This is a genomic window from Haladaptatus sp. HS23, assembly GCF_056892285.1.
The window spans coordinates 161,554-214,868 of sequence record NZ_JBXGLH010000004.1 but is presented as its reverse complement, the minus strand read 5'-3'; the positions used below and the strand labels follow the sequence as shown (position 1 = coordinate 214,868).

Below are 53,315 nucleotides of genomic sequence, written 5' to 3'. Positions count from 1 at the left end.
AGGCCGTCGCAGTTGACCAGTTCGGTGAAGATGTCGAGGTCGTCGTAGTCGTCGGCGTTGTTTTCGAGCTTGTCGAGCAGAAATCGCGTCGCGGCGGTTTTCCCAACACCGGCTTTTCCGTAGAGAAAGATGTTGTCCGGCTGTTCGCCGTAGATCGCGGGTTGAAGCGCCCCGTGGTACTCCTCCAACTCGGAATCACGGCCCACCAACGTATCGGGCGTATAATCGTCCAGCAGTGCCTCGCGATTTTTGTACGGAGAATGTTCGCGAACGAACTCGAATGAACCCATTGTTTTTTGGCAAACGGAGGAGTACCATAACGCTTCCGAACCACCCGTTCCTGTGATTCCTGAGTTTCATCTGTATCGGACCTATCCCACGAAGAGTGTCCAAGACCGCCGGTTTCACACCGTAGCAACGAATTTGAACCGACCAGAAGTCACGATATGGGCGGCGATACCGGACGTTCCTATGATTCCGTTGTTTCTTCTGTCTCGGTTGCTTAAATACCACCCCCACCCCTCGATTCCGCTGAGTTGGTGAGAAATGGGTGGGTGGGGGTTGGAAGTCGTCTCTAGAATAGAAACGTTCAAGGGGTAACTATCATAACAATATCCGTAAACTAGGTAAAAGAGACTATTTCGACGAAATAGTCGCCGTATTATTCTCCTCCGTTCGACTTCCCAACTGGTCGTCTTCCCCCCACCTCCCTTCGGGCCCGAATACAGCGGAACCGAGGGGTGGGGGTTATTATAAATCAAAACAGACAACGGAAACAGCGGAAATCACTGTGCGCCGACCGGCTCTACACGACTATAGAGAACAGGGGAACGGTAGGGTGAGGAAGAACCACTCTTCGAGTCGGTAACGCGCGGAACGAGCCAGCGGTTTCGAACAAAAGACAGCGGAACGACGGTGTATGGTTCATGCCAATCATTGACGTGCGACAAACACCGTGACCGTCCCGTGACCCATGTGGAGAATTTAGGTAACGATTCCTGAGCGTACTGACCGTCCTACCATACTGGCCATCCCACCACACTTCCTCCACCACACTGCCTCTTCACATACTGGACTCCTACCATACTGACTACCTTACCGTACTGACCACCCTGCCGTACTGACCCGCATGCTACATCCATCCACGAGCCCTCCCGGAGAACTATAATGGTCGACAACTAACATAATAACAGAGGAACGACGGGGTGGTGAAACAAACTTGCCACGGGTGAAAAGTTTCCATCCTACTCGATTACCGGCGGGAATACCAAAAACAGCGGAACGAGGGGGTTCCGTGAGTATGGTTTCATGCGAGGTGGTACGCGGGAGTGGTGTTTCACAACCGGAACGTTTCACGGCTAATGGGACTCTCCAACTCGATAGTACCCGCGAGTGTCCGCTCAACGGGCGCGTATTCGGCGAGTCACCGATCTGTCGCTCATTGAAATCGACATCTCGTTCCTCAAAAGCGAACGCTTCGCTATAAAAACGAACCATTTCACAAAGAACGCAATAAACAGAGGAACGACGGTGGTGGGTCAACCCCGCGAATTCGGCGTGTCAAAATACAGCGGAACGACGGGGTCCGAACGAAGAACGAGACCCCCATTCCGAAATCCCAAATCCGTAAAAAACCGGAACTATGGCGTAAAAAAGGCGTTCTTACTAACCCCAGTTTGGCGGAACCGCGAGACGCTTTTCGACCGCTCGGTCCGTCAGACACAGCGGAACGACGGGGTTCGTCGGTATGGGGCATGTGACAGGAACGCACGACGGAACGAGAAAAACCGACCTGAACGGACCTACTACGGATAGATTGTTCGTCCGGACTTACCGGTGACGAATCATCCGGACTTACCGGTGACGAATCGTCCGGACCTATCGGTGACGGATAGTTCGAATGAAGTCATCGATGACGAAACGGACAACGAAATTGGGAGAATCGTTCGCCCTACAGGATGATGCTCTTCTGCCGAACCATCTCCTCGATGGTCAGATGGAGGCCCTGGCGACCGATTCCCGAGCCTTTGTTACCGCCGAACGGGATGTCTCCGAGTCCGTGGCTTGGCGCGCCGTTGATGCGCACCGCACCGGCGTCGAGTTTATCGGCCATCCGGCGCGCACGGTCGTAGTCGTCCGTGAACACGGCGGCGTCGAGGGCGAGGTCCCCGCCGTTCGAGATTTCGAGGGCTTCCTCCTCGGTTTCGAAGGTCGTCACTGCCGCGACGGGACCGAACTGTTCCTCGTGGATGATTCGGGCGTCGTGCGGGACGTTCGCCAACAGCGTCGGTTCGAAGAACTGCCCATCGCGGTCGCCGCCGCGAACCAAGTCGGCACCCTTCTCCACCGCGTCTTCGACGAGTTCCTCGACCCATTCGGCTTGGTCCTCGCTGATGAGGGGACCCATCTGCGTGTCCTCGTCGAAGAGGTCGCCGACGGTCCAGTCGTCCATTGCGGCGTCGATTCGGTCGACGACTTCGTCGTGAACGCTCTCGTGGGCCAGTACCCTGCTGACGGCAGAACACCGCTGTCCAGCGTATTTGAACGAGCCTTTCGTGCAGGCACCGGCGACCTCCGAGAGGTCCGCGTCCGGGAAGATGACGGCGGGTGCGTTGCCGCCGAGTTCCATGTGTAGATTGACCATACCGCTCTTGTGCGCGACGTGTTTCCCGGCCGCGCTGCTGCCGGTCATGGTTATCATATTGATGCGGTCGTCGCCGACGAGCAGGTCCCCGATTTCGCTGCCGCGACCCGGCGTGAAGTTGAACGCCCCTTTCGGGAGTCCGACTTCGGCGATTACCTCGGCGAGGATCGCCGCGCTCACCGGCGTCTTGCTGGCCGGTTTGAGGATGACGCAGTTACCCGCCGCGAGCGCCGGTGCAACCTCCAGCGCGGTCGTCGCGAGGGGGTAGTTGTACGGCGTAATCGCCAGAATCGTTCCCACGGGTTCGGGCTTGAGGATGGCCTCCCATCCCTCGTGGCCGCTCGTGGTCCCCTGGCGGAACTCACCTTGCAGTTCGTGGGCCTCTTCGGCCGCGCGACGGAACCGCTCGGACGCGCTTTCGACTTCGCCGCGCGCGCTCGAAATCGGCTTTCCGGCCTCCCGAACGATGACCTCGGCCAGTTCCTCTTTGCGTTCGAGGAGTCCATCCGCGATGTCCTCCATCCATTGGGCGCGCTGAGGGATGGTCGTCTCGCGCATTGCTGCCTCCGCCCGCTCCGCAGCAGCAAGTGCGTTGTCTGCCTGTTCGGCGTCGGCGGCGGCGACTTCGGCGAAGACGTCACCGTCAGCGAGGTCGGTCACGTCGAGCGTGCCGTCGGCGTCTAGCCACTCGCCATCGATGTAGAGTTGTTCCCGTCGATGGATCGGTTTCTGTGACATGGTTCTACCTTGGTACTCAGTAGGTAAATTATTTACTCACAATCGGATTAATGACACATGTTGGCTTTAACCACGATACGGGTCGAACAGTACCGGTAATGTCTGCCAGTACGGCGGGAAATGTAACCTAATCGAGTCGATACCGTCCGTCCGAAAGAATCGGCAAATCCGGCGGCGTTTGTAGCTGTTTTGGGCGTCGAATCCCAACGAAGGGACGATGACCGACGATCTGTTCAGTAGTATCTCGTTTCGGGAGTCGACGGCACGGAACCGCGTGATGGTCTCGCCGATGTGCCAGTACTCCTGTGACGGCGACGGACTAGCAACCGAGTGGCATCGGGTTCACCTCGGAAGCCGTGCCACCGGTGGCGCTGGCATCGTGATGACCGAGGCGACAGCCGTCGAGCCGCGCGGTCGAATCTCACCGGACGACCTCGGCATCTGGAGCGACGAACACGGGGACGCGCTCGCACCCATCACCGAGTTCATTCGGAACCGCGGTGCGCTCCCCGCGATTCAACTCGCCCACGCGGGCCGGAAGGCCAGCAAGACCAGCCCGTGGGACGGCAACCGACCACTCCAACCTGACGAACGCGGATGGGAGGTCATTGCCCCGAGCGCGGAACCGTGGCCCTACGACGAAACGCCGCCGGAACTCCGCAAGATGACCAAAGACGACATCGCCGCGTTAGTGGACGACTTCGCGGCGGTGGCCGAGCGCTCGCTCGACGCCGGGTTCGAAATCGCCGAAGTCCACGCGGCACACGGCTATCTCCTCCACGAATTCCTCTCCCCCGTAACGAACGACCGCGAGGACGAGTACGGCGGCAGTCCGGAGGACCGAACCCGAATCGTCCGGGAAGTAACCGAGGCGGTCCGCGAGGTGTGGCCCGACGACAAACCGGTCTTCGTCCGCATCTCGGCCACTGACTGGCTTCCCGACCGCGAGTCGTGGACCGTCGACGATTCGGTCCACCTCGCGGACCAACTCGCCGACGCGGGTGCCGACCTCATCGACGTGAGCGCCGGTGGACTTCACCCCGACCAGCGGATTCCGAACCCGGGACCGAACTACCAAGTCCCGTTCGCGGAGCGAATCCGCGAGGAGACCGACGCGCTCGTCGGCGCGGTCGGTGGCATCACGGAACCCGCACAGGCGGATGCGCTCATCCGCAACGGACGTGCCGACCTCGCGATCATCGGACGCGAACACCTCCGTGACCCGTACTTCACGCTCCACGCCGCCGCGGAACTCGACGCGGAAGAAGACGTCGAGTGGCCGATACAGTATCGCCGCGCAGTCCAGTAACACGAGACTTCGGCCGAGAACGAACGGACCAATCACTGACAACGTCGAACCGAAACACAGCACTTCGACACCTCCGTTTGACTGTCCATCAACACCTCCGTTTGACTGCTAATCGACACCTCCGTCTGACGGTTCATTTATGCCGTTTCTTGCCCATCTATCAGTATGGCACTCAGTCGCACGCACGGCGTCCGAGGAGGGCGGGGGAACGACCATGCCGACTGACGATGCGACCGACCAAGACGGGTGCGGGCCGTCGGTCGAAATCAGAACCATGCCAGCGCCGTTCTTCATCGCCGAGAAGTACGTGGCCAACCCCCTCCTCCGACGGCTCCTGCGCTCGAAGTTCCACTGGCTCGTGAGCAACCGACTCATGCTCCTGTCCTACGTCGGGCGACGGTCGGGGACGCGGTACGCGACACCCGTCGCCTACGACCGGCGCGAGGACGTCCTCGTCGCCACTACGCTCCGCCAACACAGCAACTGGTGGAAGAACTTCCGCGAGGAGCATCCGGCGACCGTCTGGCTGCGGGGCGTCCGTAGAAAAACGACGGGGCTCGCCACGACGAATGCGCGCGAAATCGCGGAGTTCGTGCGAAGTTCCCTCGTCCGCTACGGCGTCGAACGGGCGCGATGGCTCGGCCTGAAAGTCGAGGGAGAGGACCCGCCGTCCGTCGAGAAACTCGAAACGATCGCGGACGAACTCGTCGTCGTTCGGTTCTCGGTCGAGGACCTCGAACCGGTCTTCCAGACGCTCCACATCAGGGAAGAGGAGTTCTCGAACCGCTTCGGGACTGAGGTCCCGTCGTAGTTCTTCCGACTCCCCCGTTTCTCGGTTCTTCCGCCCTACCCGCCTCTCTCGTAGCGACTATCCTCCCGGACGTTCTCGGGCATCTCGTCGTCCCGGCCGTTGTACTGGTCGCCGAACGTCTCCACGACGTCGCGTTCGGTCCCCCATTCGACGTAGTAGTCGTCGAGGATGCCCGCCACCGTCTCTCCGAGGTCGTCCATCTCCTCGTTGATGGCCGAGACGGTGGACCACGAATCGAGGTCGGCGTACCGGCCACGCTCTTCCCAGTCGTCGGGAATCTCCGGCGCTTCGTATTCGACTTCCTCCATCTCCGGATTCCAATAGAAATCGAACTCCTCGATGAGCCCGAGGTCGAGGACGGCGCGATACGCGTCGTCCGAGAGCGCGGTTTCGTCCGCCCACGTCTCGAACCCCTCCTCCCACGCGTTCTCCACGCCGTTCAAATAGGCCTGTAAGTCGGCCCGCTTGTCGACATCGGATTCGTACTGGTCGTCCCGCGTCTCCTCGTAGATGGTCGGCGCGGCGGGAACGTCTACATCGAGGCTCATACCGTTAGAGACGCGTTGCACGTGAATAAGCTCTGTAGCTACTTCGGGGCCGTCTCACTCGCGGTCGAACCGAATCGGGAGCGAATCGACGCCGTAGATGAACGAACTCCGCGTCGGTTCGAGCGTCGTCTCGGGAATCGTGACGTTCGACACGCGCGCGAGGAGTTCCGAGAGCGCGACTTTGGCTTCGAGGCGGGCCAGCGGCGCGCCCAAACAGTAGTGGGTTCCGTAGCCGAAGCCGAAATGCTGGTTCGGGGTGCGGTCGGCGTGGAACTCGTCCGCGTCGTCGAACTGCCGTTCGTCGCGGTTTCCGGAACCGAGCCAGACGACGATTCGGTCGCCTTCCTCGATGGTTTCGCCGTGCATCGTCACGTCCTCCATCGCGACCCGGGTCATCGCCTGCACGGGCGAGCGGTAGCGAAGCACCTCCTCGATTGCGGTGGTGAGCGCCCTGTCGTCGCCCGCTAACTCCTCGAATGCGTCGTCCTCGTCGAAACACCGCATCGCGTTCGTGATGAGGTTCGTCGTCGTGATGTTCCCGGCGACGAGCAGGAGGATACACGTTCCGAGGATTTCGCGATGGTCGAGCGGTTCGCCGTCGATTTCGGCGGTGACGAGCGTCGAAATCAGGTCGTCCCGCGGGTTCTCGCGCCGGTCTTCCATGAGTTGCACGAAGTAGAACGCCATCTCTTGGCGCATCTCGTCCTGCCGCTCGTAGAACTCCTCGGTGTTCTCGTCCTCGCTCGCGGCGGAGACGATGGCGTCCGACCACTGCTTGAACTGCTCGCGGTCCTCCGGCGGAACGCCCAACAGTTCGGCGATGACGATGACGGGAAGGGGGTACGCGAACTCCTCCACGAGGTCGATTTCGTCCCCGTTGTCGAGGATGTCGTCCAACAACTCCGTCGTCAACTCGCGGATACGTGGCTCCAATTCCCGAATCGTGCGGGGACTGAACTCCTCGTCTACCACGCCTCGGAGTTCGTCGTGTCGCGGCGGGTCCTGCATGAGCATCGTATCGAGCATGACACCTGCCTCCTCGCCCTCGGGTTCCTGAAAGCCGTCAGCGTTCCGCGGGCTTACCGAAAAGCGCTCGTCGTCGTCCAACATCACCTTTACGTCGTCGTATCGGAACACGTCCCACACCCCCCGCGTCGGGTCGTACCGAACCGGTGCCTGCTCGCGCATCTCCCGGTACCAGTCGAACGGTTCGAGCCACGCTTCTCGTTCGGACAGTTCGTCGGGAAACGCCTGCAATCCCTGTGGGTTGGAGGAACTCATCCCTAGATAATTGGTAGGCGCGCACGCATCAGCGTTTTCCCCCTCGTATCGAAAACCGATCCAAAACGACGCATAAATCGGTGTAAAACCGAGACGCTGACGAACATGTTCGGCAGGCCGATGTCTATTCTTCGGCCCGCGTCGTCGGAGCGCCTCCTATTTCGTCTCTATCTCCGACTATTTTGATGACAATCATATTGTGATATCGGATACTTTGTGGACAATAATATACCACTGCGACCGGTGTTGGCCAGTATTCACGGTTGTACGACGTTACTTTGCCCGAGTTCCAATCCGCATGGAACCGAGACGGAAAGCTAATATAATTGTGGTAAATGCTTTCATAGCATGGATAGACGTAACTACCTCAAAGCGAGTTCCGGCGCCTTCGCTGCGCTGGCGCTTGCAGGTTGTCTCGGTGATTCTAGTGGCAGTGGCAGCGACGACGAAACGTCCGAAAGCAGCGACGGCGAGACGACCACTTCGAAGGGTACGGAGAAACCGGACACCGGCAAGATCATTGTCGGTTCCGACATCCCGTACAAACCGTTCGAGTACCGCGAGGCCGATGGGTCCCTCAAAGGGTTCGATCCCGCCATCGCGGAAGCCATCTTCAAGGGACAACTCAACCGGGAGTACGAGTTCAAGAAGGCCGGCTTTGACACCATCATCGACAGTCTGAAGAACAAGAACTTCCGCCTCATCATGAGCGCGATGACCATCACCGAAGACCGTGCCGAGAAGGTCGATTTCTCCGATCCGTACTTCACGGCGTACCAAACCGTCGCGATTCGAGAGGGGAGCGGCATCGAGAAGCTCGACGACTTGAAAGGCAAGACCATCGCCGTTCAGAAGGGAACGACCGGCGAGAGTGCGGCGGAGAAGGTGAAGGAAGATTTCGGTGGCAGCCTCACGATTCACAGCTACGACCAGATTACGGGCGCGTTCAACGCATTGCGGAACCAACAGGCAGTCGCGGTCATCAACGACAACACCGTCAACGCGGAGTTCGTGAACAAAATGGACGGTGTCGTCTTCCTCGAGGGCGAAGGAGAAGCCGCGAAGCAAGGGAAGAACGCACCCGACTATCTCACGCTGACCGTCGAGGAGTACGGCATCGCGTTCCGAAAGGATGACGATGACTTCCGGAAGAAGGTGAACGAGGCCATCAAGACCATCAAGGACGACGGCACGTACGACGAGATTTACGGCGAGTATTTCGAGGGGTAATTCCACCGTCGGATTCAACAAACAATAAAATTTGATACATTATGGCAGGGACATACCACGAAGACGCTGCCGCCGAACACCGCGCAGGCGACGGTCTACTGACTGACACCCGGCTCAAATGGTTTGGCATCGCCGTCGCTGGAGGATTCACGCTTCTCATCTCGTACGTCATCTTCCGTATCCTCACGGATTTCGTCGATTACGAACTGTTGGGGACCATCTTTCCACGATTCATCAGCACGTATATCGACGTTCTCGTAATCGTCGTCGTTTCGAGTGTCCTCTCACTCATCGGCGGCGTCTTCATCGGCTTGGGTCGCGTATCGAAGACGAAGTTCACTCGCGCGGTCGCAACGTGCTACGTCGAGTTCTTCCGCGGAACGCCGCTCCTCTTCCAGTTGTTCGTCCTGTACATAGGACTCCCGAGGTTCGGCATCGGTAATTTCTCCCAGTGGGGTTGGTACGCCGGTATCATCGGGCTCTCGCTGAATCACGCGGCGTACTCCGGCGAAGCCATCAAGGGCGGTATCAACTCCATTCCGGACGGCCAGATGGAGGCCGCGCGGTCGCTCGGCATGTCCTACATCAGTGCGATGCGGAAAGTCGTTCTCCCGCAGGCGTTCCGTAACTCCCTCGCCGCTGTCGGGAACGACCAGATCATCCTTGTCAAGGACACCTCGTTGCTGTCGGTTATCGCCGTCAGCGAACTCATCAGCCTCTTCCGGAACGTCAACAGCAACCAGTTCGACGCGTGGACGCCGCTCGTCCTCGTCGCGATAGCGTATCTCGCCATCACGCTTCCATTAGGCAAACTCGTGCGTATGCTGGAAGAGCGCGCCGCGTGGGGTGAACAGCGATGAGTTCCCCGAAAATCGAGTTCGAGGGCGTTGACAAGTACTTCGGCGAGGCACACGTCCTGAAGGACGTCGACCTCGAAATCGAGGACGGCGAAGTGGTCGTCGTCATCGGTCCGAGCGGGAGCGGCAAATCGACCCTCTTACGATGTACGAACCGCTTGGAGGAAATACAGGACGGCGAAATACGTATCGAGGGCCAGTCCATCACCAACCCGACGGTGGACATCAACTTCCTCCGCCAGCGCATCGGGATGGTGTTCCAGAGCTTCAACCTCTTCCCGCACAAGACAGCACTGGAGAACGTCTCGATTGCACCGATGGACGTGAAAGGACTCTCGCGTGCCGCGGCCGACGAACGGAGTCAGGAACTCCTCGCCGACGTCGGGTTGGCGGACCAAGCCGACTCCTATCCGAACCAGCTTTCGGGCGGGCAACAACAGCGCGTCGCCATCGCCCGCGCGCTGGCGATGGACCCGCACGTCATGCTGTTCGACGAGGTGACGAGCGCGCTCGACCCCGAACTGGTCGGCGAAGTGTTGGGCGTCATGCGCGAACTCGCGGAGGGCGGCATGACGATGATGGTCGTCACTCACGAGATGGGCTTCGCCCGCGAAGTCGGCGACCGAATCGTCCTCATGGCCGACGGGCGCGTCATCGAAACCGCACCGCCCGAGGAGTTCTTCGAGAACCCGAGCACCGACCGGGCGAAGCAGTTCCTCTCGATGGTGCTGTAATCGGCCGACTTTTCTATTCGTCCGTACCGGGAAGCGGCCGAAGCACGCCGTACCGGAGTCGATAGACGACCATTCCGAGTGTTTGACCGACGCCGAAGTTGTTCATGAACGCTCCCGTTTGCGGCAGGAATCGTCGTCGGGCAGCGCCCGTGCACAGGCTGAACAGCAGACGGCGACGGCGGTTCGTTCGCACACCGCCGACGTCACGGTCGCGTACCCGGAGGTCGAGGCTCCGATACAGGGCCCCTAGCCCGAGACCACCCGGAGAGATTCGGGTTCGTTCGTCCCGGACCGCCGTTCCCGGTTGGTCGTCGTTCTGCAGTGCCCGCCAAAGGCGTATCTGGACGACCAACGTTACCGCGGCGACCCCGAATTCGAACAGGGCGCGCGTTCGTCGCTTGACCATGATTCTATCCCGCCATCCGACACGATATGGTTACTGCCCACCGTTTCCGTGGGGGTCAGATGGCTTCTCCACTGCTGAGCGATGGCTTCGAAAAAGCGGGGAATTTCGGGAAATCGGACTACGCTAACGGGAAGACCGTCGAAATAACGAGTACCGTCACGAGGCCCGTGATGGAGATAATCGTCGTCAATACGGTCCACGTCTTCAGCGTCTCCGTCTGCGTAAGCCCGCCTATCTCCTTGACGAGCCAGAACCCGGAGTCGTTGTACCACGAGCAGATGTTTCCGCCCGCTCCGATGGCCATCACCATGTACACCGGGCTGACCGATAGCTGTGCGGTCAGCGGTGCCATGATTCCCGCGGCGGTGAGCATGGCGGCCGTCGCCGACCCCTGCGCGACGCGGACGATTGCGGCGATGAGCCACGCGGTCACGAGCAAGCCGATACCGAGGCCCTTGAGGTGGCCTGCGATGTACGACCCGATTCCGGACGCGGCCAAGAGCGCACCGAACGCGCCACCCATCGCGGTGATGGCGGCGATGTTCCCACCGCTCTTCAGCGCCTCCGTGAGTTCCTCCTCCCAGAGCGACCGCGAGAGGTCGGACCAGCGGAGGTAGGTGTACGCCGCCGCGATGGCGGCAATCGTCAGCGCGACGTTCTTGTCCCCGATGAACGCGACTACCGGTTGCAGGTTCGCGAGCACCGGATATGGGTCCTTGAACGTATCGACGATGGTGTACGAGGCGACCAGCCCGATGGCGAGGATGATGGGGATGGCCGATTCGAGTACACCGGGGAGGTTCTTGTTGTCCCGGTTTGCACGCTCTTCGAGTTCTTCCGTCGTCGTCCCCATCGCGTCCCGAAGCGGGATGTTCATTCGCTTGTTTATCCAGCGGCCGTAAACGAGGCCGCCCATGATTGCCGACGGAATGGCGACGATGATACCGACCAGAATGGTCAGCCCGAGGTTAGCGATGCCGAGCTGATCCGAGACTGCTAACGGTCCCGGCGTCGGCGGGATGAACACGTGAGCCACCGAGGCACCCGCCCCGACGGCTATCAGATACAGCGCGTAATTCTTCCCCACGCGTGCACGCATCGAACGTGCGAGCGGCGCGAGGAGGTAGAACACGCTGTCGAAGAACACCGGAATCGCGAGTACGGTACTGCTGCCCCACAGCGCGATGTCCGAATTTTCCTTCCCGACGACCGATTGGAACGCCCGAACGATACGTTGGGCGGAACCACTCTCGAGCATCGACTTTCCGATAACCGATGCCATCAGAATTGGAATACCGATACCGGCCATCCCGTTCCCGAACTCCGTCGCCGTCCGTGCTGCCGCGTCGCCGAACGTGAAGTCGGCGACGAACACCGCGTTGAGTAATCCGACACCAAATGCGGAGATAGCTAGCCCGACGAACGCCGGGAGGTCCCAGACGACCAGGAGGAGGATGACTAAAATCAGCCCGGCTGCGAACGTCAGCAGTGGGCTCTGTGCGAATTCGATTGCCATGGATTGCGACTCCATGTCATTGATGTTCATTGAAAACATTTTCCTTTAATAGCGGTAATTTAATGAGGATGGTTAATAAACAAACAGCATATTTGGGATAGATTGTAATATTTTTCCACTATGTAAACGAACGCTGGTTTTATTGTTTCTCGTTTATTTGCGGTATTTATGGACCGTGCACTCGCCGTCGTCGAACCTACGGAGGCGGCCAAGGAACTCGTTCGCGAAGCAGGTATCATCGCCGAGGGATTGGACGCCGAATTGATTCTAACGCATATCACTACCGAACAGGAGTACGGCGCTCGGCGGGACGCGATGGAATCGCTCATGAGCAGTTCGGCGAGCTATACCGTCGGTGAGGCCGAGAAAGGTGCGACACAGTTCGCCCGCGACATCGGTGACGAGGTTCTCGCCGAACTCGATGTGGAGTACGAGGTGACGGGCTATTTAGGCAACAAGGCCGAGAAAATCCTCGCCGCCGCCGAGGAGTACGACTGCGACCACGTGTTCATTACGGGACGACAGCGCTCGCCGACGGGAAAGGCCCTCTTCGGCGACGCGACACAGGAGGTCATTCTCGACTTCGACGGACCAGTTACCGTTCTCACCGACTGACTAATTCTCCACTATTTATCCAACAGAAGTCCGGTTTCACACGAGTTAGTGTGCAAATAGCGACGAAACAACCGGAATAATAAAACGGCAGCGCGATAGCGCACAACTGTGACCAGTACATTGCACGACCAGACTGCCGTCGTAACGGGGTCGAGTAGCGGTATCGGTTTCGCGATCGCACAGGAGTTCGCGTCCCGAGGCGCGAACGTCGTCGTCAACTCACGCTCCCAGGAGCGAGCGGCCGAGGCGGCCGAGGAGATTGCGGACGAAACCGGTTCCGAGTCCGTCGTTTCAATCGAAGCCGACGTGACCGACCCCGAATCGCTCGAATCGCTCGTCGAAGACGTCGTCGACCAGTTCGGCTCCCTCGACGTCTGGGTGAACAACGCGGGTATCAACATCCGCGGCCCGGCCGAGGAGATGTCCCTCTCCGACTGGCAGCAAGTCATCGACGTGAACCTGACCGGCGCGTTCTCCGGGGCGCAACTCGCCGGACGGCAGATGATAGAGCAGGGGACGGGCGGAAGCATCATCAACATCTCGAGCATGATGGGTGAACAGGGCCAGACCGGCCGGACGCCGTACAACACGTCGAAGGGCGGCGTCAACAACCTCACCCGCTGTCTGGCCGTCGAGTGGGCCGAACACGACATCCACGTCAACGCCATCTCCCCCGGCTACATCCGAACCGAGATGGTGGACGACGCACAGGACCAGATCGGCTTCGACGAGCAGGACGTCATCGACCGGACCCCGCTCGGCCGATTCGGTACGCCCGAGGAAGTCGCCAACTGCGCCGCGTTCCTCGCGGAAGGGGAACACTTCATGACCGGAGAAATCCTCCACCCCGATGGTGGATGGCTCTCGTTCGGTTGGGGAAGCAAGTCATAACGGCCGTTCTGTCTCGTATTTTGCCTTTTCTACCGATCTGACACCTCTCCCTGATATCCCTTCTTTCGTATAGCGAAATGGGATTCAACCGCCCGATACGAACCTATTTCTCGCTTCCAGTCAACTCCCAATCATGCCCGACTATCGGTCGATTCCCGCGAAATACAAGGACGAGTATCAGCAATTCTTGCGCTACGCGTTCCGACCCGAAGACGGTCCCGACGTCGAAGAGGACGACGACGATACGCCGGATCTCGGGGACCGCCGCGGACTCTTCGACGGCGACGATTTGCTCTGCGTGTGCAAACACTACTGGTTCACCACGCGAATCCGCGGTGAGTGGCACGAGATGGCCGGCCTGTCCGCCGTCGCGTCGCCGCCGGAGAGTCGCCGTCGCGGACTGGTCCGCGACATGCTCGCCGAATCGCTCGCGGAGTACCGCGAGAACGAAGTGTACTTTTCGGCCCTTTGGCCCTTCTCCTACGAGTTCTACCGAAAGTACGGTTGGGCGATGGTGAACAAGTACACCGAGTACGAAACGAACCTCGACGCGCTCGATTTGGACACCGAACCGACGGGCGAATTCCGCCGACTCGACGCCGACGAGTGGGAACTCCTCGTTCCCGCGTTCGACACGATGACCGAGGGATACGCCCTCAGCACCGACCGAACCGAGGACTGGTGGCGTGAACGAATCTTCAAAGGCTGGAAGAAGGACCCCTACGTGTACGCGTGGATGCGGGGCGGCGAAGCGCGGGGCTACATCGTCTACACGGTTCAAGAGGAGGACGACGGCAAACGACTCAAGGTGTGGGAACTCACGGCTGTGGACGACGAGGCACACCGCCACCTCCTCCGGTTCGTGCAGTACCACGACTCACAGGTAGAAACCATCGAGCTAACCTACGTTCCCGAGAACACGGACCTCCTCGACATCGTTGCAAACCCACGTGACGTGGACTGCAAAATCAAAGGCGGGCCGATGTTCCGACTCGTGGACGTTCCGCGCGCCCTCGAAACCGTCTCCTACGATACGGACGGAACGCTCGTCTTCCGCGTCACCGACCCGTTAGCCGAGTGGAACGAAGAGACGTTCGAACTCGACACGGGCGACGTCGTCCGCTGTGGACCCACCGACGCCGACCCCGACGTAACGACCGACGTGAACACGCTTTCGCAGTTAGTCGCGGGATACTGCTCCGTCAGCGATGCCGAGCGGTTCGGGGAGTTGGCCGTCGAAACCGACGACGCTCGTGTGCTCCTCGCCGACCTGTTCCCCGAGGAGGACGTGTTCCTCACGGAAGGGTTCTGAGACGCGGGTTTCGGCTCGCACATTCCGACCGACCAATACTTTTGTTCTGCGGTGCGAACGTCCGTCCATGTCGAACGACCGGGACGACCCTGACCGGGACGACCGAGCGGACCTCGAAGATCGAATCGAGGAGTTGGAAACCACCCTGCGCGGCCTCCAAACGGAACTCGGCCGACCACCCCGCGGACCGATGGGACTGCCGCGTCCGCCGACGCCCCGTGAGGTTCTCTCGTTTACCGGCGAGTACGCCATCCCGACGCTCATCACCATGCTGGAAGCGAACGTCCGCGCGCTCAAGGCGCTCCAGCAGATAATCCGTCTCGTGGACCCCGAGTACGACCCCACTGAAAAGGCACGCTCCGACCTCAGCGCACGCGCTGGACGGGCGAGTCGGGCCACCCTCGACCGGTTGCAGGACACGCTGAACGACGTCGAAGGTGCTCTCACGGAGGGCGGCCTGCCCGAGGAACCGCGCGCCCGTCGCATCCTCGAAGACGCACGCCGACTCAGCGACGACATCCGCGACGAAATCGCCGCCGGAAGCGAACAGGCCGACGAGGGACGCGAACTCGCGGACGCCGCGGAAGAGGAGATGGACGAAGACGAGGAGGAACAACCGGAAGTCGACGTGGACGCCGAACTGCGCTCGATTCGCGACGAGTTGGGCGTTCGCGGCAACGGACACGGGGAGGGCGGTGATTCGGCGGACGACGGCGACGGTTCCGGGGATGCAAGCGATTCGGACGGCGAGAACGAAGCGTAAGTCGTCCCTCTCCCGGTCGTGAGTACCCGTTCGTCCGCATCGCTCGGAAAAACGACCCCGACGTTCACTCGGCCGGTTCGAACCGATAGCCGTCCCACTCTTGACTCTCTTCCTCCCGAATTCCCGCGTCGGGGTCGCGGAGGTCGGCGGCGTAGACCGGTCGCACTTCGTCGCCGATTTCCACGTCATCGGTCGTTAGTTGCCCGATGGCCCGTACCGACTCGCCGTCCACGTCGAACTCGACGATGGCGATGGAGTTCGGTTGCCGGACGCCGGGCGGGGTCGCGGTGCTGGTCGTCCACGTCACGATTTCGGCGGTCCTGTCGCTCAGGTCAACCGTCTCGTCCTGCGGTTCGGCACACACCGGGCAGCGCGGGTGGCCCGGATACGAGAGGTGGCCGTTCGGACAGCGGTGCGCGTCGAATTTTCCATTTCTGTTCATGCTTGCTCCATGATGGTGGTGATGACGCAGTTGCCGAACCCGCCGACGTTGCACGCGAGGCCGACTTCGGCCTCGACCTGTCGTTCCCCGGCGTTGCCGAGTAACTGCTGGTGGAGTTCGTACGCCTGTGCGACGCCGCTCGCGCCGAGCGGGTGGCCTTTCGATTTCAAGCCGCCGGAGGTGTTGATGGGAAGGTCGCCGTCCCGGTCGGTGACGCCCTCATCGACGGCTTTCCAGCCCTCGCCCTGCTCGAAGAAGCCGACGGCCTCGCTCTGCAGGAATTCGAGAATGGTGAACATGTCGTGGAGTTCCGCCACGTCGATGTCGTCCGGTGTTCGGTCGGACATCGCGTAGGCGAGTTCGCTGCTTTCGACGGCCGCGCCCATCACCGTCGGGTCGTCGCGCTCGTGGACCACGTGCGTGTCGGTCGCGCCGCCGATGCCCGAAACGACGGTGTACTCGTCGGTATACTGCTTCGCCTCGGATTCGGGGCAGAACAACAGTGCTGCGCTCCCGTCCGTGATGGGACAGAAGTCGTAGAGTCGAAGCGGGTCGGCGACGATTGGCGACTCCATCACCGTCTCCACATCGACTTCCTTCCGGAACTGCGCGTGCGGGTTGTCCACGCCGTTCTCGTGGTTCTTGACGGCCACCTTGGCTAAACTCTCGCGTGGCGCGTCGTACTCGTGGAGGTAGCGCCGCGCGGTCAGTCCCGCGAAACTCGGTAACGTGAGGCCGTGTTTGTACTCGACGGGATGTGTGAGCGAGGCGATGACGTCCGTCGCCTCGGCGGTCGATTTGTGGGTCATCTTCTCGCCGCCGACGAGGAGGGTCAGGTCGCTCGCTCCGGAGGCGACCGACTGCCACGCGGCGTAGATTCCGGCCCCGCCGCTCGAACTCGTCTGGTCGATTCGTTGCGTGTACGCCGGAAGCGCACCGAGGTCGTGTGCCAGCGCGTTCGGCACGCCGGTCTGGCCCTCGAACTCGCCGCTTGCCATGTTCGAGACGTAGAGATGTTCTACGTCCAACGGCGAGACGTCCGCGTCGTCGAGGCAGGCCGACCCCGCCTCCGCTAACAGTTCGCGTACCCACGCGTCGCGCTGCCCGAACTGGGTCATCGACGCGCCGATAATTGCGACTCGTTCCATGGTTGTAACGACGGGGGGACGGGTTTAGAAGCTTGAGATTCGCGGGAGAAAACCTATGCTGGTGGACTGATTCGTTGGAGGATATGAAACGACGGGCGATTCTCGCCGGTCTGACCGGCCTCTCTGCGGGTTCGACCGCCGGATGCCTCCACGTGCTCGACTCCGCTTCCGCGACCATCGGCGACCTCTCGCTCATCAACGAAGATACGGACCCGCGCGTCTTCCACATCGAAATCGAGCGATACGGAACGACCGTCGCCACCCTTTCGAAGCGGGTCGGCGGTGCCGACGACGAGAACCGTGAAGGCAACGCTGCCGTCTCCGGCGATTGGGGAAAGCCGGGGCTGTACGACGTCACTGTCCGAGTTGCCGACGCACGGGGTCACGTGACGATGGATGACGACGACTGTCACGACATCGTCATCACGTACTCGTCGGGGCGTCTCGGGTTCTTTACCGACCTCTTCGACGACGGGTGTTCGAACTGACGGCCGTTGCTGTCCGTCGGTTGACGTGAGACAGAGCCAAGGTACTCCGTGGCATAGGTCGTTTGCCGTGGCAAACGACAAAGACGACCTGAGTTCCATCACGGGACTCCCGGAAGAACTCGGCATCGACAAAGACTTGGGGCGAACCGAACAACGCCTCGTCATCCGAACCGAGAAACGACGATACGACAAGCCGGTAACCATCGTCGAGGGGTTCGACCCGAGCGAGGTGAACGTAAAGGACCTCGCTTCCGAACTCAAGCGCAAGATGGCCACCGGGGGGACGGTACACGAGGGGGCGATAGAATTACAGGGCGACCACCGTGAGCGAGTCACGGACGTCCTACAGGACAAGGGATACGCGGTCGAATAGGGAGGAAATCGGTCTCGAATTTCGCACCGTCCGGTCTCAGTGTTCCATACACCGTATTTTTCACCTCGACAGTTTCGACTCGTTCACCGCGAAATCGACCCGCTGTGGTCACTCGTGCGACGGCGTCTCGACTTTTCGGCTCGGATGTCCCTATCTGGATTCCACGAACCGACACACGGCCTTACTGACCCCGAATCCGAGCAACGACCCGACGACGCCGAGGAGGCCGAACCCGACGGCTAACGCCCAAACCGGGGCCTCCCCCGGGGCGGCGTGTCCCACGAGGTCGAGACCACCGACGACGAGGGCGAACAGGACGCCGGGTGCGAGCCCGACGGCGAGACTGGCGGGGAAACCGCCGCCACGGAACGCGCTCACGGCGGAGACGAAGGGGGGTGCGTAAAACAGCACGGCGGGGAGTAGATACGTGTCGGCGAGCCCTGACTCCCCGCCGTGCGCCGCGACGAGAAGAATGGCGAAGACGACGAGGGCGTACCCCCCGACGAAAACCCACCAGTGTTGCGTACGCTCCCCTGACCGCCCCCAGAGTTCCGAGACAGTTGCCATCCACTCGGCGTGCAACGGCGAGGAAAATAAACGTTCAGACGGGACGCCATCTTTCGACCGTAATCGAGAAACAGTTTTCCCGTGGGACTTCGAATCACGAATAAGCATGACATACAGTGACACCGAGACGTCATCTCGGGAGGAGCTGCGTGCGCTGCAGAACGAGCGACTCGCCGAAACGGTCGCCCACGCCTACGAAAACGTCTCGTTCTACCGAGAGGCCCTCGACGACGCGGGCATCGCGCCGGACGACATCGAGAGCGTCGAAGACGTGTCCAAACTGCCGTTCACGACGAAAGAGGATTTTCGCGACAACTATCCGGACGGGATGTTCGCGGTTCCGCGCGAGGAGCTACGGCGAATCCACGCCTCCTCGGGAACGACCGGAAAGCCGAAAATTGTCGGGTATACCGAGTCGGACCTCGGCGTCTGGCGTGAGGTGATGGCCCGGTCGCTCGCCGCCGCGGGCGTCGAACCCGAACACGTCGTCCAGAACGCATACGGCTACGGGCTGTTCACGGGAGGCCTCGGATTCCACGACGGCGTGGAGGAACTCGGTGCCTGTGTCATCCCCGTCGGCGGCGGCAACACCGCTCGGCAAATCGACATGTTGCAGGATTTGGAAAGCGACGTTCTCTCCTGTACGCCTTCCTACTGCCTCTATATCGCAGAAGCGATGGAAGAGCGCGGTATCGACCCGCACGACCTTTCGCTCTCGACCGTCATCATCGGCGCGGAACCGTTCACGGACCCGATGCGCGAGGAGATAGAGGACGCCCTCGGCGTGACCGCGGTGGACGTGTACGGCCTGTCCGAAATCATCGGGCCGGGCGTCTCCATCGAGTGCGCCGAGGCACAGGACGGCCAGCACGTCTGGGAGGACCACTTCTATCCCGAAGTCGTCGACCCGAACACGGGTGAACCGCTCCCCGAGGGCGAGGAGGGCGAACTCGTCATCACGAGTCTGACGAAGGAAGCCCTGCCCGTCCTGCGCTACCGCACCGGCGACATGACGACGCTGAACTACGAACGATGTGACTGCGGGCGCACGATGGTCCGGATGGGCAACGTCACGGGACGCGCCGACGACCTGCTCATCGTTCGAGGCGTGAACGTCTACCCGAGTCAAATCGAGGAGGTGATGGTCGATTTGGACGCCGTCGCACCCCACTATCGCATCGACCTGCGGCGGGACGGACAACTCGACAAGATGGAGATATCCGTCGAGTACCACGAGAGCTTCGAGGATTCCCCCGCGGAACTCCGCGAGCGAATCCACGCCCGACTGAGTGAGATTTTGGACGTCAAACCCGACAAACTCGAAGTGGTCGAACCCGGTGCCATCGAACGGACCGAGGTCGGGAAGGTAAAGCGCGTCTACGACCACCGCTGACGCCGTCATTTTTGAGAACTGTAATCCGCTGACTCAGTCATCGAACGGCAGTCGACTTCGGTCAGAGCCAGTTCCCCAACAGCGAGTCGCGTCGGTCCGAGCGTTCGACGCTGACGACGGTACTGTACGCCGAGGACCGCACGTCCTCCGTCGTCGAACCGAAGACGAACTCCCGAAGTCTGTTCTTCTGCGGTGCACCGAGGACGGTAACGTCGTAGTACTGCGATTGGTCGATAATAGCGTCGGTAGCGTCGTCGGCTTCGAGAATCCATTTATCCACGGCGGAGAATTCGCCGAGGCGCTCGTTCGCCGCGGTGATGTATCGGTTCGCATCGGCGTGAGCGCGGTCGTCCTCGGAACAGGGGACGACGTGGAGGAGTTCGAGCCAGGCACCGTATTTCTCGGCGATGTATCGCGCCATGTCCACGGCCAACCCCGAATGCGGCCCGCCAGCGACTGGGACGAGAATCGAGGACACGTCGGGTGAGAGATGGTTCCCGCCGACGGAGATAACGTCGCAATCGACGCGCCCGCCGACGCGCGTCGCGACGCTTCGACCGAGCGCCGTCGGCGTCATCGACTCCGACTCGTCGACGACGACGACGCCGGCGGAGAACTCCTCGCTCACCTCCCGTGCGATGGTCGAGTAATTCCGACCGACACGGGCCGCCGCACGAGTTTGCAGGTCCAGCGACGAGTCCACCGTTGTCAGGCTTCGACGGGCCATCTCCCGGCGCTCGTCCAACATACCGTTGGCGAGCGAGAGCGGCGTTCCGGACGACCTGACGGCCGCATTGACGAGTATCAACTCGCCGTCCCGAGCGTCGGCGAGCGTCGCCGCGAACGAGACAGTTCGTTCGGTACCGGTCCCGTCGGACAGAACGACGACGTTCCGTCGAGGGTGTCGCACTCCACTCGGTGCGTAAAGCAGCGATGGAGTCCACGCCATGGGACTCGTGTTCATATACCACTCCATTTTCTGAACCAGCATAAATCACACCATTATCCTACCAAATATAGAATTTAAGCCCCATACAGCAATAAAATTCTCATTTCTTTCCGCATATATTTTCAAAGGCGTTTACCGCTTGGAGTTCTCGATGTAACTATCATCTGGATAAAAATAGGTGTCAAATATCACTACCGAAGAACCACGATTCACGGTCGGATTTTCCGGAGCCAGTAGTGGAGTTCTATCTTTTTCGGCCGAGTATCCGAAAAGTGGGGGACTTCCGTCACTCAGGGTTTGTACACCCGGCCGCGGAAGATGGCGATTTCCGCGCTCTTCTCGCTCTGCTCACCCCCTCTTTCTTCGTCATTTCCCTCTCTCTCGACACGAATCCCGACTCGATACGACCCGGTACGTCGAGTTTCGTCCTCGCGTTCTGCAACCGCGACGAGCGTATCGCCCACCTCTGCCGCCGAGAGATAGGAGATGTTCGTCTCCAGCGCGAGGGCCGTGTCGCCGTCGGCGTTCGACGCCGCCGCGAACGCCGCATCCGCGAGCGAGTAAACGGCCCCGCCGTGGGGCGTCCCGTGGAAATTCAACAGTTCCTTCCGAACCGTGAGTTCCGTTCTCGCCGTTCCCGAACCGAGGTTCGTGAGTTCGATTCCGAGCGTGGCACAGTAAGGGTCGGTTGCGATTTCGTCGAATCTCTCGTCCGGGATATTCGCCATGTGGCGGTTCCGCACAGTAGTTACTTATATTCTTCCCGAGTGGGGTTCGACATGGCTTACAGCTACGAACCGCACTACTTCGAGGACTTCGAGGAGGGCCAGACGTTCGAGAGCGTCGGCCGGACGGTCACCGAGTACGACTTCGTGATGCACTCCGCCTTCACCGGTGATTGGACGGAACTCCACACGAACAAGCACTACGCCGAGGACGAGTACTTCGGCGAGCGCGTCGCCCACGGGCCGATGACGTTTTCGCTGGCGACAGGGTTCGTTTACCGATGTGGCTTCTTGGAGCGAACCGTTCTCGCCTTCCTCGGCATGAACTACATGGACATACCCGCCCCCGTCAAGATGGACGACACCGTCTCGCTCGACATGGAAGTCATCGAGACGAAGGAACTCTCCAGCCGTGAGGACTCCGGCCTCGTCGTCATCGACACCACGATGGCCAATCAGGAGGACACCGTCGTCTTCGAAGGCGACATGAAGTTCCTCGTCAAGCGCCGCGACTGAACGTTCGGGACGACCGGATTATTTTTATTCTTCTAACAAGTTTCGAATAGTATGAACCGCCGTACGTTCCTCGGTGCCAGCACCGGACTCGGGATCGCCGCCGTTACCGGTGGATTCCTCGGCCGCAACCTCCTCCATCACGACCTCACAATGGATTGGGGCTACGGCAAACTGCACGACAGCGACGACAGGTTCATCGAGGGAGGCTTGAGCGATGCGAATCCCAAAACGCAGTACTTCGGGGCGGTGCTGACGAGCGAACTCGCCGCGAAACGGTTGGACGCCGAAACGGTCGGCGAAGGGATGTCGGATTTGATGGCGACGGACTTCGACGAACAGTTCCTGCTCGTCGTGGAGTCGAGAAGCACGGCCGATAATCCGTCCCTCCTCTCCTACATCCCCGGTGAAATAGCGCGAAGCGGTATCTGGTCGATTCGCACGGCGATGGTGCGCGAACCGACCGAACTCACCGACGCCACCGAGACGCGTTCGCTCGTGTATTCGAGCGTGACCGTCGTGGACCGCGACTCGCTTACGGCCCCGAACGACGTTCGCATCGACGTGTACGATTCCATCCACGGAAACCGACGGGTCGGGACGTTCCGTAGCGACTGACGCCGATTTCGGGGAAATCGGTCGTCCGCTGTGAGAACCTTCCCGTCCGAACATCCTATATCTCCCCCGGATGATGAAACCAACATGGCCTCCGACGCGCTCGTCATCGCCGTCGTCCTCGGTGCGAACATCGGCAGCGCGGCGACACCGCTCGGCAACCCACAGAACGCCTACATTTTGAATCGAAGCGGCCTGACATCCGTCGAGTTCGTCGCCCACCTCGCGCCAGTCGCGCTCGTGTGCCTCGTCATCGCGGCGGTCGTCCTCGTGCCGATTACGGCCGCCGGGACGACGCTTCCCGAGATTCCCGTCCCCGACATCGACGAGCGGTGGGCGCTGTCGAGCGTCGCCTTTCTCCTCGCTACGTTCGCCCTCCTCATCGTTTTCCCGAACTCCGACCCCGGCATCATCGCCGCGTCGATGGGGATTCTCCACATCACGTGGCTCCAGTTGTTCCGTCGGGTTCCCGGCGAGGAGATTCTGCACGGGATGGACTGGAGCATCATCGTCCTGTTCGTCGGTATCTTCGTCCTCGTCGGGAGTTTGGAGGAAACATCACTGATAGGATTCGTCTCCGGATTCGGCGCTGGCTGGCAATTCGCCGGACTGACGTTCGTCCTGTCGAACCTCATCAGCAACGTTCCGGCCGTCGTCCTCCTCTCCTCGGGTGTCACGAGTCAATCCGGGTGGTTAGTCCTCTCCGCGGTCAGCACCCTCGCCGGAAACGCCACACCCATCGCCAGCGCGGCCACACTCATCGCGTTGCAACAGGCCGCCCGCCGAGGGGTGGACATCTCCATTTGGCGGTTGCTATCGGTGGGTGTCCCCGTCGCAATCGTCACCTGCGCCGTCGCCGTCCTCATGCTCGGCGCGGGACTCTGACGGGGAATCGGCGCACTACTTCAGCGTCACGTCGTCGATGACGACCTGCTGACCGCAGTCGAGATACGCGTCGTAGCCGATGCCGCCGGACGACCACGTCCCGTCGCTCCCGGAAACCCTCGCGACGTGATTGCCGTCGGCGTCCCGAAGCGTCGCCATGTGGTTACCCTCCTCGCTCCAGTCCACGACGAGTTCGTACCACGCCTTCTGTGAGAGGGAGTACCCGGACGAGTCCGAATCGAGTCGCCGTGTCGCCTCGTCCTCGTATCGGAACAGCATGAGGTCGGCGTTGGCGAGGTCCACGCGGACGAAGTATCGGTTGTCGGCGTCCTGCACGCCGTAGGAGAGGTTGACGTCCGCCGCGCCGCCGTCCCCGCGAAGCCAGTAGCTCACCGTCTCGCCCGCGGAGGGATACGCCGAGAGTCCGTCCGTGTTCGTCATCTCCGTGGCCGTGTTCGCAATCGAGAGCGCACCGTCACCGCTCCGAACCGGCGACGAAACGACGCTCGCCCCGGATTTCCCGCGGTCGAACGAGTAGGCCGACAGTGCGTCGTCCTCGAACCCATCGACGGGCGAGTTCGGGTCGTACGAACACGACGGGCGCGCACAGGAGAGGGTTCCGACCCTGTTGTTCCGTCGGGTGACGTTACTCGACTGGTCGAGGGTGATCGGGTCGCCGGTTACGTCGAACGAACTCCCCTTCACTCGGCTTCCGTCGCACTGTTGTAACAGAACTCCGTCGCGGTCGGTCCCGGTCTGTTTCACGCAGCAGGATTTGAAAGAAGAGTTTGGGCGGCCGACGGCACGGAGTGCGGCGCTCCCCGGATATCCGCTTCTGGTGTGGTCGGCGTCGCCCGTCACCGCGACTCCGGAACACACGACCGGTGCGGGCGTCGATTCGGGTCTCACCGCGTACACCCCCGACACGTCGTCCGTGTCGACTCGAACCCGCGTTTTCCGTATCTCGGTCGTTCCCGCTCCGGCGGCGAGAATTGCGCCGTCGCTCACCGCGTCGGCGGTTTGTGTGACGTGGCAGTTCTCGACGGTCGCATCGTCGGCGAACAGCCAGATACCGCGCATGTTCGTCGGGAAATCCGGGTCGGAGTGGGGTTCGTCGACGACCACACAACAGTCCTGAACCGTGCCGCCAGACCCGGCGAGTCGAACGTTGGCGATGTTGTTGTTCTTGTACAGGCCGCCGTTCACAGTCACGGTACCGGTGCTCTTGCTCGACTCGTAGAGTCCGTTGTTCGGGAACCCCTCTATCCAGCAGTTCCTGAGTTCGAGGCTCCCCTTCATGTACTGGTGGACGAACAGACCCACCGCACCGCTCCCGTCGGGCGCGCCATCGGGGGCGCGAAGTTCGTCGATGAGTCCGGTCCCGTCCTCGCTGAAGAGACCGAAGATGAACGGGCCTTTCGACCCGTCGTGGACGCCGCGATGGAGAACGTCCCGGACGACCAGGCCGTCGTCCACGTTGATCTGCATTCCCGGCGCTTCGGGCGCGCCTCCCACGTCGTGTCGAAGCCCCTCGTATTGGATGTTGTAGGACCCGCTTCCACCGAGCGACAGCCAGGACGCGCCGGGACTCGGCGTGGCGCTGTCCGGCGTGTCGAGGACGATGGTCGCGCCCGTTTCGACGCCGACCATGCCGAAGTCGTGGAGTCCCTTCCCGTAGTTGTACACCAATTCGGTGACACGGAAGGTCCCCTGCGGGAACTCCAGTTTCGTGTTGCTCGCCAAGTGGTCGCGGAGGACGTCGTCTATCGGTTCCTCCCCGGTCGGGTCCATCCCGAGGTCGTCCACCACGTCGAACACGTCGTTGTACTGGAAGTCGTCCGGGTCCGGAACGTCGTTCGGTGCCATCGTTTGGTCCGATGCCTCCCCGTTCATACCTCTCGACGACGCCATCGTCGGGACGATTCCGGCGGCGGTCCCTCCTGCAACCGCCGCACCGCTTGCGATTTTCAAATACGACCGTCGGTCGAGTGTCCCCGCTCGATCGTTTCGTGTATCGGATTTCTCGGACATCTTCGACAGAGAGGTCCGTATAATCCATAAAATCAATACGTGATTTAATTACTAAAATTATCGTTCACGAACGACAGATTCGATGCCGTGATAGCACGACGACGGTTCGACCACCTTTTTCACGTCTCCGGCGAACTATCGTGTATGACCCTCGACGTACTCGAAGCGGAGGAGACACCGATCATCGACACGCACGCACACCAACCCACGAAGGAATTCTTGGAGGACGCGGGCGGACAGATGATGGAGGACGCGGCGAGCAAGTTCGGCGCGAAGATGGAGACGGACACCTACGATTCGTTCGTCGAGGAGTACCACGAGGCCGGAATCGGGCGAACGATTCTCCTCGGATGGGACGCGGAGACGAACACCGGTAACCCGCCGGTGCCGAACGATTACGTCGCCGAGGTCCGCGACGAGTACGACGACTTCTTCATCGGGTTCGGCAGCGTGGACCCGCTGAAAGACGACTGCGTGGAGGAGGCCCACCGGGTCGTCGAGGACCTCGACCTCTCCGGGTTCAAGTTCCAGCAGATTGCACAGGGATTCGACCCGAGCGCACCAGAACACGAGGAACTGTTCTCGACCATCGAGGACCTCGGCGTCCCCGTCGTCTTCCACGGCGGTAACTCCACGCTCGGCGCGGGCGCACCCGGCGGACGCGGCCTCAAAATCAAGTACGGCAACCCGATGCTCATCGACGACGTGGCCGCGGAACACCCCGACCTGCAAATCCTCCTCGCTCACCCCGCGTTCCCGTGGGAACAGGAGCAACTCGCCATCTGCCAACAGAAGGGGAACGTCTACATGGACCTCTCCGGGTGGCTTCCGAAGTACATCGACGACCAAGTCCTCCACTACGCGAAGACGCTCCTGCAGGACAAAGTGATGTTCGGGACGGACTACCCGATGATTCGGCCGGGCCAGTGGTTGGACCAGTTCGAGAACCTCGACTTCCCTGAGGAAGTTCAGCGAAAGATCCTCTGGGAGAACGCCGAGGAGTTCCTCGACCTGTAGTCCGAAAACCGACACGCGACAGTTCGGGGCCACAATTCTATTCATTCCCGTTCCCGAACCAATCAATCTATGGCGAAGCGAGCGACCGAGCAGTGGGAATACCACACCATCAGGCCGCCGCGGGGGAGTACGAAAAAGGAGTCCATCGACCCCGAAAACGACCTGAACAAGCTTGGAGAAGACGGTTGGGAGTTGGTATCGACTATCGAGTACGTCGGTGGGGGGACGAAGTATCTCGTCTTCAAGCGACCGGCATGGAAGGAGGACGACGACTCGGATGAGTGAGAGCGACGACAACGGCAACGAAATCAGCACCGCGAACACGATGCGCGAGCGGGCCGGTGAGAGCCGAGCAAAGCTGTGGATCGTTCTCGGCGCGAGACGACTGGTCGTGACGGGCGTGATAATTCTACTCTTTTTCATCGCGTTCGTCCTCGCCGGGACGTTCCTCTACCCGCCGCTGAAGTCCGAAGTCGCGAAAACGGACACTATCGAAACGATGTTCTCGACCCTGTTGGGCGCGAACATCACCGCGACGACGCTCGTCGTCACCATCACCCAGTTGGTCATCTCACAGGAGAACGGTCCGCTCGGCGACCAGCGCGGGCGGATGAGCGACGCGATGGACTTCCGAAACTTCGTCGGCGAGATGATAGGTCACACCACTCCGTCCGACCCGTCCGCGTTTCTGAGCGAGATAATCGACACGACCGAGAAACGGGCGAACGAACTGCGGGATTCGGTCGGCGAGGAAGGGAACGGGGAGTTGCGCGACGAACTCGACGAGTTCATCGACAGTCTCACCGGCAACGCGGACACGGTCAAGGAGGAACTCGACGGCGCGAAGTTCGGAACGTTCGACGTGCTGTTCGCGGCGCTCGATTTCAACTACTCGTGGAAGATATTCCACGTCGAGCGGATGCGCGACGAGTATCGTGACGAGTTATCCGACGACCAACTCCGACGGTTCGAACAGTTGAAAACGTCGCTGTCGATGTTCGGCCCCGCGCGTGAACACATCAAGACGCTCTACTTCCAGTGGGCGCTCATCGACCTCTCGCAGATGATACTGTACGCCGCGATTCCCGCGCTGTTCGTGGCCGGTGCGATGCTCGCCTTCGTCGGAAGTGGAACGTTCACCGGAACGACCTTCGGGTTTTCCGACATTCTGTTAGTCGTCGGCGCGGCGTTCAGCGTGACGCTGATTCCGTTCATGCTGCTCGTCTCGTACATCCTGCGCATCGCAACGGTCGCAAAACGAACGCTCGCCATCGGACCGCTCATCCTGAGGGATTCACAGCGATGACGGGGAACGACGACGCGAGCGACGGAGAGGCCCGCCGCTCACGCCGAGCGTTTCTCGGGGCGGCCGCCGCGGCCGGACTCGTCGGAACGAGCGGCTGTCTGACCCTCGACCCGAAGGTGAGCGTCTCGGGAATCGACGACTCGGAGGTGTTCGAGAAGGTTTCCGTCAGCGAACCGTGGGCCAGCGGTCGGGTGAGTGCGAGCATCAGTCTCACACCGGAAGCGACGACGAGATACGGCGTCAGAAAGCTCACGGTCATCAGTTCGAGCGGGAGCGAATTCGACACCGGTACCGTCCAGAGCGGCCAATCGTCGAAGAAGGTCTTCGTACCGGTCGGCAAGTCCACGCTTTCGGCGGTCGATTTCGACGGAAAGACGGTCGATACGGTGTCCGTGAAAGTCAGTGGCAACCGGATTCTGTAGGTCCGGTTGTCCGCGGTGAAATTCTTCACCATCCACGTCGTATGGGCGTCGGGTGACTGAAATGGAGGAATTCGACGTCGTCGTCATCGGCGGGGGAACCGGGAACAAAGTGGCGCTCGCGGCCGCCGACCGAGGGTTGGACGCGGCGCTCGTCGAACGCGGACCGCTCGGCGGAACGTGCGTCAATCGGGGGTGTAACCCGTCGAAGACGCTCATTCATCGCGCCGATATCGTGGAAACCGTGCGCCGTGCCGGCGAGTTCGGCGTCGACGCCGAACTCGACCGAATCGACTTCCCGCGCATCGTCCACGAAGTGACCGACGCGATGGAGGTCAAATCGGACCGGATGGAACGAACTGACAGGGAACGCGAAAACCTCACGCTGTTCCGCGATGACGCGCGGTTCGTCGGCGAACGAACCCTCGAAGTCGGCGACGAGCGGATTCGAGGTGACAAAGTCGTCGTGGCGGTCGGCGCGCGTCCCGCGATTCCACCCATCGACGGTATCGAGGACGTGGACTACCTCACGAGTACCGACGCGCTTCGCCTCGACAGACGGCCCGACCGATTGGTCGTCATCGGCGGCGGCTACATCGCCGCCGAACTCGGTTACTTCTACGAAGCCCTCGGAACCGCCGTCACGATCATCGGGCGAAACGACGTCCTCGTCCCGAACGAGGACCGCGAAATCGCGGAGACGTTCACGGAAGTCGCTCGCCGTCGCCACACGGTTCACGTCGGCTACGAAGCCACCGCCGTGACGCAGGAGGACGGACGGGTAACGGTGACGGCGACCGCGGAGGAAGGCGAACCGATTGCGGTCACGGCCGACGAGGTACTCGTCGCGACCGGCAGGCGGCCGAACACCGACCGTCTCGACCCGGAAGCGGCGGGCATCGAACTCGACGACAGGGGCTACGTCGAGACGAACGAGTACCTCGAGACGAGCGCGGAAAACGTCTGGGCACACGGCGACGTTATCGGGGACTACGAGTTCAAGCACGCCGCCGACCACGAGGTGGAGTACGTCGTGAAAAACGCCCTCGACGGCGAGGGTGAGGCGGTCGATTACACCGGTATGGGCCACGCGATTTTCACGTCACCACAGGTCGCTGGAACCGGACGGACCGAGGAGGAACTGCGGAACGACGGACGGGAGTACCTCGTCGGGCGATGTGCCTACAGCGAGACGGTGATGGGAAACGCGCTCAAAGACCGGGACGGATTCGTCAAAGTACTCGCGGACCCCGACGGGTCGATTCTCGGCTGTCACATCATCGGCACCGACGCCTCGACGTTGATTCACGAAGTCCTCCTCGCGTTGGCGAGCGGGTCCGGGACGGTGGGCGACGTCACTGGAACGATTCACATCCATCCGTCGTTGAGCAAAGTCGTCCTCAAGGCCTTCGATGACGTCGAGTAGATGACGGCCCGTCAGCACGGCCGTTTGCGATGTGATTTACGGTGTGTCGCTCTGGGCGACTTTCGGTGACTGTCTTCCGGACTCCACCATCCGCGTCTGCGGGGTGGGTTCGGTACAGCGTTGCTCCTCTCCGAACTCGATGGACGTGTGATGCACGTCGGAGTGACGCGTTTGCTCCTCGACGGTAATCGTATCGAGGACGCGACCGCCGACCGTTTTCGGGAGGGAAGACGCCTCGTAGGCGTCGTCTATCGTCGGGGCGTCGAGAGTGCGACGGACGACGCTTCCGTCTCTGTACGTATAGGTGACCAACCAGACGGACATGTGGTTTCAACAGTAGCTTTTGACAGCGTGGGTGAAAGCTTTGTGGTATTGGACAAGGTATTGGTATGAAAACGGACCAGTAGGAAAACGTGAGAAGTAGAAATACGGAACCGTCAGCGGCCGGGGGCTAAACGCCGCAACCCGACGTGTGATTTCACCCGGCGATAGCGCCGATACTGAATCACGATGCCCGACCCGACGAGGAGCAACCAGAGGACCTCGTTCGTTCCGAGTGTCGTCCACACGTCGGCGTGAAATACCGGCAGGACGGTTCCCCACTGGCGTGCGAGTCGTTGGAGGATGGTCGCGCCGAAGAGACTCGTCACGACGGTCAGGAACGGGAGGTAGAACCGCCAGACGAGAATGCCGACGACGCCGGCGGCGACCAGCGACCCGACGACCGGGTCTACGGCCCCGTTGAGCATCGGGATGGCTATCGATTCCATTCCGCCCGAACCGAGCGAGGAGTAGGTCACCGACGCGGCAGTAATGACGGCCACTCCGACGATGGCGAACCGTTGGGCGGAGTACGCGATTCGACTCCCGATGAACCCGCCGATGAGGGCTCCGACGAGCGACACTATCAGGAGGTCCGGAGATGCGATTCCGAACGAAGGGGCGAGGGTTCGCGCGGCGAAGCTCCCGAACAGAGCACCGCCGAGACCACCGACGAGCGACGTGAGTTGTGTTACGAAGGAGTAGCCGAAGTAGGTGAACGCGAGTCCGATACCGACCGCGAACACCACGACGGCAGTCGTGAAGGGATCAGGGACCATTACGTGTGTCATCTCATAGGTCCCCATTCCGTTAAATCGTTCGGTGAATTTTTGACAAAAACACCACTTTCACAGCGCTTTCTCGGTCTATTTTCGATGCCGATTCGCTCGGCCGACATAGCCACGCCGCATAGCGCCTCCGTCGTTTTCGAAGTCGGCCCGTTCGCGTCGAATCGTTTCAGTTCCGGCCACGAATCCTCATTCGAACGCCCTTCGAAGCGCCTCACCGGCACGTCGGCGCACGTCGTCCGCGGCTTCGACGCTCGGGAACGGGTCGGCGAGTCGGCGCATGTTGGCGAAGTCGTGAATCATGCCGTCGTAGTTGGTGTGGTCCACGCGGACACCCGCATTGGAGAGCGCTTCGGCGTAAGCGTATCCCTCGTCCCGAAGCGGGCCGTATCCGCAGGTGACCAGCGTCGTCGGGGGTAGTTCGGCGAGGGTCTCTTTCGGTGCGCGAAGTGGCGATGCGCGAGGGTTCGCTCCGTCGATGTCGTCCCGCAGGTAGTGGTTCCAGAACCATACCATTCCTCGCGCAGTCAGGAAGTAGCCGTCCGCGTTCTCCTCGTACGATTTAGTATCGTACGAGTGGTCCGTCACAGGATAGAGCAACACCTGATGCTCGATTTCCGGCGCGTCGACTTCCTTTTCGACAGCCATCTGTGCGACGACGGCAGCCAAGTTGCCGCCCGCGCTTTCGCCGACGACGGCCAGACCCCTGCCCGCACCGATTTCGTCGGCGTTGTCGGCGGTCCACTTCGTCGCGAGATACGCGTCTTCGACGGCTCCCGGAAACGGATGTTCCGGGCCACACCGGTAATCGACGGAGACGACGACGCAGTTACCCTCGTTGGCGAGCGACCGTGCGACGCCGTCGTGGGTGTCGAGGTCGCCGACGACCCAGCCACCGCCGTGGAAGTAGACGGCCGCGGGAAGCGAGTCGCCGGGGGACGGGTCGTAGATTCGAACGCGGATATCCCGTGCGTACGCCGGGATTTTTCGTTCCTCGACTGAGGCGACCGATTCGGGTTCGACATCTGGGGTGAACAACCCCCCCAACAGCGCGCGGGCTTGTTCCGGCGAGAGATGCGAAAGGTCGGGTGCACCCTCTTCGACCAGTTTGTCCAACAGTGCCTGTGCGTCGGAATCGAGTTCGTGAGCGCGTCGCTCTTCGGTTATTGTACTCATCGAGAGTGGTATGCTATCGATGGCGATAATATTGTTGGCCATACAACAAGTACGTTGGATGTCAGACCTGTCTTCGTACGTACTCGTCCTCCATCTCCCCTTCCACGCAAAAATGACATCAGGTCTACTTGAATTCGATACAGGAAATCCTCATGTTATCGCCGGACGTATCCGAATTCGGCGATATCAATGAGCGAATACGAACTACCACCGCTTCCGTACGACTACGATGCATTGGAACCGCACATCTCGGAACAGGTGCTGACGTGGCACCACGACACCCACCATCAGGGCTATGTAAACGGGTGGAACAGCGCCGAGGAAACCCTCGCGGCGAATCGCGACGAAGGCGATTTCTCGTCGTCCGCGGGTGCCATCCGGAACGTCACCCACAACGGCAGCGGACACGTCCTGCACGACCTGTTTTGGCAATCGATGGGTCCCGACGGCGGCGACGCTCCCGAGGGCGCGCTGGCCGACCGCATCGAGGAGGACTTCGGGTCCTACGAGGCGTGGAAGGGCGAGTTCGAGGCCGCCGCGAGCGCCGCCGGTGGCTGGGCGCTTCTCGTCTACGACTCCTTCAGCAATCAACTCCGGAACCTCGTCGTGGACAAACACGACCAGGGCGCGCTCTGGGGTAGTCACCCGATTCTCGCCCTCGACGTGTGGGAACACTCTTACTACTACGATTACGGGCCGGACCGCGGCGACTTCGTCGACAACTTCTTCGAGGTCGTCGACTGGGAGGAACCCGCCGACCGTTACGAACAGGCCGTCGAACTGTTCGAGTAACGACAGCCGAAACGAGGTATTCTACCCTTCTTACGGCTGACACCGAAGCGACTGCAGCTCTCGTGACGGTCGAGTGAGATCGACGGAAGTTGCCCCAGAAGAACGGTCCTGTACGGCCACTTTCCGTCAGCGTCCTCGACGGCACCGCCGTGTTGCGGCGCGCATCTCGGCACCGGACAGATTTTCCACTTCGAGATTCGGTAATGCGAGCGGCACGCGAGGTATGATTCTATAGAGCGAAATACGATTTATAAGATCCAAACCCGACACCCCCCGCCCGGAGAAGATGAGAGAAAGTTAACACAAACTCGGCCAAAACACCGGTGCAGAAGGAATCCAGTCGAAAACGGTCTCACTCGAAGTCAGGTTCTCTGCCCTCCAAAAACGCAGAGACGCCCTCGATGTGGGCAGGCATGTCGTAGGCCTGGGACTGAACCATCGTCTCGTAATCCAACGCTTCGCGCCAGTCCTTTCCCAAATTCTCGTGGAGTGCCTGCTTGCCCAACGCGATGGTGTGGGTGGGTTGGTCCGCTAGCGTGTCCGTCAGTTCCGTGACGCGGATGTCGAGTTGTTCGTCGGTGACGGCTTCGTTCACGATGTCCAATTCGGCCGCTTCCTCCGCCGAAATCATCTGTCCGGTGAACGCGAGTTCCTTCGCCTTCCGCAGGCCGACGAGTCGGGGGAGGATGAACGTCCCACCCATATCGGGGATGAGGCCGACGTTGATGAACGACGCCGCGAACCGTGCGGACTCGGTCGCGTAGGCGAAGTCGGCGGCCGTAACCAGCGCCATTCCCGCTCCGACGGCGTCGCCATTGACCTTCGCGACGACCGGAACGGGAGCGGTCAGCACCTCGTGAACGACGCGGGAGAGCGTGTCTCGAACGCGCTCGTATGCCTCCCGGACGTTCTCCTCACGTTCGGCCATCGACTCGATGTCGCCCCCCGCGCTGAACGCCTTGCCTTCGCCGGTCAACACGACGGCGTCGTGTTCTTTCGGGTCGCTTTCGGCGATGAGTTCGGCGAGTTCGCCTGCGGCCTCGGGCGTGAAAGCGTTGCGAACCTCCGGGCGGTCGAACGTTATCGTTCGGACTCCGTCGTCGTCGGAAACGTGCATACCTGAATGGGTCGCTGCATGCACATTTAATTACTTCCCACGTGCAGTCGTGGTATGGATATCGAAGCCTTCTTCGAGGGAATGCCGTTCGCGGACCTGCTCGGCGTCGAAGTGACGGAGGCGGCGGACGGGCACGCCGAGGGGCGACTCGAAATGCGCGAGGAACTGTCGTGGAATCAGGACCGACTCATGGCCCACGGCGGCGTGACGTTCACGCTCGCGGACACCGTCGGCGGCGCGGCGCTCGTCTCGCTCAACGATCAACCCGTTCCGACCATCGACATGCGAATCGACTACCTCAGCGCGGGGACGGGCGACCTCTACGCCGAGGCTGACGTAGTGCGGAACGGGAGCGACGTGGGGACCGTCGACGTGAGCGTCTACGACGAGGACGACGAACACGTCGCAGAAGCGCGTGGCGTCTACAAGACGGGATAACGATGAACCGATGTCGTTCACTCCTCGTCGTCGGACTGCTTGCCACCGTCACCGTCGTCGGGGCCATGGTCTACCGACGAGACCGTCCCGAATCCGATATCGAACCGCCGTTCTGATGTCGCCGGGTTCATTTCGCCACTCGTGTCGGTAAATTGGTCATAATCTTTTATCCACTGGCAGTGTCAGTTATGCAGGAATGGGAACTTCTGATTCGTCTGCACTCGATGCACCGATTCTTCGCGTCTCGGCTGGGACGGGACGCGAGGACGCGGAAGCAGTGCTCGATAGTGCACGCGACGCGGCAGAAACGGTGACAGTCGTCGATGTGGGTCCAGTCGGAATCGAAGAGTTGACCCCCCTTGTCGCAGTCACCAACGATGGAACGACCGCGTTTCACGCGAACTGCACCCCCGAACACGTCCGAACCCTCGCCGAATCCCTTTCGAACGGAACCGTCGTCGAGGAGGACGCTCACGCCGTCGTAAGCCACGACGAGGGGCAGACGGTGTTTCCGGTACCGGAAGACGGGCCACTGTCCGTCGGACGACGGGACGTCCTCGAACGATGCGGCTGGGTGGACCCGACAACGGCGGCGGGATACGAGGAGTTCGTCGCGACGGAGGCCGCCGACGCCCCCGAAACCGTCATCTCGCAGGTCGAGACCATCGGCCTGTTGGGGCGCGGACGCGGCGATGCGCAAATGGACGAACCGGTCGCCGAGGAGTGGCGAACCGCCCGCGACACCGACGGCGAACCCGTAGTGGTCGTGAACGCCGGGGAAATCGACGACACGAACGACACGGACAGGACGCTGTTGGAAGCCGACCCGATAGCCGTCCTCGACGGGGCGACTGCCATCGCAACCGCCATCGGTGCGGAGGACATCATCGTCTACTTCCCCGAATCAGCCGTCGGAACGCGTGAACGGGTTCGAGAGGCGATGAACGCGTTCATGGACACGGACGCCGCGGCGGACGTGACGATTCGGACGGCAACTGGCCCTGACATGTACATGGCGGCGGAACCGACGATGGCCCTCGAAGCACTGGAGGGCAACGACCGACTGGAGGCTCGCCTCCGTCCCCCATCACCCGGGGAACACGGCCTCTACGGCCGACCGACGGTCATCCATACGCCGCGGACGTTCGCACAGGTCCGGCGAATCCTCCGCTCCCCGGGCGCGTTCGACTCGGAGGACGCCGACCCCGGAACCCGACTCGTAACCGTGACGGGCGACGTCACGGCTCCCGCGACCCTCGAACTGCCGACCGGCGGCAGCCTCGAAACGGTCCGAGAAGCTGTTTCGCTCGATAGCCAGTTCAAGATGGCCTGCGTCGGCGGGCAGTTCGGCGGCGTCACACGCTCGCTCGACCAAACGCCGAGCGCCCCGGCGCTGACCGGCGCACACCTCGGAACCGACGGCGTCGTCGAACTGTTCGACCAGTCACGGTGTGCCGTGGCGACCGCAGGGACACGCGCACGGTTCGCCGAAGAGGAGAACTGCGGACGCTGTGTTCCCTGCCGTGAAGGTTCGAAGCAGTTGACGAACCTGCTTCGGGACGTGTATTCGGGCGAGTTCAAGGACGACATGCTCCGCGAACTGGCGCGGACGATGCGCGATACGAGCATCTGTCACTTCGGGAGAACCGCATCCCGTCCCGTAACGACCGCGATGGACGAATTCGAACCGGAGTTCCACGCACACGCGGAGGGTCGCTGTCCGATCGGTACGTGCGAACAGATACAGTAGGCGAGAGACGCACCGATATATCGCATGTTGCGATACACTCTCGTGGTGGTTTCGACGGAGAAGCGGCCACAGAAACTTACTCCCTCGTCCCGTACGAGAAAACATGCCCGCGGGAGTCGTCGTCGCTGGCGGACGCTCGACCCGATTCGGAACCTCGGACAAAGCGGTCGCTCCGCTGGCGGGTGTGCCGATGATTCGCCGCGTAGCCGACCGCCTCGCCGACGTCGTCGACGAGCTAATCCTCAACTGCCGAGAAGATCAGCGAACCACCGTCAGCGACGCGATGGAGGGCTATCCGCGACCGTTCCGCTTTGCCATCGATACGGACCCGGATACCGGACCGATGGCCGGAATCCGAACCGGACTCGCGGCCTGTGACCACGACATCGCCGTCGTCCTCGCCTGCGACATGCCCTTCGTGGACCCGAAAATCGTGTCGTCCCTGTTCGACCACGCTACTGGTCACGACGCCGCCGTTCCCAGACTCGACGATGGGTGGTTTCAAACGACACACGCCGTGTACCGACGGGACCCGATGGTCGAGGCGTGTGACGCCGCCCTCTACCGCGGCGAGCGACGAGTCGTGGACCCGCTGCTCGAACTCGATTATGCCGTCGTCGGAGAGGACGACCTCCCCGAACACGGGTCGCTCTCCTCGTTCGAGAACATCAACACCCGAGAAGAGTTCGAGCGCGCCGAATCCCGACTCGAACGGACCTGAAGTTTATATCGTAATGGGCGGCCACACCCTCTATCCGCCGCCGAGCGCCGTGAAGCGATCCGCGGGAGTACGGCACACCGCTTCACGAACGACCGTGCCGTCTGATCGCCTTTTTTCGAGGTTCTGCTGGCGTATAGTGGCGATCTCTTCACGTTTCCGGTTCGACGACACGGAGGATGTGAATGCGTCGAAAATGCCGTACCGAGACCGGTGTGGTGAAACCGAACGGCCGCTATTTCGAACGGCTCGCTTCCGAACGGGACTCGGTGTCGTCCAGAATCAGCAGCGGAATCAACACGAGCAATAAAAACCCCGTCACGTAGCCAATGATCGTTGCTCCGTCCGGGAGGTGCTCTGCTTGCGAGATGGAGAGATAGCCGAGGACGAGGAGGATGATCTCCGGCCGGGAGGGGATGTCTGGGATGGGCACAAGCATAAGTTTCAGATAACTATGTATGAATCTTACGCGAATTTCGTGGCTATTCGAAGGAATCACACGGTTACCCTCCTTCCTTCTCGTTCTATCTCTCGGGTTCCGAGTCCATCCGAACGGTGGATGTATGTCGAGTTACGCGAATATCTGCGAGAACATCGACCGCTCGGCGCGGTGGAGTCGTTCTAAAAACGCCGATTTGCTGATTCCCAGTTCGTCGGCGACATCGCTCGCGGTCGTTTCGCGTGGGACGCTGAAGTAGCCCGATTCCAATGCGGTTCTGAGCGCGCGTTCCTGTGCCGGCGTCACGTCCCACCGCTGTGCGACTACTTCCTCGTCTTCGGAGCCGAGTTGGTGGACGCGTTCCAGTCGCATGCCGACCGTCTCACCGGCGGCCTCGAGGACCCCTTGAAGGACGTCGTGGCCGACGACCGCACCCGTAAACTTCGCGTTGCCGTCGTGATAGCGGACCGATTCTGCCATGAACCCGACGTTGGTCAGTTCGTGGACGACGCAGGCGTGTTTCGAAAGACAGCGAAAGTTCTGCTTGCCGTCCGTCGTGGAGACATGGAGGTATCGAATCCGGTCGTCTTCGTCGAGAACGTCGATGAGACCGCCGTTTTCGGCGGGGGCGCTAAATCGGAGAAGCGTGTAGCCGTCGTCGCGATGTTGCGGCGGTTGACAATCGATTCGGGTTCCCGTTTCGCGTGATGCCTCGGCGAGCGGACAGTCATCACCTGTCACGGCGAATTCGACGACGAGGCACTCGTCAATCATGCCGTGATTGTAGGGGTCCCCCCTATTTAAACCCCGTACATAGGCGGGCAAATTGGTATGGGTCGGGGTCGATAATTAACGACCATGGACATCGAGACAGTCAAGGAACGGGCCGGACCCCGGCAGTTCAGTCCGAAGGACGACATGCCGGAGGAGTACCGGAAGGCGGCGACCCGGATGATTCAGTTCCACGCGAACTCCGAAATCATGGGCGCGTATCTCGAACGCCCCTTCATCCGACAGGCACCGAGCCTCGACCGAAAACTCGCCTGCAGTGCGAAGGTACAGGACGAAATCGGTCACGGGCAACTTCTTTACCGCGCCGCCGAATCGCTCGGCATCAAGACCCGCGACGAGATGCTCGACGAGTTGGCGAACGGGGAGGGGAAGTTCCTGAACTGCTTCCACTACCCGATGGAGAACTGGTGGGAGACGCCGATGATCGCCTTCTTCGTGGACGGCGCGGCGATGCGCCGGCAGGCGACGTTGAAGCGCACGAGCTGGGAACCCTACGCGCACGCCATGGACAAGGTGTGCTTCGAAGAGGGCTTCCACGTCAAACACGGCGAGGACATCATGCGCGAACTCTCGATGGGGTCGAAGAAGGAACAGGAACTCATGCAGGAGGCCTTCGAGGAGTGGTGGCCGCGTATCATCCAGTTCTTCGGGCCGACCAACGACAAGAGCACACATCACGACTTCTCCGCCGACGTCGGACTGAAGACGATGTCGAACGACGACCTCCGCAACGCGTTCCTCAACGCCTACATCCCGAAGGCGAAGAAGTACGGGCTCGAAATCCCCGACGAACCGCGCATCGAGCGCGACGAGGAGACGGGCACGTACGAGGTGCGTGAAGACGACCTCGACTGGGACGAGTTCTTCAAAATCGCGAAGAACAGCTACGAACCCGGAGTCGGCCAGATAAACGGCCGTAAGAACGCACAGGACGCGGCGGAATGGGTCCGCACCGTGCTGGACGACTGGGAATCGAGCGGTTCGAACACGCCGGTAGCGGCCGACTAACATGATCTGGGAAGTGTTTCGACAGGAAGAAGCGGGAAAGTATCACACCCACTGCGGAAACGTTCACGCGCCGGACCGCGACATGGCGCTCATGTTCGCCCAAATCCAACACGGGCGGCGCAAGCCCACGAACAGCCTCTGGGTCGTTCCGAAGGACGAAATCGGCGAAGTCGATGCCGACGAAACCGCCTTCGGCGGTACGACGGACAAATCCTATCGTTGGGTGATGGCGTACAATCGCATCGACTCCAGTTTCGCACAGGAAATCGAGGACTCCGAGAGCGAACAGGAGGACGCGGACCGACGACGGAGTGAGGCATAATGTCGGCACAGCTCGCAGGACCTGACGAACTGAGCGACGAGGAACGAGCGGCCGTCGAGAGTCTGCTTCGCCGACTCGCGGACGACGAACTCGTGCTCGCCGAGCGCTACACCGAGTGGCAGGTTCGGTCGCCGACGCTGGAATCCGACCTCGCCATCTCGAACATCGCACAGGACGAACTCGGTCACGCTCGACTCTGGTACGACCTGTTACAGGACTTCGGCTACACGGAGGCCGAACTAATATTCGAGCGCGACCCCGCGGACTTCCGCCACTCGACGCTCGTGGAAGGGCCGTTCGAAACCGGCGACTGGGCGGACGCCGTCGTGCGCGGGTACTTCTACGACGTCGCCGAAAAACTGCGTCTCGAAGCCCTCGAAGACACGTCTTACCCGCGAATCGCTGACCGCGTGGCGAAGGTTCTCAGCGAGGAGAACTACCACCGCGAACACGCACAGAACTGGCTCGAACGGTTGACGAGCGACGACGAGGGAACGAAGCGAATCCAGTCGGCCGTGGACCGATTGTTCCCGTACGCGTTGACGCTGTTCGAGGAAGGCGATTCGAGCGAGAAAATCGACGAACTCGGAATCCGAACCGAATCGCTCGGCTCGATGCGTGACCAGTGGCTCGACATCCTGGTCCCGTTCCTCGCGTCGCTCGGCGTGGACCTTCCTGCCGAAGTCGAGGACGGCGAAATCGACGGACTGCTCCCCGAGGACATCGGACGAGACGGAACCCATACCGACGACTGGGCCGACCTTCACGACGAGATGACGCGGACGTACCGGGACCTCGGGAGAACCGAAGCCCATCGAATCATGCCGGACCCGGACAATGAGTAGTGACCCACAGGAGTTCGATATCGACTCCGAACCGACTGCGTGCACGTACACCGATTACTCGGAAACCGGCCGCTCTCCCGAAGACTTGCCCGCCACGGGCGAGGGAGCGACCGGTCTCGAACGGCGCGTCTGGGACGCGTTGTACGACATCGAGGACCCCGAGATGCCCATCAGTATCGTCGATTTGGGGCTGATTTACGGGGTAGAGTGCGAGACTCCCGAGGAGTCTCGTGACGAGGGCAGCAACGACGCCGCCGGGGCGAACGTCACCGTCATCATGACGCTGACCTACACCGGCTGCCCCGCCCGCAAGATGCTGACCGAAGAGATCGCGGACGAGGTGGCGGCCGTCGAAGGCGTCTCCAACGCGGACCTCGAACTCGTCTGGAATCCGCCGTGGTCCATCGAGATGGTGACCGAACAGGGCAAAGACGACCTCAGGGAGTTCGGATTGAGCATATGAGGCGACTCGACCCCAGCGTCACGACGAGCGGCGAAGACAAGGGCGCGGAGTGTCCCTACTGTGGTTCGACGGACACCCACAGAGAACACCCGAAGGGGCCGTCGCTCTGTCGGTCGATGCATTACTGTAACGGCTGTGAGCAACCGTTCGAGAAGTTCGAGTAGGGGTTTTGTTCGTCCCGACGAAGGGACGTGTTGATGGGTCCGCATCCGGGAGGTATGAAAGGTGTTATCATAACTCTTTTCGCAGTCTGAAGAAAGGTCCCGAAAACGGATGTATAGGGAGGAGTGGCCACCACGTTTTTTCCGCCGTCCGTTGCATTCCACCGTATGTCCGTAGATACACCGACACGGGAGGAATTGCGCCGCGGAATGACCGTCGAAATCGAACAGACGAACGCCGAGAACGCGGACGAGGCCGAACCGCTTCGCGGTGACATCGCCGAAATCCTCTCCGAGGAACACAGCGAACCCGGCGGCGTGAAAGTGGAGTTGGAGTCCGGGATTACGGGCCGGGTCAAACGCATCGCACCCGACGGGTAACTACCGAGATTCGAGGGACAGCAACCGCTCTTTCAATCCGATTCGATTCTCCTTGCCACCCGAAAAGCCGCCCAAGTCGCTTGCACCGACGATGCGGTGGCACGGGACGACCAGCGGGACCGGGTTGCGGCCACAGGCCTGTCCGACCGCTATCGGTGCGGTGTCGAGTACGTCGGCGATGTCGCCGTAAGTCCGTGTCTCGCCACGCGGTACGTCGGCCATCGCGGCCATGACCTGCCCGGTGAAGGAGTCGGGAAACGTGACCGATAGGCCGAACGTGTCCCGTTCGCCCGCGACGTACTCGTCCACTTGCTTCCGAATTTCGTCGGGACTTTCCGCGACGAGCGTGTTGTCGATCTCCATCTGCCAGTCCCACACGGAGACGAACATCAGTGTCTCCTGAGGACCGTCACGGGTCGATGAAGCGTTCCCGGTTCGCAGTCTTCGACCCGGGCCGAGATGTCGAAGTTATCGAACCATCCCACGTGGTCGAACTCGGTTCGTTCGAGGAGCATGCGGAACTCTTGGGGGGCGAACGTCTTTATGACGTACTCCTCGCGGAAGCGACGTGTGTCGTCGGGGGTTTCGACCCGCGTCGTCAGCGTCTGGCGGACCAACTGCTCGGTCGTGTGTATCGGTTCGTGGTCGATGCGGAACCGAACCGTCGTCGCGCCTCTGGTCGTCTCCCATTCGCTTTGGGAAGAGGTTCCTCCGGCGAAGTCGATGGACCCGTCGATACAGTAGAGCGACCCGGGCGTCAGCGCGTCGGCCATCGAATCGAGATGCGACAGCAGCGCCTCGTTCGAGTCGAGATACAGCGACCCGAGCGCACAGAACGCGAAATCGACGTCGCTCGGGAGGATGAACTCCTCCATGTCCCGTCGGAGGAACGTCGCTTCGATGTCGTTCTCGCGTGCCTTCTCGATGGAGTGTGCTATCATCTCCGAGGAGTTATCCAACCCGGTGAAATCGTAGCCTCGGGCGTCGAATTCGAGGAGGTACGGAGACGGTCCACAGGCGATTTCGAGGACGGAATCCGCTCGGTTCGAGCGCTCGCCGAATCGGTCGATACAGGCTTCGAAGAAGTCGACTTCGGCCGCCACATCGCGGAAATCGAACGCAATCTCGTAGTAGTCAGGATTCGCGTATAGACCGGCCATAGGTTCCAACTCTGGTGACGGGTCTTAACTGCTCGTATCAGGAGTAAAACGGTTGAGTGAACGATTGAACGCCTTCGTTTTTCTCGGCGATTCGGATTCGATTTTCCATACCGAGTCGGAGGGCGACCACAGCGTCCGTAAACGTAGGTTTAAACGAGAAGGCGCACAAGCCACAGCCATGACCGAATCGGACGCCGAGGAGGCGGGTGGCGAAACGGGGTGGTTCGCGGGCGTCGAACCGGACGACGTGGATACCGGGGCACGCTCCATCCGAGAGGGGCGCGCCGACGAACCGGCAGACTGGCCGGAACGCGCCGTCGAAACCGGATTCGCGGAGGACGAGGCGGACTATTATGCGACGCTTCGGGAGGCGACCATCCGTGCGACGCGAGAAGCGGTGACGGAACGCGAACGGGCGGACGACAAGCAACTCGTTCACGCGGTACGAGCGATGGACGACTGTGAATCGGAAGCGAACGAACTCGCGGAGCGCGTCGCGGAGTGGGCGGGAACGCTGTATCCCGACGCCGGAACGGGCGTGGAATACGCCCGCGAATTGGCAGAGAGCAACCCCGAAACGCCGGTCGAAGAACGCCTCGTTTCGCTCGCGGAGCGCGTTGCGGACCTCGCTGCGGAGCGTGACGAACTCAGGTCGTTCGTCGAGCGACAAGCACCGGCAGTCGCACCGAACCTCGCGACGCTCGCCGACCCGGTGCTCGCCGCCCGACTCATCGCACTGGCGGGCGGCCTCGAACCGTTGGCGAAGATGCCGGGCGGAACGGTGCAGGTACTCGGGGCGGAAAACGCGCTGTTCGCCCACCTCCGCGGGCACGCCTCTTCGCCGAAACACGGTATCATCTACACGCACGAAGCGGTTCGGGCGGCCCCTCCGAACCAGCGAGGTTCGGCGGCACGCACCCTGTCCGGAAAACTCGTCATCGGCGCACGAATCGACCACTATTCGGGTGAACACAATCCTGACCTGAAGGAGGAACTCGACCGCAGGATGGACGCGATTCAGTCACGGGGTGACGAATGACACTTCCGGATGGCGTCGAACGGCGAGAATTCGGCGGCGAGGACCGACTGGCGACCGAGGGACGGCCGGTTTACGGCGAACCCACGGACGGCGACTGGCGCTGTTGGGACGCCCGGCGTTCGAAGTTGGCCGCGATGTTGGAACACGGCATGGACACCGGTTTAGAGGGTGACGAGACGGTACTCTATCTCGGTGCCGCAAGCGGCACGACGGTGAGCCACGTCGCCGACTTTTCCGGGCCGACGTACGCAGTCGAGTTCGCGCCACGTCCGACCCGGGACCTCCTCGATGCGGTGGAGCCGCGTGAAAACCTCTTTCCCCTATTGAAGGACGCTCGAAAGCCCGAAACCTACGCACACGTCGTCGAATCGGACGTGGACGTGTTGGTTCAGGACGTGGCGACGCGAGGACAGGCGCGCGTCGCCTGTGAAAACGCACGCTTCCTTCGAGAGGACGGCCGACTGCTCCTCGCCATCAAGGCTCGAAGCGAGGACGTCGCGAGCGACCCCGAAACCGTGTTCGAAGGCGCGCTCGACACCCTCCGGGAAGGGTACGAAATCATCGAAACCCGGCGGCTGGAACCCTTCCATATGGACCACCTCGGCGTCGTCGCGATTCCCCGGAAGGTGTGACCGTCACCGGAAGTATTTACGTGTCCGGTGGCTAAATCTCGAAAAATGGATTTGGGTTCGGCCGAGAATTTCACCGATATGGGGACGCTCGGCGTCGAAGAGGAGTTCTACGTCGTCGACGAACGAGGCGTCCCAACTGCTGGCACTGACGAACTCGTCTATGGGACCGACCCACCGGAACTTCTCGACGGTCGATTGGACCACGAACTGTTCAAATGCGTCATCGAGACACAAACGCCGAAAACGACCCTTTCGGACGTGGACGACGACGTTCGACGGGTTCGAGAGGCCCTCGTGGAGCACGCCGGATCACAGGGATTCGGTATCGCGGCGGCGGGCCTTCATCCCGGCGCGAAGTGGCGGGAACTCGACCACGCCGATAAACCGCGCTATCGTGCGCAACTCGACCGAATTCAGTATCCACAACACCGCAATACGACTGCCGGACTTCACGTTCACGTCGGCGTGGACGATGCGGATGCGGCCGTCTGGGTCGCGAACGAAATCCGCTGGTATCTTCCTGTCATGCTTGCGCTGTCGGCCAACTCGCCGTACTGGAACGGTTACGACACGGGCTTGCAGTCCGCGCGGGCGAAGATATTCGAAGCGCTGCCGAACACCGGCATGCCGACCGACTTCGAGGATTACGAGGAGTTTTCGCAATTCGAGCGGACGATGGTCGAGACGGGGTCGATAAATGACCGCGGCGAACTCTGGTACGACGTGCGTCCCCACTCGGGGCACGGAACGGTCGAGGTTCGAACGCCCGACGGGCAGGCCGACCCGGAGCGCGTACTCGCCTTCGTGGAGTACACTCACGCGCTCGTGATCGACCTCGTGGAACGCTACGAGGACGGCGAATCCGGCTACTGTCACCGCCGCGAACTGCTGGACGAGAACAAGTGGCGAGCGCTTCGCTACGGTCACGATGCCTCGTTCATTAATCGGAACTGCGACGGCGAAATTTCGCTCGGCGAAGTGGTCGACCGCGAATGCGACCGCCTCGGCGTCACGGGAATCGGCGACATCTACGACGGGGAGAGCGGTGCGGCGTGTCAGCGCCGACTCAACGAACAAGAGAGCTTCGAGACGCTATGTGAGTCTCTTTTGCTGTAGACAAGTTTTTTATCCGGCACTGACTTTTGTCCTTCTGAGAACGACATGACTGGGGACAATGCCGATAACGACCGGAACGACACCGAGGAAACCGGCGACGAGATTCCCGTCGATACGGGCGGGGACGAACTGGACGAGGGAGAAACGGAGGAAGAAAAGCCGTTGTCACGCGGCCGAAAACGGCTCGGAGAAGAGGCAGACCGTGCGGTCGAAGGCTTCGATCAGGGAATCGTCGACCTGCTTTCGTGGGTACTCGACACGGAGACGCGCGCGCGAATTTACGTTTACCTTCGACAGAATCCGGGAAGCACGAGTGAGGAAATCGCGGAAGGGACGGGTCTGTATCCGAGTACGGTCCGCGAATCGCTCGCCGAACTTCACGAAGAGGAGAACGTCTCGCGCGAGAAACGCGAGAGTTCGGGTGCCGGAAACAATCCCTACGAGTACACCGCCATCGCGCCGAGCGAACTGGTCGGCGGCATGGTGGATCAGGTCCAACAGGAACTCAACACGGTGTTCAATCTCGACAGCCACCTGAACGACGAGGTGTCCGAGACCGAACCGGTCAGCATCGAAGTCGAGGACATCTCTGACGACATGGAGACCGACGACGAGGAAGACGCGGACGATGTGGCCGACGTGAGCGATACCGGTGACGACGATACCGAACCGGATGACGCCGAATCGGACGAGGAGTAACCCCCTGTCGCGCGGAAAGAGACACGAGCTCCTGCCCGACTATTCACACGATGCTGGCTACCATGGAGGGGGGAGTCTCTCCCGAAACGACCGTCCTCGTGTTCGAACTCGTCGTTCCCCACTGCGCCGCTGAACGGGATTCGGGAACGGTTTACCGCACGCGGTATCGACATCACGCCGAGGGAGAACGGATTCAAAGTGACGTATTCTGATAGCATAATTGTCTCCCAAGAATACATACTACTTTTTAGACAAAAATTCAGAACGAGGTAAAAATCGATACATCTGCTTTATACTGGCTTTTTGAGCGATGGTTCCGAACGAGGTAGGTAACGGAATCAGATACAGTTCGAATATAAGGGAGATGGATACTTTTCCCGGCGCATGATTTATATGTCCATTCTCGGATGTGAACAGTATGAGTGATTTCAGCAGCGGAAACGAAGTGGTTTCGAGTTCGGAAAGCGGGATTACGATAGAGAAATCGTTCGACGGAGAGGAGTTCGCGGTCCCGGCGATTCGCTTCGAACTCCGGTCCGACCACGATGACGCCGTGACGGTTCGTCTCACGGATCGAATCCCGAGTGACTTCCCGATGGACAACGTGGGGTTCCACCCCGAATACGAAAACGAGAACTGGACGGCGTACAAAGACCACCGGGTTCAGTTCGAGCGCACGCTCGAACCGGACGAATCACTGACGACGGTGTACGGGATTCGACTGTCCGACTGGTCGGACGCTGAGAAGTTCCTCATCGAACCGGAACTCGAAGAGGTGACTCCGGTCACGGCTGACGCGGAAGAACAGGGCGAAGAGCGCATGGAGGAACACACCATCACCGACATCGTCTCGGAGGACAGCAGTCAGGTCGTTCGCGACGTTATCACGGGCGATAGCGGGCTTCCGGGTCTCGGCGAGTCCGAACCGAACGATGACGCGGTGGACCCGCTCGCCGATGACGGAAACGACCCGCTTGCCGACCCACTCGCTTCGACCACGGACGCGACCGAGACCGACCCGCTTGCGGATGCGTCAGATGTAGACGCGGGAAGTGTAGACGAATCGGACGACTCGACCGAAACCGAAGCTGAACCCGAACCCGAGGACGACTTCGACGAGTCTCCCCTCGATGACGCCGACGACCTCGAAGATGCGACCGACGGCCCGTTCGACGAGCCGATGAACGAACCAGACGCAGTGGTGGGTGGCTCCGAGGAGTCGGACGACATCATCGAAGCGCCCGACGAAACGACGGACGAACCGCCCGTGTCACCGCCACGTCCAGGAAGCGTCGCAGCAGCCCTCGCGGACGAGATTCGCGCGGGGGAAGTGAGCGGTGACGACCTCAAACTCATTCAGCAGGAGCTCGATTTGAACACGCCCGAGAGTACGAACGTTCGCATCCGTCACCTCCAGTCCAGGGTGGACGACCTCGCGGCTTACACCGAGGCACTGGAGGAGTTCATCGACGATAACGGCACAGCGAAAACCCTCATCGACGGCTTCGAAACCGAGGTCGAGTCGGTTCGCGCCCAACTCGACGAGATGAACGACGAAATCGAGGGTGCGAAGGACGAGAGTGCACAGGCGCGTGCCCGCGTCGCTGACTTCGAAGCGACCGTCGAGAGCCTCGAAACTGGCCTCGAAAGCGACATCGAAGCCCTCGAAGACGACCTCAACGAACTGGGGAAACTCGATTCCGACATCGACGGACTCGAATCACAACTCGATGACTTGGAGGACCTCGTTGCGACGAACACTCGAGAGGCGTCCGCGTTGGACGACGAACTCGAAGACCTCAGGGACGACTTCGAGACGGTCGGTTCGCTCGAAGGAAAGATAGAGGCGCTTTCGGACGACATCTCAGAACTCTCCGACTCCGTTGCGGCCACGGAGACGCGCATGGACGAAAAGGTCGAAACCCTCCGAGCGGACATCGAGAACGTCGAAAGCGGACTGACGGAAGTGAACGAGTGGCGTGACCAACTCGGTTCGGTGTTCGGCGGGAACTGACCGCTCTTCCCTTCTCTATCCGTTCTATGGCTTTTCCGCCCCGGACGACTCCTGAACCCTTTTCATCCACTTGCGGGTGCAGGCAAGAGCCACCTGCCTCCGGGGACGCTTGTTTTTGCTAGGAGGATTCAAGACAATGATACGAGTGGGTCACACGTCGTCCGACTCCGAAACCTCGGACGACGAACGCCGTCTGTACGGCGACCCACAGCACGAGGTCGGTGGCGGTACCGACCCGGAGCGACTGTACGGGCAACCACAACACGATGGAAGCGGGCCAAATGGCGACCTCCAGCGTTTTTGGCTCGATTGTCTCGCCTTCCGAAAGAGCGTCGAAAAAGAGGTCGAATTCCAATGACCGCAACATCACCACGAAACCGAACGACGAGGGAAGAACCGGGAGATGAACACGGTGAAGAGGAGCGGAACGAGAAGGGAGAGCGTCGAGATGCATCGAGGTTGGAAAATGCGGACAGGATAGAGGAGTGTGACACCTGTGCGACCGAGACGCCTCACCGAGTGAACATCGAGATTAGAACCGAGAACGAACAGGCCGAACACAGTTCGTTCTCGCGCGAACCGTATCGCGTGAGCGTCTGTGTCGAGTGCGGCGGGGAGACGGTTCGTCGGATGAACGACGCCTGATTATTCCCGTCCGTCGTTCGGGGAGAGCGCGAGTGCGTTTTTCACGAGGCTCCGATGGCCGCGGCGAAGTCGCTCGGAGACCGCCTGATGGGAGATGCTGAGGTCTCCCGCGAGGTCGTCCGCCGTAGAGTCCCGCGGAACGTCGTAGTAGCCCGCTTCGAGCGCCATCATCAGCGTCTCGTGCTGTTCTTCGGTCAGTCCGTACAGTCCGTGGCGCGTGTCGCTTATCTCGTAGATGTTCCGAACGTCCACCGAGAGCCCCGTGTCCTGACAGAAGTCGTACGTCGCCGACAGCGAGTCGCGGTCGGGGAAGAGGATTCGAAGCCGCCATCGGTCGTCCTTGCCGTGGAGGTTCAGGATGGTCGCTTCCTCCTCGACGAGGACGTGGATGACGACGTGAATCTGGTCGACCCAGTGCATTCGATACAGTCGCTCGTCGTCGAGGTCCTCGATGAGCGCCAACTCGTCGATGCTGTTGTCCTCCCGAAGGGCGGCGTCCAGTTCCTCCAAATCGTCCGCCGACACCCACAAGTATGGCATGACGTGGTCTGCGTCGTGTGCCGCCACGCGAACGACGTCGAATTCGGCGTTCGGCACACGCTCCAAAGCTGTCCTGAGCGCGAACTCCTTGGCGGGGAGTTCTATTTCCGCGATGGTACTCATACGAAAACGAATGCCAGCGACCGTAATACGTCCTATGGCTACGTCACTCCGCCATCGGGGCGGTCGAACGATTCGTACTCGGCGGTTTCGGCGATTTCGCGTAGGTGTTCACCGACCTGCCACACGTCGTGAAAGCCGACGTACAGCGGTGCGGGACACACCCTGACCACGTTCGGCGGACGGAAATCCACGACGACACCGCGTTCCTTCAGCGCCTCGCCGATTCGGTACGCTTCTTCGTGTTCGACGGCGACGTGCCCGCCCCGTCGTTCGGGGTCGCGTGGCGTGCCGACGCGATACTCCGGCAGGTCGTCTACCACCTCGATGAGGTACTCCGTGAGCGCGACCGATTTCTCCCGTACCGCGTCGATACCCACCTCCTCGAACGGTTCGAGCGAACCCAACAGCGGAGCGGCGCTGAAGACGGGAATCGTGCCGACCTGCCACGCTCCCGCGTCCTCGGCGGGCGTGAACGTCGTCGCCATCTCGAACTGCGTCTCCTTGTCGTGGCCCCACCATCCGGCGAGTCCGGGTTCGGTCCCGAAGTGACGCTCGTTGACGTACAGGCCCGCGACCGCACCCGGCCCGGCGTTCAGATATTTGTAGCTACACCAGACGGCGAAGTCAACGTCCCACTCGGAGAGTCGGTGTGGGACCGCGCCGATGGAATGGGCGAGGTCGAACCCGGCCAGTGCGCCGTGGTCGTGTGCGGCCTCCGTGAGTCGCTTCAGGTCGAACAACTGCCCGCTCCGGTAGAGTACCGACGGCATGAACAGAATCGACGTCTCGTCCGAAAGCGCGTCGATGACGTCGTCCTCCTCGATGGTCCGGCCGTCGCGACTCTCGACCACGACGAGGTGTTCTTCCGGGTCGATTCCCACATTCCGCATCTGTGCGCGGATGGCGTAGTGGTCCGTCGGAAAGTCGAGTTCGTTCACGACGACGTCGCCGCCGTCGTAGAACGTCGAAAAGATGGCGTGGATGTTGACCGTGGTGGAGTTGCCGACGACGACTTCCGACCCGTCGGCCCCGACCAGCGGCGCGAGTCGGTCGCCGAGTCGTTCCCCGTAGTGGAACCAGTCCGGGTCGGCGTCGGTCCAGCCACGGATTCCGAGTTCCTTCCACTCCTCGACGGCGTTCGACAGCGCTCGTTCCGCGTCCGCCGAAAACACGCCGAGCGAGTTGCCGTCCATGTACAGTTCGCCCTCCGGAACCGAAAACCGGTCCCCGACGGCGGCGAGCGGGTCGGCCTCATCACGTCGTCTCGCGTCGTCCGCACCCGTATCCATACCTCCCGTTTCGGATACGGCTACTTCACTGTACGCTCCCCGGACGGGCGTTCGGGGGGTCGGCGCATCGAACGTCGAAGAAGCGAAAACGATGGCCGACCCGAGTCACTTCCCGAACCACCGTTCCGCGTGTTCCTCCACGAAATCGAGGAGGTTCTCGGGCGGCGACTCGAACCATCGAGCGTCCAGTACGTCGTCTCCAGCGGCCAACTCGCCGCCGACACAGACGCCCGAGAAAAGGACCGAGAGGGAAAACAGCCGTTCGTCGGGATTCGTTTCGAGGAAAATCTCCCGTCGTCGAACGTCCAGTACGTCGGTCAATCGACAGCGAAGCCCTGTCTCCTCCCGTACCTCGCGGCGGGCCGTCTCGGAGAGCGTCTCGCCGGGTTCGTGACCGCCGCCGGGGACGCCCCACGCGTCGGGTTCGTTCGGATGGCGAATCATCACCACTCGGTCCTTCGCGTCGGATGTCCAGACGGCGGCGGACCCGAGCCATCCGTTTTCGGCCTTCCGTCGCCCGTGTTCGAAGTAGTCGGGGTCGTTTTCGACTCGTTCGTCGTGGACGGGAAACATCCCGTATGCGTTTCGAAGCCGACGGAGGCTATCCGTCGTGGCCTCGCGGGTTCGCGCTTCGAGCGACATGGTCCGATGTTCGAAGGCTGAAACTATAACTCCCCTGCCGAGCAGAAGTCGGTATGGACGACGAGATGGGCGAGGCAGTGGCTCGAATCGAGGAGATGGGCGTTCCGCCGTGGCACGCCCTGTCCGTCGAGAGCGCACGACGCGTCGAGGACGAAGTGTTCACCGCCGACGACCGCGCGGCCGCCGAGTTCGTGCGCAACCTTTCGATACCCGGCCCCCGCGGAGAAATTCCGATTCGGGTGTACCGCCCCGACGTACAGGACGCTCCGGTCGTCGTGTTCTATCACGGCGGCGGGTGGACACTCGGGACGCTCGACTCCATCGACGGCGTGTGCCGCGAACTGGCGAACCGTGCCGACTGCGTCGTCGTCTCCGTGGACTACCGACTCGCGCCGGAACACCCGTTTCCGGCGGGGGTGGACGACGCCGTCGCCGCGCTCGAATGGGTCGCCGAGAATGCGGGCACGTTCGGCGGCGACCCAAGCCGCTTGGGCGTCGCGGGCACGAGCGCCGGAGGGAACCTCGCCGCCGTCACCGCACTCTACGCACGCGACTTCGGCGGGCCGGAACTCTCCCATCAGAGCCTCCTCTATCCCATCACCGACCACGCCTTCGATACGGAATCGTACGATGAGAACGGCGACGGCCCGCTCCTCTCGCGGGCGGACATGGAGTGGTTCTGGGACCACTACCTTCGAAGCCCGGTCGATGGCGAAAATCCCTTCGCGTCACCGCTCCGTGCGCGGGACCTCTCCGACCTCCCGCCGGCGACGGTCGTCACGTGCGGCCACGACCCGCTTCGGGACGAGGGTATCGCGTACGCCGAGCGACTCGCCGACGCCGACGTACCGGTCGAACACGACCACTATCCCGGGATGGCACACGGCTTTCTCAGCCTCACCGGCGACGTGACGACAGCGGACGACGCGATGGACGCGGTTTCCGAGTCGCTCCGGACGATGTGAGATAACCATCCTTCGGGAGGGCGTCGGCAATCAAAAAAGCAAGACGGAGCGTCCGCCACAACGCTTAGGCGACTCCCTGCCGAGGACGCTGAGGGGGAACTATGGCCGAGAAAATCTCGTTAGAAACGGCGAAACAGTTGATAGACGCAGCGGAGCAGAAAGCCGACGAAATCGGCGTTCCATCCGTCATCACCGTCGCCAATCCGGACGGAAACCTCATCGCACAGCATCGGATGGACGACGCGTGGCTGGCGAGCGTCAACATCTCGCGGAACAAGGCGTACACGTCCGCCGCGCTCGAAATGCCGACTCACGAACTCGCCGAACCGTCACAACCCGGTAACTCGCTATACGGTCTCCAGACCACCGACGACAACAGAATCGTGGTCTTCGGCGGCGGGTTCCCGCTCGAACGCGACGGCGAAATCGTCGGGACGATAGCGTCGAGCGGCGGCCAAGTGGACGAGGACATGACCGTCGCGCGGGCGGGTATCGAGCAGTTCCAGACGCTCGTCCACTGACCGTGCATTCGATACGGCAACCGGAGTACACCGGCGAAAATCGGTGTGTTCCATGTACCGTTCTCAATCTCCTTATCGCAGTCGCCGTCAGTTCGTTGCTCGCGTTGTTCGGGTCGTTTCTCCTCGGAGCGACGGCGCTCTTCCTGTTCGTGATCGTCGTCTACCTTCGCGGCTATCTCGTTCCCGGAACGCCGAGGTTGACGGCGAGATATCTCCCGGACGAAGCGCTTCGACTGTTCGGCAAGGAACCTCGTTCATCGCCGCGGTTCCGGCCAGAGAACGGCGGCAAGTTGACCGCCATGGAAATCGTCGTTCCGTGTGACGAGGACGGACGCGACGAAACGGCGTGTCTCGACTCGGACTTTCGGACGGCGTGGCGCGAGCGTATCGAATCGACCCGTCCGGAAGACGTCGAACGGGCGGACATCGCGGACCTCCTCGGCGTCGAGACGGATTCCGTCTCGTCC

At 61.3% G+C, this 53,315-nt stretch carries 63 protein-coding genes and 1 pseudogene (2 of these 64 only partly in view); 41 read left to right on the top strand and 23 right to left on the bottom strand.

All coding sequences use genetic code 11. The annotated features are described in order from the left end of the window. Positions 1-290, bottom strand: partial view of a Cdc6/Cdc18 family protein gene (locus AC1XDK_RS13855; protein WP_483350488.1) — the beginning only. It extends 925 nt beyond the left edge of the window; only the first 290 of its 1,215 coding nucleotides appear in the window; the start codon lies at positions 288-290; the stop codon falls past the left edge of the window. A gap of 1,661 nt (positions 291-1,951) precedes the next feature. Then, positions 1,952-3,382 (bottom strand): aldehyde dehydrogenase family protein, encoded by a 1,431-nt coding sequence (locus AC1XDK_RS13850; RefSeq protein WP_483350487.1) that lies wholly within the window; start codon positions 3,380-3,382, stop codon positions 1,952-1,954. A 217-nt stretch (positions 3,383-3,599) separates the two neighbouring features. Here AC1XDK_RS13850 and AC1XDK_RS13845 point away from each other — a divergent pair, with 217 nt between their 5' ends. Next, positions 3,600-4,691, top strand: coding sequence for an NADH:flavin oxidoreductase/NADH oxidase (locus tag AC1XDK_RS13845; protein ID WP_483350486.1), 1,092 nt, complete (start codon positions 3,600-3,602; stop codon positions 4,689-4,691). 214 nt (positions 4,692-4,905) lie between these two features. Next, complete coding sequence (locus AC1XDK_RS13840; RefSeq protein ID WP_483350485.1) at positions 4,906-5,502, top strand: nitroreductase/quinone reductase family protein; 597 nt, start codon at positions 4,906-4,908, stop codon at positions 5,500-5,502. 35 nt (positions 5,503-5,537) lie between these two features. On the opposite strand, the gene AC1XDK_RS13835 is transcribed toward AC1XDK_RS13840, so the two are convergent. Further along, entirely contained in the window at positions 5,538-6,050 is a 513-nt protein-coding gene (locus AC1XDK_RS13835; RefSeq protein WP_483350484.1) for a DUF7992 family protein, read from the bottom strand. Between the two features lie 54 nt (positions 6,051-6,104). Beyond that, positions 6,105-7,331 carry a cytochrome P450 gene (locus tag AC1XDK_RS13830; RefSeq protein ID WP_483350483.1) on the bottom strand — a complete coding sequence of 409 codons (1,227 nt, stop codon included), beginning with the start codon at positions 7,329-7,331 and terminating at the stop codon, positions 6,105-6,107. Between the two features lie 348 nt (positions 7,332-7,679). On the opposite strand from AC1XDK_RS13830, the gene AC1XDK_RS13825 reads away from it, so the two are divergent. Genes AC1XDK_RS13825 through AC1XDK_RS13815 form a run of 3 tightly spaced genes read left to right on the top strand, consistent with a single transcriptional unit; the run spans position 7,680 to position 10,152 of the window. Then, positions 7,680-8,561 carry a basic amino acid ABC transporter substrate-binding protein gene (locus tag AC1XDK_RS13825; RefSeq protein WP_483350482.1) on the top strand — a complete coding sequence of 294 codons (882 nt, stop codon included), beginning with the start codon at positions 7,680-7,682 and terminating at the stop codon, positions 8,559-8,561. A gap of 41 nt (positions 8,562-8,602) precedes the next feature. Then, the gene (locus tag AC1XDK_RS13820; RefSeq protein WP_483350481.1) at positions 8,603-9,421 is read left to right on the top strand and encodes an amino acid ABC transporter permease; all 819 of its coding nucleotides are present in this window, start codon (positions 8,603-8,605) and stop codon (positions 9,419-9,421) included. Further along, a complete protein-coding gene (locus AC1XDK_RS13815; protein ID WP_483350480.1) occupies positions 9,418-10,152 on the top strand; it encodes an amino acid ABC transporter ATP-binding protein in 735 nt (244 codons plus the stop codon). Before AC1XDK_RS13820 ends, AC1XDK_RS13815 begins: the two co-directional genes overlap by 4 nt. Positions 10,153-10,165: 13 nt before the next feature. On the opposite strand, the gene AC1XDK_RS13810 is transcribed toward AC1XDK_RS13815, so the two are convergent. Then, positions 10,166-10,558 carry a DUF8097 family protein gene (locus tag AC1XDK_RS13810; protein ID WP_483350479.1) on the bottom strand — a complete coding sequence of 131 codons (393 nt, stop codon included), beginning with the start codon at positions 10,556-10,558 and terminating at the stop codon, positions 10,166-10,168. 118 nt (positions 10,559-10,676) lie between these two features. After that, complete coding sequence (locus AC1XDK_RS13805; protein WP_483350478.1) at positions 10,677-12,074, bottom strand: GntP family permease; 1,398 nt, start codon at positions 12,072-12,074, stop codon at positions 10,677-10,679. 168 nt (positions 12,075-12,242) lie between these two features. On the opposite strand from AC1XDK_RS13805, the gene AC1XDK_RS13800 reads away from it, so the two are divergent. From AC1XDK_RS13800 to AC1XDK_RS13785, 4 genes are all read left to right on the top strand, one after another. After that, positions 12,243-12,689, top strand: coding sequence for a universal stress protein (locus tag AC1XDK_RS13800; protein WP_483350477.1), 447 nt, complete (start codon positions 12,243-12,245; stop codon positions 12,687-12,689). A 108-nt stretch (positions 12,690-12,797) separates the two neighbouring features. After that, positions 12,798-13,580: an SDR family NAD(P)-dependent oxidoreductase gene (locus tag AC1XDK_RS13795; RefSeq protein ID WP_483350476.1), complete on the top strand. Its 783-nt coding sequence runs from the start codon at positions 12,798-12,800 to the stop codon at positions 13,578-13,580. A gap of 133 nt (positions 13,581-13,713) precedes the next feature. Next, a complete protein-coding gene (locus AC1XDK_RS13790) occupies positions 13,714-14,892 on the top strand; it encodes a GNAT family N-acetyltransferase (RefSeq protein WP_483350475.1) in 1,179 nt (392 codons plus the stop codon). Positions 14,893-14,959: 67 nt separating this feature from the next. After that, a complete protein-coding gene (locus AC1XDK_RS13785; RefSeq protein WP_483350474.1) occupies positions 14,960-15,655 on the top strand; it encodes a DUF7547 family protein in 696 nt (231 codons plus the stop codon). Positions 15,656-15,719: 64 nt separating this feature from the next. On the opposite strand, the gene AC1XDK_RS13780 is transcribed toward AC1XDK_RS13785, so the two are convergent. Then, positions 15,720-16,097 (bottom strand): Zn-ribbon domain-containing OB-fold protein, encoded by a 378-nt coding sequence (locus tag AC1XDK_RS13780; protein ID WP_483350473.1) that lies wholly within the window; start codon positions 16,095-16,097, stop codon positions 15,720-15,722. After that, the gene (locus AC1XDK_RS13775) at positions 16,094-17,245 is read right to left on the bottom strand and encodes a thiolase family protein (protein WP_483350472.1); all 1,152 of its coding nucleotides are present in this window, start codon (positions 17,243-17,245) and stop codon (positions 16,094-16,096) included. The genes AC1XDK_RS13780 and AC1XDK_RS13775 overlap by 4 nt, the downstream gene beginning before the upstream one ends. 83 nt (positions 17,246-17,328) lie before the next feature. Here AC1XDK_RS13775 and AC1XDK_RS13770 point away from each other — a divergent pair, with 83 nt between their 5' ends. Continuing rightward, a complete protein-coding gene (locus tag AC1XDK_RS13770; RefSeq protein ID WP_483350471.1) occupies positions 17,329-17,733 on the top strand; it encodes a hypothetical protein in 405 nt (134 codons plus the stop codon). Between the two features lie 67 nt (positions 17,734-17,800). Continuing rightward, positions 17,801-18,106, top strand: coding sequence for a stress response translation initiation inhibitor YciH (gene yciH, locus AC1XDK_RS13765; RefSeq protein WP_483350470.1), 306 nt, complete (start codon positions 17,801-17,803; stop codon positions 18,104-18,106). 150 nt (positions 18,107-18,256) lie between these two features. On the opposite strand, the gene AC1XDK_RS13760 is transcribed toward yciH, so the two are convergent. Then, positions 18,257-18,673: a hypothetical protein gene (locus tag AC1XDK_RS13760; protein WP_483350469.1), complete on the bottom strand. Its 417-nt coding sequence runs from the start codon at positions 18,671-18,673 to the stop codon at positions 18,257-18,259. 106 nt (positions 18,674-18,779) lie between these two features. On the opposite strand from AC1XDK_RS13760, the gene paaK reads away from it, so the two are divergent. Then, on the top strand, positions 18,780-20,066 hold the full coding sequence (paaK, locus tag AC1XDK_RS13755) for a phenylacetate--CoA ligase PaaK (RefSeq protein WP_483350468.1): 1,287 nt from the start codon (positions 18,780-18,782) through the stop codon (positions 20,064-20,066). A gap of 61 nt (positions 20,067-20,127) precedes the next feature. Here paaK and AC1XDK_RS13750 read toward each other — a convergent pair whose 3' ends face one another. Together AC1XDK_RS13750 and AC1XDK_RS13745 are read right to left on the bottom strand one after the other, a co-directional pair. Further along, positions 20,128-21,030 (bottom strand): universal stress protein, encoded by a 903-nt coding sequence (locus AC1XDK_RS13750; RefSeq protein ID WP_483350467.1) that lies wholly within the window; start codon positions 21,028-21,030, stop codon positions 20,128-20,130. A gap of 275 nt (positions 21,031-21,305) precedes the next feature. Beyond that, positions 21,306-21,743, bottom strand: a complete 438-nt coding sequence (locus AC1XDK_RS13745; RefSeq protein WP_483350466.1) for a hotdog fold thioesterase — start codon at positions 21,741-21,743, stop codon at positions 21,306-21,308. A gap of 51 nt (positions 21,744-21,794) precedes the next feature. Here AC1XDK_RS13745 and AC1XDK_RS13740 point away from each other — a divergent pair, with 51 nt between their 5' ends. From AC1XDK_RS13740 to AC1XDK_RS13730, 3 genes are all read left to right on the top strand, one after another. Continuing rightward, positions 21,795-22,256: a MaoC/PaaZ C-terminal domain-containing protein gene (locus AC1XDK_RS13740; protein WP_483350465.1), complete on the top strand. Its 462-nt coding sequence runs from the start codon at positions 21,795-21,797 to the stop codon at positions 22,254-22,256. A 51-nt stretch (positions 22,257-22,307) separates the two neighbouring features. After that, the gene (locus AC1XDK_RS13735; RefSeq protein WP_483350464.1) at positions 22,308-22,871 is read left to right on the top strand and encodes a hypothetical protein; all 564 of its coding nucleotides are present in this window, start codon (positions 22,308-22,310) and stop codon (positions 22,869-22,871) included. 84 nt (positions 22,872-22,955) lie between these two features. Next, positions 22,956-23,753: an SLC13 family permease gene (locus AC1XDK_RS13730; protein WP_483350463.1), complete on the top strand. Its 798-nt coding sequence runs from the start codon at positions 22,956-22,958 to the stop codon at positions 23,751-23,753. Between the two features lie 15 nt (positions 23,754-23,768). On the opposite strand, the gene AC1XDK_RS13725 is transcribed toward AC1XDK_RS13730, so the two are convergent. Beyond that, positions 23,769-25,784 carry a hypothetical protein gene (locus AC1XDK_RS13725; protein ID WP_483350462.1) on the bottom strand — a complete coding sequence of 672 codons (2,016 nt, stop codon included), beginning with the start codon at positions 25,782-25,784 and terminating at the stop codon, positions 23,769-23,771. Between the two features lie 144 nt (positions 25,785-25,928). On the opposite strand from AC1XDK_RS13725, the gene AC1XDK_RS13720 reads away from it, so the two are divergent. From AC1XDK_RS13720 to AC1XDK_RS13700, 5 genes are all read left to right on the top strand, one after another. Continuing rightward, a complete protein-coding gene (locus AC1XDK_RS13720; protein ID WP_483350461.1) occupies positions 25,929-26,801 on the top strand; it encodes an amidohydrolase family protein in 873 nt (290 codons plus the stop codon). A 69-nt stretch (positions 26,802-26,870) separates the two neighbouring features. Next, positions 26,871-27,086: a Sp36 family protein gene (gene sp36 / locus AC1XDK_RS13715; protein WP_483350460.1), complete on the top strand. Its 216-nt coding sequence runs from the start codon at positions 26,871-26,873 to the stop codon at positions 27,084-27,086. Continuing rightward, positions 27,079-28,107, top strand: a complete 1,029-nt coding sequence (locus AC1XDK_RS13710; protein WP_483350459.1) for a DUF7972 family membrane protein — start codon at positions 27,079-27,081, stop codon at positions 28,105-28,107. Before sp36 ends, AC1XDK_RS13710 begins: the two co-directional genes overlap by 8 nt. Continuing rightward, on the top strand, positions 28,104-28,529 hold the full coding sequence (locus AC1XDK_RS13705; RefSeq protein ID WP_483350458.1) for a twin-arginine translocation signal domain-containing protein: 426 nt from the start codon (positions 28,104-28,106) through the stop codon (positions 28,527-28,529). The genes AC1XDK_RS13710 and AC1XDK_RS13705 overlap by 4 nt, the downstream gene beginning before the upstream one ends. Positions 28,530-28,590: 61 nt before the next feature. Beyond that, positions 28,591-29,952, top strand: a complete 1,362-nt coding sequence (locus tag AC1XDK_RS13700) for a dihydrolipoyl dehydrogenase (protein ID WP_483350457.1) — start codon at positions 28,591-28,593, stop codon at positions 29,950-29,952. Between the two features lie 36 nt (positions 29,953-29,988). On the opposite strand, the gene AC1XDK_RS13695 is transcribed toward AC1XDK_RS13700, so the two are convergent. The 3 genes from AC1XDK_RS13695 to AC1XDK_RS13685 all read right to left on the bottom strand — a co-directional run bounded on the left by AC1XDK_RS13695 (position 29,989) and on the right by AC1XDK_RS13685 (position 32,237). After that, positions 29,989-30,276: a hypothetical protein gene (locus tag AC1XDK_RS13695; RefSeq protein ID WP_483350456.1), complete on the bottom strand. Its 288-nt coding sequence runs from the start codon at positions 30,274-30,276 to the stop codon at positions 29,989-29,991. 113 nt (positions 30,277-30,389) lie between these two features. Further along, on the bottom strand, positions 30,390-31,052 hold the full coding sequence (locus tag AC1XDK_RS13690) for a hypothetical protein (protein WP_483350455.1): 663 nt from the start codon (positions 31,050-31,052) through the stop codon (positions 30,390-30,392). 198 nt (positions 31,053-31,250) lie between these two features. Next, positions 31,251-32,237 carry an alpha/beta hydrolase gene (locus AC1XDK_RS13685; RefSeq protein WP_483350454.1) on the bottom strand — a complete coding sequence of 329 codons (987 nt, stop codon included), beginning with the start codon at positions 32,235-32,237 and terminating at the stop codon, positions 31,251-31,253. 189 nt (positions 32,238-32,426) lie between these two features. Here AC1XDK_RS13685 and sod point away from each other — a divergent pair, with 189 nt between their 5' ends. Further along, positions 32,427-33,029 carry a superoxide dismutase gene (sod, locus tag AC1XDK_RS13680; RefSeq protein WP_483350453.1) on the top strand — a complete coding sequence of 201 codons (603 nt, stop codon included), beginning with the start codon at positions 32,427-32,429 and terminating at the stop codon, positions 33,027-33,029. A gap of 352 nt (positions 33,030-33,381) precedes the next feature. Here the strand turns inward: sod and AC1XDK_RS13675 are convergent, their stop codons facing one another. Beyond that, complete coding sequence (locus AC1XDK_RS13675; RefSeq protein WP_483350452.1) at positions 33,382-34,146, bottom strand: enoyl-CoA hydratase/isomerase family protein; 765 nt, start codon at positions 34,144-34,146, stop codon at positions 33,382-33,384. Positions 34,147-34,200: 54 nt separating this feature from the next. Between AC1XDK_RS13675 and AC1XDK_RS13670 the strand changes: the two genes are divergently transcribed. From AC1XDK_RS13670 to mobA, 3 genes are all read left to right on the top strand, one after another. Beyond that, positions 34,201-34,584 (top strand): PaaI family thioesterase, encoded by a 384-nt coding sequence (locus tag AC1XDK_RS13670; protein WP_069450666.1) that lies wholly within the window; start codon positions 34,201-34,203, stop codon positions 34,582-34,584. 196 nt (positions 34,585-34,780) lie between these two features. Then, positions 34,781-36,334 (top strand): NADH-ubiquinone oxidoreductase-F iron-sulfur binding region domain-containing protein, encoded by a 1,554-nt coding sequence (locus AC1XDK_RS13665; protein WP_483350451.1) that lies wholly within the window; start codon positions 34,781-34,783, stop codon positions 36,332-36,334. A 103-nt stretch (positions 36,335-36,437) separates the two neighbouring features. Continuing rightward, on the top strand, positions 36,438-37,055 hold the full coding sequence (gene mobA / locus AC1XDK_RS13660) for a molybdenum cofactor guanylyltransferase (protein ID WP_483350450.1): 618 nt from the start codon (positions 36,438-36,440) through the stop codon (positions 37,053-37,055). Between the two features lie 232 nt (positions 37,056-37,287). Here the strand turns inward: mobA and AC1XDK_RS13655 are convergent, their stop codons facing one another. Further along, positions 37,288-37,491, bottom strand: a complete 204-nt coding sequence (locus AC1XDK_RS13655) for a hypothetical protein (protein ID WP_483350449.1) — start codon at positions 37,489-37,491, stop codon at positions 37,288-37,290. A 132-nt stretch (positions 37,492-37,623) separates the two neighbouring features. After that, positions 37,624-38,265 carry a helix-turn-helix domain-containing protein gene (locus tag AC1XDK_RS13650; RefSeq protein WP_483350448.1) on the bottom strand — a complete coding sequence of 214 codons (642 nt, stop codon included), beginning with the start codon at positions 38,263-38,265 and terminating at the stop codon, positions 37,624-37,626. Positions 38,266-38,349: 84 nt separating this feature from the next. Between AC1XDK_RS13650 and paaA the strand changes: the two genes are divergently transcribed. From paaA to AC1XDK_RS13620, 6 genes are all read left to right on the top strand, one after another. Beyond that, positions 38,350-39,291 carry a 1,2-phenylacetyl-CoA epoxidase subunit PaaA gene (gene paaA, locus AC1XDK_RS13645; RefSeq protein ID WP_483350447.1) on the top strand — a complete coding sequence of 314 codons (942 nt, stop codon included), beginning with the start codon at positions 38,350-38,352 and terminating at the stop codon, positions 39,289-39,291. Position 39,292: 1 nt separating this feature from the next. After that, positions 39,293-39,613 carry a 1,2-phenylacetyl-CoA epoxidase subunit PaaB gene (gene paaB, locus AC1XDK_RS13640; protein ID WP_231183321.1) on the top strand — a complete coding sequence of 107 codons (321 nt, stop codon included), beginning with the start codon at positions 39,293-39,295 and terminating at the stop codon, positions 39,611-39,613. Next, positions 39,613-40,458 carry a 1,2-phenylacetyl-CoA epoxidase subunit PaaC gene (gene paaC / locus AC1XDK_RS13635; protein WP_483350446.1) on the top strand — a complete coding sequence of 282 codons (846 nt, stop codon included), beginning with the start codon at positions 39,613-39,615 and terminating at the stop codon, positions 40,456-40,458. Before paaB ends, paaC begins: the two co-directional genes overlap by 1 nt. Beyond that, a complete protein-coding gene (gene paaD, locus AC1XDK_RS13630) occupies positions 40,451-40,921 on the top strand; it encodes a 1,2-phenylacetyl-CoA epoxidase subunit PaaD (protein ID WP_483350445.1) in 471 nt (156 codons plus the stop codon). Before paaC ends, paaD begins: the two co-directional genes overlap by 8 nt. Beyond that, on the top strand, positions 40,918-41,085 hold the full coding sequence (paaE, locus tag AC1XDK_RS13625) for a 1,2-phenylacetyl-CoA epoxidase subunit PaaE (protein WP_483350444.1): 168 nt from the start codon (positions 40,918-40,920) through the stop codon (positions 41,083-41,085). Before paaD ends, paaE begins: the two co-directional genes overlap by 4 nt. A 165-nt stretch (positions 41,086-41,250) precedes the next feature. Continuing rightward, complete coding sequence (locus AC1XDK_RS13620; protein ID WP_483350443.1) at positions 41,251-41,463, top strand: DUF2196 domain-containing protein; 213 nt, start codon at positions 41,251-41,253, stop codon at positions 41,461-41,463. On the opposite strand, the gene AC1XDK_RS13615 is transcribed toward AC1XDK_RS13620, so the two are convergent. After that, on the bottom strand, positions 41,464-41,853 hold the full coding sequence (locus AC1XDK_RS13615) for a methylated-DNA--[protein]-cysteine S-methyltransferase (protein WP_483350442.1): 390 nt from the start codon (positions 41,851-41,853) through the stop codon (positions 41,464-41,466). It abuts the gene before it with no gap. 353 nt (positions 41,854-42,206) lie between these two features. Beyond that, a pseudogene (locus tag AC1XDK_RS13610) lies at positions 42,207-42,623 on the bottom strand (class I SAM-dependent methyltransferase); the annotation flags it as partial. A 178-nt stretch (positions 42,624-42,801) separates the two neighbouring features. Here AC1XDK_RS13610 and AC1XDK_RS13605 point away from each other — a divergent pair. The 8 genes from AC1XDK_RS13605 to AC1XDK_RS13570 all read left to right on the top strand — a co-directional run bounded on the left by AC1XDK_RS13605 (position 42,802) and on the right by AC1XDK_RS13570 (position 48,768). Then, positions 42,802-43,662, top strand: coding sequence for an NOP5/NOP56 family protein (locus AC1XDK_RS13605; protein WP_483350441.1), 861 nt, complete (start codon positions 42,802-42,804; stop codon positions 43,660-43,662). Beyond that, positions 43,659-44,294: a fibrillarin-like rRNA/tRNA 2'-O-methyltransferase gene (locus tag AC1XDK_RS13600; protein WP_483350440.1), complete on the top strand. Its 636-nt coding sequence runs from the start codon at positions 43,659-43,661 to the stop codon at positions 44,292-44,294. The genes AC1XDK_RS13605 and AC1XDK_RS13600 overlap by 4 nt, the downstream gene beginning before the upstream one ends. A gap of 45 nt (positions 44,295-44,339) precedes the next feature. After that, complete coding sequence (locus AC1XDK_RS13595; RefSeq protein WP_483350439.1) at positions 44,340-45,410, top strand: glutamate--cysteine ligase; 1,071 nt, start codon at positions 44,340-44,342, stop codon at positions 45,408-45,410. 45 nt (positions 45,411-45,455) lie between these two features. After that, the gene (locus AC1XDK_RS13590; RefSeq protein WP_483350438.1) at positions 45,456-46,109 is read left to right on the top strand and encodes a winged helix-turn-helix transcriptional regulator; all 654 of its coding nucleotides are present in this window, start codon (positions 45,456-45,458) and stop codon (positions 46,107-46,109) included. Between the two features lie 62 nt (positions 46,110-46,171). Continuing rightward, positions 46,172-46,321, top strand: a complete 150-nt coding sequence (locus tag AC1XDK_RS13585) for a hypothetical protein (protein WP_483350437.1) — start codon at positions 46,172-46,174, stop codon at positions 46,319-46,321. 206 nt (positions 46,322-46,527) lie between these two features. After that, on the top strand, positions 46,528-48,123 hold the full coding sequence (locus AC1XDK_RS13580; protein WP_483350436.1) for a zinc ribbon domain-containing protein: 1,596 nt from the start codon (positions 46,528-46,530) through the stop codon (positions 48,121-48,123). A gap of 136 nt (positions 48,124-48,259) precedes the next feature. After that, positions 48,260-48,481 (top strand): hypothetical protein, encoded by a 222-nt coding sequence (locus AC1XDK_RS13575; RefSeq protein ID WP_483350435.1) that lies wholly within the window; start codon positions 48,260-48,262, stop codon positions 48,479-48,481. Further along, on the top strand, positions 48,478-48,768 hold the full coding sequence (locus AC1XDK_RS13570; RefSeq protein WP_483350434.1) for a DUF7835 family putative zinc beta-ribbon protein: 291 nt from the start codon (positions 48,478-48,480) through the stop codon (positions 48,766-48,768). Before AC1XDK_RS13575 ends, AC1XDK_RS13570 begins: the two co-directional genes overlap by 4 nt. Here the strand turns inward: AC1XDK_RS13570 and AC1XDK_RS13565 are convergent, their stop codons facing one another. The 3 genes from AC1XDK_RS13565 to AC1XDK_RS13555 form a co-directional block, all read right to left on the bottom strand. Further along, a complete protein-coding gene (locus tag AC1XDK_RS13565) occupies positions 48,769-49,431 on the bottom strand; it encodes a helix-turn-helix domain-containing protein (RefSeq protein WP_483350433.1) in 663 nt (220 codons plus the stop codon). Between the two features lie 38 nt (positions 49,432-49,469). Beyond that, on the bottom strand, positions 49,470-50,720 hold the full coding sequence (gene kynU, locus AC1XDK_RS13560; protein WP_483350432.1) for a kynureninase: 1,251 nt from the start codon (positions 50,718-50,720) through the stop codon (positions 49,470-49,472). A gap of 105 nt (positions 50,721-50,825) precedes the next feature. Beyond that, on the bottom strand, positions 50,826-51,362 hold the full coding sequence (locus AC1XDK_RS13555) for an NUDIX domain-containing protein (protein WP_483350431.1): 537 nt from the start codon (positions 51,360-51,362) through the stop codon (positions 50,826-50,828). Positions 51,363-51,415: 53 nt separating this feature from the next. Between AC1XDK_RS13555 and AC1XDK_RS13550 the strand changes: the two genes are divergently transcribed. From AC1XDK_RS13550 to AC1XDK_RS13540, 3 genes are all read left to right on the top strand, one after another. Then, the gene (locus AC1XDK_RS13550) at positions 51,416-52,327 is read left to right on the top strand and encodes an alpha/beta hydrolase (protein ID WP_483350430.1); all 912 of its coding nucleotides are present in this window, start codon (positions 51,416-51,418) and stop codon (positions 52,325-52,327) included. 101 nt (positions 52,328-52,428) lie between these two features. Further along, complete coding sequence (locus AC1XDK_RS13545; RefSeq protein WP_483350429.1) at positions 52,429-52,848, top strand: GlcG/HbpS family heme-binding protein; 420 nt, start codon at positions 52,429-52,431, stop codon at positions 52,846-52,848. Positions 52,849-52,850: 2 nt separating this feature from the next. Next, a protein-coding gene (locus AC1XDK_RS13540; RefSeq protein WP_483350428.1) for a DUF8054 domain-containing protein crosses the window boundary here: on the top strand, positions 52,851-53,315 show its 5' portion. The gene runs 342 nt beyond the window's last position; the window shows 465 of its 807 coding nt (coding positions 1-465); its start codon is at positions 52,851-52,853; its stop codon lies off the right edge, out of view.

What these genes read in the sequence shown, in the direction of transcription:
- AC1XDK_RS13850 (WP_483350487.1), bottom strand. Translation starts at nt 3,382, where the DNA reads ATGTCACAGAAACCGATCCATCGACGGGAACAACTCTACATCGATGGC.
- AC1XDK_RS13845 (WP_483350486.1), top strand. Translation starts at nt 3,600, where the DNA reads ATGACCGACGATCTGTTCAGTAGTATCTCGTTTCGGGAGTCGACGGCA.
- AC1XDK_RS13840 (WP_483350485.1), top strand. Translation starts at nt 4,906, where the DNA reads ATGCCGACTGACGATGCGACCGACCAAGACGGGTGCGGGCCGTCGGTC.
- AC1XDK_RS13835 (WP_483350484.1), bottom strand. Translation starts at nt 6,050, where the DNA reads ATGAGCCTCGATGTAGACGTTCCCGCCGCGCCGACCATCTACGAGGAG.
- AC1XDK_RS13830 (WP_483350483.1), bottom strand. Translation starts at nt 7,331, where the DNA reads ATGAGTTCCTCCAACCCACAGGGATTGCAGGCGTTTCCCGACGAACTG.
- AC1XDK_RS13825 (WP_483350482.1), top strand. Translation starts at nt 7,680, where the DNA reads ATGGATAGACGTAACTACCTCAAAGCGAGTTCCGGCGCCTTCGCTGCG.
- AC1XDK_RS13820 (WP_483350481.1), top strand. Translation starts at nt 8,603, where the DNA reads ATGGCAGGGACATACCACGAAGACGCTGCCGCCGAACACCGCGCAGGC.
- AC1XDK_RS13815 (WP_483350480.1), top strand. Translation starts at nt 9,418, where the DNA reads ATGAGTTCCCCGAAAATCGAGTTCGAGGGCGTTGACAAGTACTTCGGC.
- AC1XDK_RS13810 (WP_483350479.1), bottom strand. Translation starts at nt 10,558, where the DNA reads ATGGTCAAGCGACGAACGCGCGCCCTGTTCGAATTCGGGGTCGCCGCG.
- AC1XDK_RS13805 (WP_483350478.1), bottom strand. Translation starts at nt 12,074, where the DNA reads ATGGCAATCGAATTCGCACAGAGCCCACTGCTGACGTTCGCAGCCGGG.
- AC1XDK_RS13800 (WP_483350477.1), top strand. Translation starts at nt 12,243, where the DNA reads ATGGACCGTGCACTCGCCGTCGTCGAACCTACGGAGGCGGCCAAGGAA.
- AC1XDK_RS13790 (WP_483350475.1), top strand. Translation starts at nt 13,714, where the DNA reads ATGCCCGACTATCGGTCGATTCCCGCGAAATACAAGGACGAGTATCAG.
- AC1XDK_RS13785 (WP_483350474.1), top strand. Translation starts at nt 14,960, where the DNA reads ATGTCGAACGACCGGGACGACCCTGACCGGGACGACCGAGCGGACCTC.
- AC1XDK_RS13780 (WP_483350473.1), bottom strand. Translation starts at nt 16,097, where the DNA reads ATGAACAGAAATGGAAAATTCGACGCGCACCGCTGTCCGAACGGCCAC.
- AC1XDK_RS13775 (WP_483350472.1), bottom strand. Translation starts at nt 17,245, where the DNA reads ATGGAACGAGTCGCAATTATCGGCGCGTCGATGACCCAGTTCGGGCAG.
- AC1XDK_RS13770 (WP_483350471.1), top strand. Translation starts at nt 17,329, where the DNA reads ATGAAACGACGGGCGATTCTCGCCGGTCTGACCGGCCTCTCTGCGGGT.
- AC1XDK_RS13760 (WP_483350469.1), bottom strand. Translation starts at nt 18,673, where the DNA reads ATGGCAACTGTCTCGGAACTCTGGGGGCGGTCAGGGGAGCGTACGCAA.
- paaK (WP_483350468.1), top strand. Translation starts at nt 18,780, where the DNA reads ATGACATACAGTGACACCGAGACGTCATCTCGGGAGGAGCTGCGTGCG.
- AC1XDK_RS13750 (WP_483350467.1), bottom strand. Translation starts at nt 21,030, where the DNA reads ATGAACACGAGTCCCATGGCGTGGACTCCATCGCTGCTTTACGCACCG.
- AC1XDK_RS13745 (WP_483350466.1), bottom strand. Translation starts at nt 21,743, where the DNA reads ATGGCGAATATCCCGGACGAGAGATTCGACGAAATCGCAACCGACCCT.
- AC1XDK_RS13740 (WP_483350465.1), top strand. Translation starts at nt 21,795, where the DNA reads ATGGCTTACAGCTACGAACCGCACTACTTCGAGGACTTCGAGGAGGGC.
- AC1XDK_RS13735 (WP_483350464.1), top strand. Translation starts at nt 22,308, where the DNA reads ATGAACCGCCGTACGTTCCTCGGTGCCAGCACCGGACTCGGGATCGCC.
- AC1XDK_RS13730 (WP_483350463.1), top strand. Translation starts at nt 22,956, where the DNA reads ATGGCCTCCGACGCGCTCGTCATCGCCGTCGTCCTCGGTGCGAACATC.
- AC1XDK_RS13725 (WP_483350462.1), bottom strand. Translation starts at nt 25,784, where the DNA reads ATGTCCGAGAAATCCGATACACGAAACGATCGAGCGGGGACACTCGAC.
- AC1XDK_RS13720 (WP_483350461.1), top strand. Translation starts at nt 25,929, where the DNA reads ATGACCCTCGACGTACTCGAAGCGGAGGAGACACCGATCATCGACACG.
- sp36 (WP_483350460.1), top strand. Translation starts at nt 26,871, where the DNA reads ATGGCGAAGCGAGCGACCGAGCAGTGGGAATACCACACCATCAGGCCG.
- AC1XDK_RS13710 (WP_483350459.1), top strand. Translation starts at nt 27,079, where the DNA reads ATGAGTGAGAGCGACGACAACGGCAACGAAATCAGCACCGCGAACACG.
- AC1XDK_RS13705 (WP_483350458.1), top strand. Translation starts at nt 28,104, where the DNA reads ATGACGGGGAACGACGACGCGAGCGACGGAGAGGCCCGCCGCTCACGC.
- AC1XDK_RS13700 (WP_483350457.1), top strand. Translation starts at nt 28,591, where the DNA reads ATGGAGGAATTCGACGTCGTCGTCATCGGCGGGGGAACCGGGAACAAA.
- AC1XDK_RS13695 (WP_483350456.1), bottom strand. Translation starts at nt 30,276, where the DNA reads ATGTCCGTCTGGTTGGTCACCTATACGTACAGAGACGGAAGCGTCGTC.
- AC1XDK_RS13690 (WP_483350455.1), bottom strand. Translation starts at nt 31,052, where the DNA reads ATGGTCCCTGATCCCTTCACGACTGCCGTCGTGGTGTTCGCGGTCGGT.
- AC1XDK_RS13685 (WP_483350454.1), bottom strand. Translation starts at nt 32,237, where the DNA reads ATGAGTACAATAACCGAAGAGCGACGCGCTCACGAACTCGATTCCGAC.
- sod (WP_483350453.1), top strand. Translation starts at nt 32,427, where the DNA reads ATGAGCGAATACGAACTACCACCGCTTCCGTACGACTACGATGCATTG.
- AC1XDK_RS13675 (WP_483350452.1), bottom strand. Translation starts at nt 34,146, where the DNA reads ATGCACGTTTCCGACGACGACGGAGTCCGAACGATAACGTTCGACCGC.
- AC1XDK_RS13670 (WP_069450666.1), top strand. Translation starts at nt 34,201, where the DNA reads ATGGATATCGAAGCCTTCTTCGAGGGAATGCCGTTCGCGGACCTGCTC.
- AC1XDK_RS13665 (WP_483350451.1), top strand. Translation starts at nt 34,781, where the DNA reads ATGGGAACTTCTGATTCGTCTGCACTCGATGCACCGATTCTTCGCGTC.
- mobA (WP_483350450.1), top strand. Translation starts at nt 36,438, where the DNA reads ATGCCCGCGGGAGTCGTCGTCGCTGGCGGACGCTCGACCCGATTCGGA.
- AC1XDK_RS13655 (WP_483350449.1), bottom strand. Translation starts at nt 37,491, where the DNA reads ATGCTTGTGCCCATCCCAGACATCCCCTCCCGGCCGGAGATCATCCTC.
- AC1XDK_RS13650 (WP_483350448.1), bottom strand. Translation starts at nt 38,265, where the DNA reads ATGATTGACGAGTGCCTCGTCGTCGAATTCGCCGTGACAGGTGATGAC.
- paaA (WP_483350447.1), top strand. Translation starts at nt 38,350, where the DNA reads ATGGACATCGAGACAGTCAAGGAACGGGCCGGACCCCGGCAGTTCAGT.
- paaB (WP_231183321.1), top strand. Translation starts at nt 39,293, where the DNA reads ATGATCTGGGAAGTGTTTCGACAGGAAGAAGCGGGAAAGTATCACACC.
- paaC (WP_483350446.1), top strand. Translation starts at nt 39,613, where the DNA reads ATGTCGGCACAGCTCGCAGGACCTGACGAACTGAGCGACGAGGAACGA.
- paaD (WP_483350445.1), top strand. Translation starts at nt 40,451, where the DNA reads ATGAGTAGTGACCCACAGGAGTTCGATATCGACTCCGAACCGACTGCG.
- paaE (WP_483350444.1), top strand. Translation starts at nt 40,918, where the DNA reads ATGAGGCGACTCGACCCCAGCGTCACGACGAGCGGCGAAGACAAGGGC.
- AC1XDK_RS13620 (WP_483350443.1), top strand. Translation starts at nt 41,251, where the DNA reads ATGTCCGTAGATACACCGACACGGGAGGAATTGCGCCGCGGAATGACC.
- AC1XDK_RS13615 (WP_483350442.1), bottom strand. Translation starts at nt 41,853, where the DNA reads ATGTTCGTCTCCGTGTGGGACTGGCAGATGGAGATCGACAACACGCTC.
- AC1XDK_RS13605 (WP_483350441.1), top strand. Translation starts at nt 42,802, where the DNA reads ATGACCGAATCGGACGCCGAGGAGGCGGGTGGCGAAACGGGGTGGTTC.
- AC1XDK_RS13600 (WP_483350440.1), top strand. Translation starts at nt 43,659, where the DNA reads ATGACACTTCCGGATGGCGTCGAACGGCGAGAATTCGGCGGCGAGGAC.
- AC1XDK_RS13595 (WP_483350439.1), top strand. Translation starts at nt 44,340, where the DNA reads ATGGATTTGGGTTCGGCCGAGAATTTCACCGATATGGGGACGCTCGGC.
- AC1XDK_RS13590 (WP_483350438.1), top strand. Translation starts at nt 45,456, where the DNA reads ATGACTGGGGACAATGCCGATAACGACCGGAACGACACCGAGGAAACC.
- AC1XDK_RS13585 (WP_483350437.1), top strand. Translation starts at nt 46,172, where the DNA reads ATGGAGGGGGGAGTCTCTCCCGAAACGACCGTCCTCGTGTTCGAACTC.
- AC1XDK_RS13580 (WP_483350436.1), top strand. Translation starts at nt 46,528, where the DNA reads ATGAGTGATTTCAGCAGCGGAAACGAAGTGGTTTCGAGTTCGGAAAGC.
- AC1XDK_RS13575 (WP_483350435.1), top strand. Translation starts at nt 48,260, where the DNA reads ATGATACGAGTGGGTCACACGTCGTCCGACTCCGAAACCTCGGACGAC.
- AC1XDK_RS13570 (WP_483350434.1), top strand. Translation starts at nt 48,478, where the DNA reads ATGACCGCAACATCACCACGAAACCGAACGACGAGGGAAGAACCGGGA.
- AC1XDK_RS13565 (WP_483350433.1), bottom strand. Translation starts at nt 49,431, where the DNA reads ATGAGTACCATCGCGGAAATAGAACTCCCCGCCAAGGAGTTCGCGCTC.
- kynU (WP_483350432.1), bottom strand. Translation starts at nt 50,720, where the DNA reads ATGGATACGGGTGCGGACGACGCGAGACGACGTGATGAGGCCGACCCG.
- AC1XDK_RS13555 (WP_483350431.1), bottom strand. Translation starts at nt 51,362, where the DNA reads ATGTCGCTCGAAGCGCGAACCCGCGAGGCCACGACGGATAGCCTCCGT.
- AC1XDK_RS13550 (WP_483350430.1), top strand. Translation starts at nt 51,416, where the DNA reads ATGGACGACGAGATGGGCGAGGCAGTGGCTCGAATCGAGGAGATGGGC.
- AC1XDK_RS13545 (WP_483350429.1), top strand. Translation starts at nt 52,429, where the DNA reads ATGGCCGAGAAAATCTCGTTAGAAACGGCGAAACAGTTGATAGACGCA.